54 protein-coding genes and 1 riboswitch (1 of these 55 cut by a window edge) are annotated in these 57055 nt (G+C 55.5%); of the genes, 21 read left to right on the top strand and 33 right to left on the bottom strand.

Annotation, left to right across the window (positions count from 1 at the left end; genetic code table 11):
- Positions 1-125, bottom strand: partial view of an anti-adapter protein IraM gene (gene iraM / locus PGR09_RS23635; protein ID WP_045396734.1) — the 5' portion only. The gene continues 235 nt to the left of window position 1, outside the view; 125 of the gene's 360 nt are visible here — the first part of the coding sequence; its start codon is at positions 123-125; its stop codon lies off the left edge, out of view.
- 449 nt (positions 126-574) lie between these two features.
- On the opposite strand from iraM, the gene PGR09_RS23630 reads away from it, so the two are divergent.
- Positions 575-2155 (top strand): transglycosylase SLT domain-containing protein, encoded by a 1581-nt coding sequence (locus tag PGR09_RS23630; protein ID WP_430916559.1) that lies wholly within the window; start codon positions 575-577, stop codon positions 2153-2155.
- A 79-nt stretch (positions 2156-2234) separates the two neighbouring features.
- On the opposite strand, the gene ssb1 is transcribed toward PGR09_RS23630, so the two are convergent.
- On the bottom strand, positions 2235-2759 hold the full coding sequence (ssb1, locus tag PGR09_RS23625; RefSeq protein ID WP_015368746.1) for a single-stranded DNA-binding protein SSB1: 525 nt from the start codon (positions 2757-2759) through the stop codon (positions 2235-2237).
- Positions 2760-3013: 254 nt separating this feature from the next.
- Here ssb1 and uvrA point away from each other — a divergent pair, with 254 nt between their 5' ends.
- From uvrA to PGR09_RS23610, 3 genes are all read left to right on the top strand, one after another.
- Positions 3014-5839, top strand: a complete 2826-nt coding sequence (gene uvrA, locus PGR09_RS23620) for an excinuclease ABC subunit UvrA (protein WP_045396741.1) — start codon at positions 3014-3016, stop codon at positions 5837-5839.
- 142 nt (positions 5840-5981) lie between these two features.
- Positions 5982-6389 carry a hypothetical protein gene (locus PGR09_RS23615; protein WP_047078468.1) on the top strand — a complete coding sequence of 136 codons (408 nt, stop codon included), beginning with the start codon at positions 5982-5984 and terminating at the stop codon, positions 6387-6389.
- On the top strand, positions 6389-6706 hold the full coding sequence (locus PGR09_RS23610) for a hypothetical protein (protein WP_045396749.1): 318 nt from the start codon (positions 6389-6391) through the stop codon (positions 6704-6706). Before PGR09_RS23615 ends, PGR09_RS23610 begins: the two co-directional genes overlap by 1 nt.
- 1 nt (position 6707) lies before the next feature.
- On the opposite strand, the gene PGR09_RS23605 is transcribed toward PGR09_RS23610, so the two are convergent.
- The 6 genes from PGR09_RS23605 to dnaB all read right to left on the bottom strand — a co-directional run bounded on the left by PGR09_RS23605 (position 6708) and on the right by dnaB (position 12489).
- On the bottom strand, positions 6708-7061 hold the full coding sequence (locus PGR09_RS23605) for an MmcQ/YjbR family DNA-binding protein (RefSeq protein WP_020079872.1): 354 nt from the start codon (positions 7059-7061) through the stop codon (positions 6708-6710).
- Positions 7062-7064: 3 nt separating this feature from the next.
- Positions 7065-7481: a secondary thiamine-phosphate synthase enzyme YjbQ gene (locus tag PGR09_RS23600; protein WP_045396752.1), complete on the bottom strand. Its 417-nt coding sequence runs from the start codon at positions 7479-7481 to the stop codon at positions 7065-7067.
- 141 nt (positions 7482-7622) lie between these two features.
- Positions 7623-8336 (bottom strand): acid phosphatase AphA, encoded by a 714-nt coding sequence (gene aphA, locus PGR09_RS23595; RefSeq protein ID WP_047045864.1) that lies wholly within the window; start codon positions 8334-8336, stop codon positions 7623-7625.
- Between the two features lie 248 nt (positions 8337-8584).
- A complete protein-coding gene (tyrB, locus tag PGR09_RS23590; RefSeq protein WP_047050620.1) occupies positions 8585-9778 on the bottom strand; it encodes an aromatic amino acid transaminase in 1194 nt (397 codons plus the stop codon).
- A gap of 184 nt (positions 9779-9962) precedes the next feature.
- A complete protein-coding gene (gene alr, locus PGR09_RS23585; protein ID WP_047045858.1) occupies positions 9963-11042 on the bottom strand; it encodes an alanine racemase in 1080 nt (359 codons plus the stop codon).
- Positions 11043-11073: 31 nt separating this feature from the next.
- Positions 11074-12489, bottom strand: coding sequence for a replicative DNA helicase (gene dnaB / locus PGR09_RS23580; RefSeq protein ID WP_015368755.1), 1416 nt, complete (start codon positions 12487-12489; stop codon positions 11074-11076).
- A 52-nt stretch (positions 12490-12541) separates the two neighbouring features.
- On the opposite strand from dnaB, the gene PGR09_RS23575 reads away from it, so the two are divergent.
- Positions 12542-13525: a quinone oxidoreductase gene (locus PGR09_RS23575; RefSeq protein WP_430916558.1), complete on the top strand. Its 984-nt coding sequence runs from the start codon at positions 12542-12544 to the stop codon at positions 13523-13525.
- A 193-nt stretch (positions 13526-13718) separates the two neighbouring features.
- Here PGR09_RS23575 and pspG read toward each other — a convergent pair whose 3' ends face one another.
- The 3 genes from pspG to PGR09_RS23560 form a co-directional block, all read right to left on the bottom strand.
- Positions 13719-13961 (bottom strand): envelope stress response protein PspG, encoded by a 243-nt coding sequence (gene pspG, locus PGR09_RS23570; protein WP_045396775.1) that lies wholly within the window; start codon positions 13959-13961, stop codon positions 13719-13721.
- A 141-nt stretch (positions 13962-14102) separates the two neighbouring features.
- Positions 14103-15101: a tRNA dihydrouridine(20/20a) synthase DusA gene (gene dusA, locus PGR09_RS23565; RefSeq protein WP_289578574.1), complete on the bottom strand. Its 999-nt coding sequence runs from the start codon at positions 15099-15101 to the stop codon at positions 14103-14105.
- 102 nt (positions 15102-15203) lie between these two features.
- A complete protein-coding gene (locus tag PGR09_RS23560) occupies positions 15204-15692 on the bottom strand; it encodes a cupin domain-containing protein (protein ID WP_015368759.1) in 489 nt (162 codons plus the stop codon).
- A 114-nt stretch (positions 15693-15806) separates the two neighbouring features.
- Here PGR09_RS23560 and zur point away from each other — a divergent pair, with 114 nt between their 5' ends.
- Positions 15807-16322 (top strand): zinc uptake transcriptional repressor Zur, encoded by a 516-nt coding sequence (gene zur, locus PGR09_RS23555; protein WP_045379090.1) that lies wholly within the window; start codon positions 15807-15809, stop codon positions 16320-16322.
- A gap of 80 nt (positions 16323-16402) precedes the next feature.
- Here zur and PGR09_RS23550 read toward each other — a convergent pair whose 3' ends face one another.
- From PGR09_RS23550 to PGR09_RS23535, 4 genes are all read right to left on the bottom strand, one after another.
- Entirely contained in the window at positions 16403-16612 is a 210-nt protein-coding gene (locus PGR09_RS23550) for a CsbD family protein (protein ID WP_015704042.1), read from the bottom strand.
- Between the two features lie 175 nt (positions 16613-16787).
- Positions 16788-18113 (bottom strand): MATE family efflux transporter DinF, encoded by a 1326-nt coding sequence (dinF, locus tag PGR09_RS23545; protein WP_047045853.1) that lies wholly within the window; start codon positions 18111-18113, stop codon positions 16788-16790.
- A gap of 70 nt (positions 18114-18183) precedes the next feature.
- On the bottom strand, positions 18184-18792 hold the full coding sequence (gene lexA / locus PGR09_RS23540; protein ID WP_015704040.1) for a transcriptional repressor LexA: 609 nt from the start codon (positions 18790-18792) through the stop codon (positions 18184-18186).
- A 122-nt stretch (positions 18793-18914) separates the two neighbouring features.
- Positions 18915-19283, bottom strand: a complete 369-nt coding sequence (locus tag PGR09_RS23535; protein WP_045396782.1) for a diacylglycerol kinase — start codon at positions 19281-19283, stop codon at positions 18915-18917.
- Between the two features lie 130 nt (positions 19284-19413).
- On the opposite strand from PGR09_RS23535, the gene plsB reads away from it, so the two are divergent.
- Positions 19414-21837: a glycerol-3-phosphate 1-O-acyltransferase PlsB gene (gene plsB / locus PGR09_RS23530; protein ID WP_045396787.1), complete on the top strand. Its 2424-nt coding sequence runs from the start codon at positions 19414-19416 to the stop codon at positions 21835-21837.
- A 51-nt stretch (positions 21838-21888) separates the two neighbouring features.
- Here the strand turns inward: plsB and ubiA are convergent, their stop codons facing one another.
- The 6 genes from ubiA to PGR09_RS23500 all read right to left on the bottom strand — a co-directional run bounded on the left by ubiA (position 21889) and on the right by PGR09_RS23500 (position 27362).
- Positions 21889-22758 carry a 4-hydroxybenzoate octaprenyltransferase gene (gene ubiA, locus PGR09_RS23525; protein WP_045396790.1) on the bottom strand — a complete coding sequence of 290 codons (870 nt, stop codon included), beginning with the start codon at positions 22756-22758 and terminating at the stop codon, positions 21889-21891.
- Between the two features lie 12 nt (positions 22759-22770).
- Complete coding sequence (gene ubiC, locus PGR09_RS23520) at positions 22771-23268, bottom strand: chorismate lyase (RefSeq protein WP_015704038.1); 498 nt, start codon at positions 23266-23268, stop codon at positions 22771-22773.
- A 188-nt stretch (positions 23269-23456) separates the two neighbouring features.
- Positions 23457-24404: a maltose operon protein MalM gene (gene malM / locus PGR09_RS23515; protein ID WP_045396796.1), complete on the bottom strand. Its 948-nt coding sequence runs from the start codon at positions 24402-24404 to the stop codon at positions 23457-23459.
- Positions 24405-24511: 107 nt separating this feature from the next.
- Entirely contained in the window at positions 24512-25810 is a 1299-nt protein-coding gene (locus PGR09_RS23510) for a maltoporin (RefSeq protein ID WP_015704036.1), read from the bottom strand.
- Between the two features lie 99 nt (positions 25811-25909).
- A complete protein-coding gene (gene malK, locus PGR09_RS23505) occupies positions 25910-27019 on the bottom strand; it encodes a maltose/maltodextrin ABC transporter ATP-binding protein MalK (protein ID WP_015368770.1) in 1110 nt (369 codons plus the stop codon).
- A gap of 166 nt (positions 27020-27185) precedes the next feature.
- A complete protein-coding gene (locus PGR09_RS23500) occupies positions 27186-27362 on the bottom strand; it encodes a hypothetical protein (protein WP_015368771.1) in 177 nt (58 codons plus the stop codon).
- A 27-nt stretch (positions 27363-27389) separates the two neighbouring features.
- Here PGR09_RS23500 and malE point away from each other — a divergent pair, with 27 nt between their 5' ends.
- The 3 genes from malE (at position 27390) to malG (ending at position 31159) form a co-directional block, all read left to right on the top strand.
- Positions 27390-28580, top strand: coding sequence for a maltose/maltodextrin ABC transporter substrate-binding protein MalE (malE, locus tag PGR09_RS23495; RefSeq protein ID WP_049060826.1), 1191 nt, complete (start codon positions 27390-27392; stop codon positions 28578-28580).
- A gap of 129 nt (positions 28581-28709) precedes the next feature.
- On the top strand, positions 28710-30254 hold the full coding sequence (malF, locus tag PGR09_RS23490) for a maltose ABC transporter permease MalF (RefSeq protein WP_015368773.1): 1545 nt from the start codon (positions 28710-28712) through the stop codon (positions 30252-30254).
- Positions 30255-30268: 14 nt separating this feature from the next.
- Positions 30269-31159 carry a maltose ABC transporter permease MalG gene (gene malG / locus PGR09_RS23485; protein ID WP_015368774.1) on the top strand — a complete coding sequence of 297 codons (891 nt, stop codon included), beginning with the start codon at positions 30269-30271 and terminating at the stop codon, positions 31157-31159.
- Positions 31160-31352: 193 nt separating this feature from the next.
- Here the strand turns inward: malG and psiE are convergent, their stop codons facing one another.
- Entirely contained in the window at positions 31353-31763 is a 411-nt protein-coding gene (gene psiE / locus PGR09_RS23480) for a phosphate-starvation-inducible protein PsiE (RefSeq protein WP_015368775.1), read from the bottom strand.
- Between the two features lie 364 nt (positions 31764-32127).
- On the opposite strand from psiE, the gene PGR09_RS23475 reads away from it, so the two are divergent.
- The 6 genes from PGR09_RS23475 to PGR09_RS23450 all read left to right on the top strand — a co-directional run bounded on the left by PGR09_RS23475 (position 32128) and on the right by PGR09_RS23450 (position 36025).
- On the top strand, positions 32128-33405 hold the full coding sequence (locus PGR09_RS23475; RefSeq protein ID WP_047045843.1) for a serine dehydratase subunit alpha family protein: 1278 nt from the start codon (positions 32128-32130) through the stop codon (positions 33403-33405).
- A gap of 83 nt (positions 33406-33488) precedes the next feature.
- A complete protein-coding gene (locus PGR09_RS23470) occupies positions 33489-34229 on the top strand; it encodes an AzlC family ABC transporter permease (protein WP_047045840.1) in 741 nt (246 codons plus the stop codon).
- A complete protein-coding gene (locus PGR09_RS23465) occupies positions 34222-34542 on the top strand; it encodes an AzlD domain-containing protein (protein ID WP_015368778.1) in 321 nt (106 codons plus the stop codon). The genes PGR09_RS23470 and PGR09_RS23465 overlap by 8 nt, the downstream gene beginning before the upstream one ends.
- Positions 34543-34562: 20 nt before the next feature.
- Positions 34563-34943 (top strand): RidA family protein, encoded by a 381-nt coding sequence (locus tag PGR09_RS23460; protein WP_047045837.1) that lies wholly within the window; start codon positions 34563-34565, stop codon positions 34941-34943.
- A 108-nt stretch (positions 34944-35051) separates the two neighbouring features.
- A complete protein-coding gene (locus tag PGR09_RS23455) occupies positions 35052-35561 on the top strand; it encodes a GNAT family N-acetyltransferase (protein WP_047045835.1) in 510 nt (169 codons plus the stop codon).
- Positions 35562-35569: 8 nt separating this feature from the next.
- Positions 35570-36025 carry an acyltransferase gene (locus PGR09_RS23450; protein WP_047045881.1) on the top strand — a complete coding sequence of 152 codons (456 nt, stop codon included), beginning with the start codon at positions 35570-35572 and terminating at the stop codon, positions 36023-36025.
- 49 nt (positions 36026-36074) lie between these two features.
- Here the strand turns inward: PGR09_RS23450 and pgi are convergent, their stop codons facing one another.
- Complete coding sequence (gene pgi / locus PGR09_RS23445) at positions 36075-37724, bottom strand: glucose-6-phosphate isomerase (RefSeq protein WP_020079879.1); 1650 nt, start codon at positions 37722-37724, stop codon at positions 36075-36077.
- 340 nt (positions 37725-38064) lie between these two features.
- A riboswitch (Lysine riboswitch) is annotated at positions 38065-38298 on the top strand.
- A 183-nt stretch (positions 38299-38481) separates the two neighbouring features.
- On the opposite strand from pgi, the gene lysC reads away from it, so the two are divergent.
- Positions 38482-39831 (top strand): lysine-sensitive aspartokinase 3, encoded by a 1350-nt coding sequence (lysC, locus tag PGR09_RS23440; RefSeq protein WP_032709596.1) that lies wholly within the window; start codon positions 38482-38484, stop codon positions 39829-39831.
- Between the two features lie 97 nt (positions 39832-39928).
- A complete protein-coding gene (panS, locus tag PGR09_RS23435) occupies positions 39929-40858 on the top strand; it encodes a ketopantoate/pantoate/pantothenate transporter PanS (protein WP_015368789.1) in 930 nt (309 codons plus the stop codon).
- A gap of 37 nt (positions 40859-40895) precedes the next feature.
- Here panS and PGR09_RS23430 read toward each other — a convergent pair whose 3' ends face one another.
- Both PGR09_RS23430 and PGR09_RS23425 read right to left on the bottom strand, forming a co-directional pair.
- Positions 40896-41234 carry a helix-turn-helix domain-containing protein gene (locus PGR09_RS23430; RefSeq protein WP_045396820.1) on the bottom strand — a complete coding sequence of 113 codons (339 nt, stop codon included), beginning with the start codon at positions 41232-41234 and terminating at the stop codon, positions 40896-40898.
- On the bottom strand, positions 41231-41587 hold the full coding sequence (locus PGR09_RS23425) for a type II toxin-antitoxin system RelE/ParE family toxin (RefSeq protein ID WP_015368791.1): 357 nt from the start codon (positions 41585-41587) through the stop codon (positions 41231-41233). The genes PGR09_RS23430 and PGR09_RS23425 overlap by 4 nt, the downstream gene beginning before the upstream one ends.
- A gap of 203 nt (positions 41588-41790) precedes the next feature.
- On the opposite strand from PGR09_RS23425, the gene PGR09_RS23420 reads away from it, so the two are divergent.
- Complete coding sequence (locus PGR09_RS23420) at positions 41791-42063, top strand: DUF3811 domain-containing protein (RefSeq protein ID WP_045396828.1); 273 nt, start codon at positions 41791-41793, stop codon at positions 42061-42063.
- Here the strand turns inward: PGR09_RS23420 and rluF are convergent.
- Both rluF and PGR09_RS23410 read right to left on the bottom strand, forming a co-directional pair.
- Positions 42060-42935, bottom strand: coding sequence for a 23S rRNA pseudouridine(2604) synthase RluF (rluF, locus tag PGR09_RS23415; RefSeq protein ID WP_045396831.1), 876 nt, complete (start codon positions 42933-42935; stop codon positions 42060-42062). The two genes, PGR09_RS23420 and rluF, sit on opposite strands and share 4 nt — an antisense overlap.
- A 61-nt stretch (positions 42936-42996) precedes the next feature.
- Positions 42997-43242, bottom strand: a complete 246-nt coding sequence (locus PGR09_RS23410; RefSeq protein ID WP_020079884.1) for a YmjA family protein — start codon at positions 43240-43242, stop codon at positions 42997-42999.
- Positions 43243-43387: 145 nt separating this feature from the next.
- Here PGR09_RS23410 and pepE point away from each other — a divergent pair, with 145 nt between their 5' ends.
- On the top strand, positions 43388-44077 hold the full coding sequence (gene pepE, locus PGR09_RS23405) for a dipeptidase PepE (RefSeq protein WP_047046472.1): 690 nt from the start codon (positions 43388-43390) through the stop codon (positions 44075-44077).
- Between the two features lie 70 nt (positions 44078-44147).
- Here pepE and PGR09_RS23400 read toward each other — a convergent pair whose 3' ends face one another.
- Positions 44148-45779 (bottom strand): Na/Pi cotransporter family protein, encoded by a 1632-nt coding sequence (locus PGR09_RS23400; RefSeq protein WP_015368796.1) that lies wholly within the window; start codon positions 45777-45779, stop codon positions 44148-44150.
- A gap of 130 nt (positions 45780-45909) precedes the next feature.
- A complete protein-coding gene (metH, locus tag PGR09_RS23395) occupies positions 45910-49593 on the bottom strand; it encodes a methionine synthase (protein ID WP_047045827.1) in 3684 nt (1227 codons plus the stop codon).
- 195 nt (positions 49594-49788) lie between these two features.
- Here metH and iclR point away from each other — a divergent pair, with 195 nt between their 5' ends.
- Positions 49789-50619 carry a glyoxylate bypass operon transcriptional repressor IclR gene (gene iclR, locus PGR09_RS23390; protein ID WP_045396840.1) on the top strand — a complete coding sequence of 277 codons (831 nt, stop codon included), beginning with the start codon at positions 49789-49791 and terminating at the stop codon, positions 50617-50619.
- A gap of 51 nt (positions 50620-50670) precedes the next feature.
- On the opposite strand, the gene aceK is transcribed toward iclR, so the two are convergent.
- The 4 genes from aceK to metA form a co-directional block, all read right to left on the bottom strand.
- Positions 50671-52458 (bottom strand): bifunctional isocitrate dehydrogenase kinase/phosphatase, encoded by a 1788-nt coding sequence (gene aceK, locus PGR09_RS23385; protein WP_430916556.1) that lies wholly within the window; start codon positions 52456-52458, stop codon positions 50671-50673.
- 100 nt (positions 52459-52558) lie between these two features.
- Positions 52559-53863, bottom strand: a complete 1305-nt coding sequence (gene aceA, locus PGR09_RS23380; RefSeq protein WP_015368800.1) for an isocitrate lyase — start codon at positions 53861-53863, stop codon at positions 52559-52561.
- A 31-nt stretch (positions 53864-53894) separates the two neighbouring features.
- A complete protein-coding gene (gene aceB / locus PGR09_RS23375) occupies positions 53895-55496 on the bottom strand; it encodes a malate synthase A (RefSeq protein WP_045396846.1) in 1602 nt (533 codons plus the stop codon).
- A gap of 260 nt (positions 55497-55756) precedes the next feature.
- Positions 55757-56686 carry a homoserine O-acetyltransferase MetA gene (gene metA, locus PGR09_RS23370; RefSeq protein WP_045396850.1) on the bottom strand — a complete coding sequence of 310 codons (930 nt, stop codon included), beginning with the start codon at positions 56684-56686 and terminating at the stop codon, positions 55757-55759.
- Between the last annotated feature and the right edge of the window lie 369 nt (positions 56687-57055).

Below are 57055 nucleotides of genomic sequence, written 5' to 3'. Positions count from 1 at the left end.
CCGGGAATTAATAAAAGCTCAGCCTCATACCAGATAATAAACTTGAGAAACCGCAGCCCAGATATTGACGAAAAGGCAACGCCAGTATGCGGGCAGATAAGGGTGTTAAGAATCGTCCATTTCATCTTCCATCCTTGTAAGTAAAATCTGAGAGAGAATTTAGTGATAGCACTCCAGGCCGTTATCTGCAAGGCAGGTTATTAATAGTGTGATATAGACCAACCCTGACACACATCGGCCATACCACTCTTGAAGTAAGCTAATCCGGGCATTCTACGAATTATGTATTAATACTAAAAAAACATAACCATGCAAAGGTTATAAATAACCTTACAATATATTTTAAATAGCAGACAAAAATATCATTTTGATATTCACCTGGATGGGATAAGCAATTAGCGATCGCAAAGCGAAAATATTCTATGGTAGGAGAAGCATCTCTTTCTTTTGTATTCTCGCAATCAGGACAATACCACCTACGTCGCGCTGAACCCGGGAGAGGTAAGTAGAAAAAGGCACAGGGGCGCGTTTGCATTGACTAAAATATAACCATCTCCCTGCAGAGTGCCGCATCATGAACATCTTCGGTTTTCAACGTCACCTGGCGATGGTTTCCGGCTGCCTTCTGGCCATCATGTTTGCCTTCTCCGCTTCAGCGGCTTCGACGGATAAATCGCCGCCGGCCCAAAAGGACAAAGCGGAGCTGGCCATCAATATGGATCACATCATGCAGCCGCAAAAAGGCGATCTTCCCGATATGATCAACCGGCGGGCGATCCGGGTATTAACGACCTACAGCAAGACCTTCTTTTTTATCGATAAGGGTACCCAGCGCGGCGCCACCCACGATCTTTTCATCGCTTTAGAAAAAGATCTCAATAGCAGACTGGCAAAAGAGAAGAAGCTGAAGCAGAAACACCTCAAAATGCGGATCGTTTTCATCCCGGTGACGCGGGATAACCTGTTCAAGGCGTTGAATGAAGGTAAGGGGGATATCGCCGCCGCCAATCTCACCATCACTTCATCGCGTCAGGAGCAGGTCGCCTTTACCACCCCGCTCTATAGCGATGTCAAAGAGCTATTAGTTTCTGGGCCATCATCGCCCAACGTGAAAAGCCTGGAGCAGCTTTCCGGTAAAACCGTGTTTGTTCGACGCTCCTCCAGCTATTACGAAAGTTTGCAGGCGCTTAACGCCCGCTTTGCCAAAGCGTCGCTGCCGCCGGTCATTCTGCAGGAGGCGCCGGAGGCGCTCGAAGATGAGGATCTTCTCGAAATGCTTAATGCCGGCCTGATTCCTCTGATCGTGGTGGATCGCCATAAAGCGATTTTCTGGAAACAGGTGTTTCCCAAAATTCAGGTGCATGAAGACATTGTGTTACGAGATGGCGGTAGCATCGCCTGGGCGGTCCGCAAAGATAACCCACAGCTTCTCGCGGTGCTGAATACCTTCGTGAAGAATAATCGTCAAGGCAGCACCCTGGGAAACACGATTCTGCTGCGCTACCTGAAAAGCGCGACCTACGTTAAAAATGCCGCAGCCAACAGAGAACGAGCTAAATTTTTGCAGATGGTCGACATCTTTAGAAAATATGGCGAACGCTATGATGTCGACTGGCTGCTGATGGCAGCCCAGGGATATCAGGAGTCGCGGCTCAATCAATCGGTACGTAGCCACGTCGGCGCAATCGGCGTAATGCAGGTCATGCCCGCCACCGGCAAGGAGCTGAAAGTTGGCGATATTAAGAAAATCGATCCCAACATTCATGCCGGCGTGAAGTATATGCGCTGGATGATTGATCATTACTATGGCGATCAGCCCATGACGCCGCTGAATAAAGCGCTATTTTCGTTCGCGTCCTACAATGCGGGCCCGGCGCGCATCGCGCGTCTACGTACGGAAACCCAAAAACGCGGTTTTGATCCGAACATCTGGTTTGGCAACGTTGAGAATCTCGCCGCGGAAAAAATCGGCGCTGAGACGGTAACCTACGTCAGCAATATCTATAAATACTATATTGCCTATCGGCTGATAATGGATGATATCGCCCGTAAACAAAAAGCGACTGCCGCGCCGCTACCCGAGCCAGGAACGGGCAAGCCGCAGCCCGACGCGGCTACGCCCACAGCGCCTCAAATTCCGACGCCGGCGGCCTGAGAACCTGAAATGAAAAAGCCCCGAACAATCGGGGCTTTTTGTTGGCTTACCGCACAGGCAGCACGTAATAAGGAAAACCTTAGAACGGGATATCGTCGTCGAAGTCCATCGGCGGTTCGTTAGATGGCGCTGCCGGAGCCTGCTGCTGCGGACGAGACTGCGCGCCGCCGCTGAACTGGTTGCCGCCCTGCGGCTGCTGAGGCTGACCCCAACCGCCCTGCTGCTGGCCGCCGCCTGCCGGTGCGCCGCCGCCCTGACGGCCGCCCAGCATCTGCATGGTGCCGCCGACGTTTACCACGATTTCAGTGGTGTACTTGTCCTGACCGGACTGATCGGTCCATTTGCGGGTACGCAGCTGACCTTCGATATAAACCTGAGAACCTTTACGCAGGTATTCGCCAGCGACTTCCGCCAGTTTGCCGAACAGCACAACGCGGTGCCATTCAGTCTGCTCTTTCATTTCGCCGGTTTGCTTATCGCGCCAGGATTCGGAAGTTGCCAGCGTGAAGTTGGCGACAGCGCCGCCACTTGGCATGTAGCGTACTTCCGGGTCCTGCCCCAGATTACCGACGAGAATCACCTTGTTTACGCCTCTGCTGGCCATGATCGAATCTCCTGAATAATACGTTTTGTATAAGTGTAAACCGGGAATTCTAACATCACAAAGGGGCAATTTGATAGCTGCGAAGCCAATTCCAGAAAACATCCCGCCGCTATGCAATTTTTCACTCTCTTACTGCAGCGCCATTCCAATACTGTATATCCAGACAGGTCAAGTTGTGTCATAATTAGCCGTTTCTGCCGTTTGTCCTTCAAACAAACCAGGCAATCCGTGTATCTACCTACCGGGAAAGGTGAATGGATAAGATCGAAGTTCGGGGCGCCCGCACCCATAATCTCAAAAACATCAACCTCGTCATCCCGCGCGACAAACTCATTGTCGTCACCGGGCTTTCTGGGTCTGGCAAATCCTCACTCGCTTTCGACACCCTGTACGCCGAAGGCCAGCGTCGCTACGTCGAATCGCTCTCCGCCTATGCGCGACAGTTCCTGTCGCTGATGGAGAAACCAGACGTCGATCATATCGAAGGGCTGTCGCCGGCGATTTCTATCGAGCAGAAATCGACCTCCCACAACCCGCGTTCGACGGTAGGTACGATTACTGAAATCCACGACTATCTGCGCCTACTGTACGCCCGCGTCGGCGAACCGCGCTGTCCGGATCACGACGTGCCGCTGGCCGCACAGACCGTCAGCCAGATGGTCGATAACGTGCTCTCTCAGCCGGAAGGTCAGCGCCTGATGCTGCTGGCGCCCATCATTAAAGAGCGTAAGGGCGAGCACACCAAAACGCTGGAGAACCTTGCCAGTCAGGGCTATATCCGCGCGCGGATCGATGGCGAAGTCTGCGATCTTTCGGATCCGCCGAAATTAGAGCTGCAAAAGAAACACACGATCGAAGTGGTTATCGACCGCTTTAAAGTACGCGACGATCTGGCGCAGCGTCTGGCGGAGTCTTTCGAAACCGCGCTGGAGCTCTCAGGCGGCACCGCCATTGTTTCCAATATGGATGACAGTAAGGCGGAAGAACTGCTGTTCTCGGCAAACTTCGCCTGCCCGATTTGCGGCTATAGCATGCGCGAGCTGGAGCCGCGCCTGTTCTCCTTTAACAACCCGGCAGGCGCTTGCCCAACCTGCGACGGCCTTGGCGTTCAACAGTATTTCGATCCCGATCGGGTAATTCAGAATCCGGAGCTATCGCTGGCTGGCGGCGCCATCCGCGGCTGGGATCGCCGCAACTTCTACTACTTCCAGATGCTCAAGTCGCTGGCGGATCACTATAAGTTTGATGTCGAAGCGCCATGGGGCACCCTCAGCGCTAATGTGCATAAAGTCGTGCTGTACGGTTCAGGTAAAGAGAATATTGAATTCAAATATATGAACGACCGCGGCGACACGTCAGTACGCCGCCATCCGTTCGAAGGCGTGCTGCACAACATGGAGCGCCGTTACAAAGAGACGGAATCCAGCGCGGTGCGCGAAGAGCTGGCGAAATTCATCAGCAACCGTCCGTGCGCCAGCTGTGAAGGCACGCGTCTGCGTCGCGAAGCGCGCCACGTGTTTGTGGAAAACACGCCGCTACCGACCATTTCCGACATGAGCATCGGTCATGCGATGGACTTCTTCAACAACCTGAAGCTGTCCGGACAGCGGGCGCAAATCGCCGAGAAAGTGCTGAAAGAGATTGGCGATCGTCTGAAGTTCCTCGTCAACGTCGGCCTGAACTATCTAACGCTCTCTCGTTCGGCGGAGACCCTCTCCGGCGGTGAAGCGCAGCGTATTCGTCTGGCGAGCCAGATTGGCGCGGGGCTGGTTGGCGTGATGTACGTGCTGGATGAGCCCTCTATCGGCCTGCACCAGCGTGATAACGAACGCCTGCTCGGTACGCTCATCCACCTGCGTAACCTGGGTAACACGGTCATTGTCGTTGAACATGACGAAGACGCCATTCGCGCCGCCGACCACGTGATCGACATCGGCCCCGGCGCTGGCGTTCACGGCGGCCAGGTGGTGGCCGAAGGGCCGCTGGACGCCATTATGGCGGTACCAGAATCCCTGACCGGGCAGTACATGAGCGGCAAACGCAAAATCGAAGTGCCGAAACAGCGTGTCGCCGCCGATCCGGAAAAAGTGCTGAAACTGACCGGCGCGCGCGGCAACAACCTCAAGGATGTGACGCTGACGCTGCCCGTCGGCCTGTTTACCTGCATTACCGGCGTTTCCGGTTCCGGCAAATCAACGCTGATTAACGATACCCTGTTTCCCATCGCCCAGCGTCAGTTGAACGGCGCGACGATTGCCGAACCGGCGCCGTACCGCGATGTCCAGGGGCTGGAACACTTCGATAAAGTCATTGATATCGACCAGAGCCCGATTGGCCGCACGCCGCGCTCAAACCCGGCAACCTACACCGGCGTGTTCACGCCGGTACGCGAACTGTTCGCCGGGGTACCGGAATCACGCTCACGCGGCTATACGCCGGGCCGCTTCAGCTTTAACGTGCGCGGCGGCCGCTGCGAAGCCTGTCAGGGCGACGGGGTGATCAAGGTTGAGATGCACTTCCTGCCGGACATCTACGTACCGTGCGACCAGTGCAAAGGCAAACGCTATAACCGCGAAACGCTGGAGATTAAGTACAAGGGCAAAACCATCCACGAAGTGCTGGATATGACCATCGAAGAAGCGCGTGAGTTCTTTGATGCCGTTCCGGCGCTGGCGCGTAAGCTGCAAACCCTGATGGATGTCGGCCTGACCTATATTCGTCTCGGCCAGTCGGCAACCACGCTCTCCGGCGGTGAAGCCCAGCGCGTGAAGCTGGCGCGCGAACTTTCCAAGCGCGGTACCGGCCAGACGCTGTATATCCTTGATGAACCGACCACCGGTCTGCATTTCGCCGATATTCAGCAGCTGCTGGACGTGCTGCATCAGCTACGCGATCAGGGTAATACCATCGTGGTCATTGAGCACAACCTCGACGTGATTAAAACCGCTGACTGGATTGTCGACCTCGGCCCGGAAGGCGGTAGCGGCGGCGGGGAGATTCTCGTTTCCGGCACGCCGGAAACCGTTGCCGAATGTGAAGCCTCACACACGGCGCGCTTCCTGAAGCCCCTGCTGAAGTAACCTCTCAGGCCTCTTCCTTCGCGGAAGAGGCCTCATTTCATCTCATTTCATCTCATTTTTTTACGCTGATACTTCGTGATTTGCCCGGTGCGCACACTCTGGCGTCTGATAGTCGCTATCGCCAACCGATGTCGGGAAAACTATGCGAGTACCACGCCTCATTCCGTTATTTGTTATCGCCGCCGCGCTATGTGCGGTAAGCGCCTGCTCATGGGTTGGCCGCTACAGCGATACGGCCTATCAGCAATTGCTCACACTCAAGCAATTGCATTTGCAGTTCATCGCCACCGCAGCGACGGAGGACGATCAACAACTGAACGCAGAAGATGAACAGATTCGTCAGCAGTTCGCGCAGGCGATGGATCACAGCGATGCGTTGCGCCAGGAAAATTTCAGGATACTTGAAGGTAACTATCTGCGCGTTTACGCCCATCGCCAGATGCTGGGCGCGCCCTTTACTCCTGCCGAAGCGCAATATTTATCGCGGCAGACCCTTTATCTTTATCAACAGGCTATCGCTGGCGAATGTCAGCGAACAGGGAGGGAATAATGCCGACAACCATGGAGATTCGCGCGCTGTTGTCCGCTTGCGCGATTGATAGCGCCGAATGGATGCCATTACTGAATAAAGTACTTGGCGATGAGTACCGTGAAGTACGCGATAGCGGACTCTTTTTACTGCAGGCATTGCAGCAAAAAGCCCAGGGCTGGCTGACCGAAGACGATCTACGGCTACTGCTGGAAGGTCAGCGCGATATTGCCCGCATTCGCGCTAACAACCAGAGTATCGCACGCCAGGCGCAGCTGCAGTCGACATTATTACGTCTGTTCGATATCACGTTGCTGGCGCTGGCAGGGGGGTTATAAGCTAGGCTAACTGCCGCCGCTTATCCTCCGACAGCAGGTCGACCGCCTGCTGGTAGGAGGCATCCACCAGGTAGTAAATCTGCGAGTCTGGCAAGGAGCCATCAAGGAAGACCGTGCTCCAGTGAGCTTTATTCAGGTGCCTGCTGGGGCGTACATCGCGATGTTGTTCCCGCAGCAGCTCGGCAAGCTCCGGGCTGGTCTTTAACGCAACGGCCGGCCGCTTATCCTCCACTTCTTTTACCATGGCGAATAGCACGTCCGCGACCTTGATTTGCGTTGCTTTCCAGTCGCTATGAACGCTTTGTTCCGCGCCCGGCTTCGCCATGCAGTACTGCAGTAGATCCGATATAGTCATTTTTTATTCTCCCGTGAGCGTGGCGACGATATGCCGCGAGCCGCCGTGAATGCGATGCTCCCCCAGCCAGATCCCCTGCCAGGTCCCCAACATGACGTTGCCGTTCTGCACCGGCAGCATCAGTGAAACGCCCAGCAGCGAGGATTTAATGTGCGAGGGCATATCATCAGGACCTTCATAATCGTGTTCATACGGCGCGTTGTCTGGTACGGCGTTGAGAAAATGCTGTTCCATATCAAAACGAACCGTGGGATCGCAGTTCTCATTTAACGTCAGGGAAGCGGAAGTATGCTGGAGTAACAGATGCAGCAGGCCAACCTTGATATGCGAGAGCTCGCGGATTTGGCCAATAATTTCGTTAGTCACCAGATGGAAACCACGAGATTTCGGCCCTAATGTCAGGGTTTGCTGATGCCACATAAACGACTCCTGTAATGTGTGAATCCTTCTAAGTTTGCAGCAAGAAGCGAAAAGGTAAAACCTCAAACGCTGAAATTCGTATAAAAAAAAGACAGCCTACGGCTGCCTTCTCATGTTCAGATGCGTCGAGTTTCGCGCGCCTTAATATTCTGAATTCACAATCACCTCTTCCCCTTGCGATCCGGCCATCGGCAGCGGTTTGTAGGAGGAGTTTGCCGCGCGCAGCACGCGAATTCCGCGCGCATCGGCATCGCGAGCCGCCGAGATGTCGTTGTCCGAGTCACCGTAGAAGACTTTGATATTCTTCTCCCGTAACCACTGAGTTTTCGTGTTCTGGCCTGGCTTATCGCCGGCAAAAATCACCGGGTTCATATTAGCGCCGGGGATCAGAAAATCATCCTGCAGGGTTTTGGAGACGGTCTCAGTTTTGGTCTGGCTGCGGCCGGTCACGAAGTAGATGCTGTCGCCGCGCTTTATATGCATCGCAATCAGCTGGCGGCCCACTTCTTTCGGCATGCTGAACTCGTCCCAGCCGTTATTCATCTTTTCCCAAAACTCCGGGTTCTTTAGATAGGCTTCGCTGCCGGGAGAATAGGTTTTTTGCCCGCGCCAGAAACCGGGGCTGGAAAACAACACGGTGTCATCGATATCGAAACCCACCGCCATCGGCGCGCGGCCCAGCAGGCTATTTTCGATTTGCGCTACCGATACCCAATGGATCGGCGCCTGTTCGGCAAGTATCGCAACATTCGTCCCCTCCCAAATGGGCTGCGGAGTAGAAGCGCGAGCGACAACGGAGCTATTCAGAGCGAACAACAGACAGGTGGCGCTAATGGCCAAAGTTAACTTACGCATATTTATCCCTATGCCCCTCATGCGCCAGGCCGCTTAGCGGCAACCTGAGTTATTTTGGGTCTAAATAATCGATTCGTTATTATTTTTAATAATGAGTGAGCTCATTAATGTAGCAAGACCTTAACGCCTGACCATACAGATAGAAAGGATTTTCTGCTCAGATATCATATAAAAAGAGCATGATCACACTTCGGGGGTAATATTACCCTCGCCTTAACGCTGACGAGGGTAAATTAGTAAGTAAGCACCTACATTACAGCGGCAAACGCCTGAGCGACGCGCTGGACGTTACGCGAGTTAAGTCCTGCTACGCACATCCGGCCGCTGGCAATCAGGTAAACGCCAAACTCTTCGCGTAGACGATCCACCTGTGCCGCGCTCAATCCGGTGTAGCTAAACATGCCGCGCTGCTTCAGCAGGTAGTCAAAGTTCTTGCCGGGAACGGCCTCTTTCAGCGCATCAACCAGCGTCTGACGCATCGCCAGAATGCGGGTACGCATCGCTTCCACTTCCGCCAGCCATGAGGCTTTCAGCGCCGCGTCGTTCAGCACCGCCGCGACCACCTGCGCGCCAAAATTCGGCGGGCTTGAGTAGTTGCGGCGCACCGTCGCTTTCAACTGACCCAGCACGCGGCCTGCGGTTTCCGCGTCATCGCAGACAATCGACAACCCACCGACGCGTTCGCCGTACAGTGAGAAGATTTTGGAAAATGAGTTGCTGACCAGCATCGGCAGGCCGGCGCTGGCAATCGCACGAATAGCGTAGGCATCGTCTTCCATACCGGCGCCAAAGCCCTGATAGGCGATATCGAGGAAAGGAATTAAATTACGTGCTTTCAACACCTTAACGACTTCATCCCACTGCGCGTTGCTCAGGTCGGCGCCCGTCGGGTTGTGGCAACACGGATGCAGCAGCACGATATCGCGCTCAGGGAGCGTCTGTAGTTTGGCGAGGAAGGCTTCAAAACGTACGCCGTTGGTCTCATCATCGAACCAGGGGTAAGTACTTACTTCGAATCCAGCCCCTTCAAATATGGCGATGTGGTTTTCCCAGGTCGGGTCGCTAACCCATACGCGTGACTGCGGGAAGTAGCGCTTGAGGAAATCGGCGCCAACCTTCAGCGCGCCGGAGCCACCCAGGGTTTGAATTGACGCTACGCGGTTTTGTTTCAGCACCGGATGGTCAGCGCCAAATAACAGCGGCGCAATGGCGTGGCGGTAGCTATTGAGCCCTTCCATCGGTAAATACAGCGAAGCGCCATGCGGCTGGGCATTGAGGCGCGCTTCGGCTTCCGCCACCGCCTGTAGTTGCGGAATAATGCCGTCTTCGTTGTAGTAAAGACCAATGCTGAGGTTCACTTTGTCACTACGCGGATCGTCTTTGAAACGCTCCATCAAGGAAAGAATGGGGTCGCCGGCGTAGGCGTCAACTTTTTGAAACACGAGATGTATCTCCAGGTTTACGAAAGCAGGTATTTACACAATAAACCGGAAGTTGGGGAAGGTCGAGGGGATGTTGGTAAGTTATCGACAAAGATCGCTGCAAACCTGGGCGACGCCGCGCGCCGCCCCTGCTCATTACCCCGATAAGCGTAGCGTAATCGGGGAAATATGCCACTGACAGTCGTTAGTCGAGGTAGCGGATAGCCAGCCTGGAAGTCAGTCGGGTAATAAGTTCGTAAGCACTCACTTTCGTTATTTCCGCGATGCGCTCAACGGGGAGCCCTTCTCCCCATAACACAACCGGATCGCCGGCTTTATCCTGCGCTTCAGGACCGAGGTCGACGCAAATCATATCCATCGCCACGCGACCGACAATCGGCGCTTCGCGGCCGTTGACCAGCACCGGCGTGCCGGAGGGCGCGGCGCGCGGATAACCGTCGCCGTAGCCCATCGCCACTACGCCGAGGCGAGTATCGCGCTCACTAATCCAGGTGCCGCCATAGCCCACCGGCTCCCCGGCTTTATGTTCGCGCACCGCAATCAGGCTGGAGGTCAGCGACATCACCGGCAGGCAACCAAAATCCTCTCCGATAGAGTGATTTTCCAGCGGCGAAACGCCGTAGAGAATGATGCCCGGCCGCGCCCAGTCGAAATGCGACTGCGGCCACAGCAGGATCCCGCCAGAGGCGGCAATAGAACGCAGCCCCGGTTTCCCTTCGGTAAAGGTGGTGAAAATATCCAGCTGACGCTCGGTCGCGCCGCATTCCGGCTCATCGGCACGGGCGAAATGGCTGACGATATTCACCGGCTGGCGAACATTTTTGCACCGGCTTAGCCGCTGATAAAACGCTTCTGCCTGTTCCGGCAGTACACCAAGGCGATGCATACCGGTATCCAGCTTCATCCAGACGGTAACCGGTTCGGTCAGTTCCGCTTGTTCGAGCGCCGCCAGCTGTTCCGGGCTATGTACCACGGTATGCAGTTGCTGCGCGGAAATCAGCGCCAGATCCGCCGCTTCAAAGAAGCCTTCCAGCAGCAATATCGGTTGGGTAATGCCCCCTTCACGCAGGCGCAGCGCCTCTTCCAGGCGGGCGACGCCGAAGGCATCGGCGTCGGTCAGCGTTCGCGCGGTCTCAAGGAGGCCGTGTCCGTAGGCGTTCGCTTTCACCACCGCAACCAGTTTGCTGGCAGGAGCCAGTTCACGCAGGCGTTGCAGGTTGTGTCGCAGAGCGCGGCGGTTAATAACTACAGTTGCCGCTTGCATTTGAATTCCTTAAAAAAAGACAGACGGAGGTTTACTCATCGTCATACTGAGGACCGGCATAATTATCGAAACGCGACCACTGGCCGTTAAAGGTCAGTCGTACCGTACCGATCGGGCCGTTACGTTGTTTACCAATGATAATTTCAGCAATACCTTTTAAATCACTGTTCTCGTGATAAACCTCATCACGGTAGATGAACATGATTAAGTCGGCATCCTGTTCAATAGAGCCGGATTCACGCAGGTCGGAGTTGACTGGACGTTTATCGGCGCGCTGTTCCAGAGAGCGGTTCAACTGCGACAGCGCCACCACCGGCACCTGCAACTCTTTTGCCAGCGCCTTCAGCGAGCGGGAGATTTCGGCGATCTCCAGAGTACGGTTGTCGGAGAGCGACGGTACGCGCATCAGCTGCAGGTAGTCGATCATGATAAGGCCGATACCGCCGTGCTCGCGGGCGATACGCCGGGCGCGCGAACGCACTTCCGTCGGCGTCAGGCCGGAGGAGTCATCAATATAGATGTTACGTTTTTCCAGCAAAATACCCATCGTGCCGGAGATCCGCGCCCAGTCTTCATCATCCAGTTGGCCGGTACGGATACGGGTCTGATCGACGCGCGATAGCGAGGCCAGAGAACGCATCATGATCTGCTCGGATGGCATCTCCAGACTGAAGATCAATACCGGCTTATCCTGCAGCATCGCCGCATTTTCCACGAGGTTCATCGCAAATGTCGTCTTACCCATCGATGGACGCGCGGCGACGATAATCAGATCCGAAGGCTGTAGCCCGGCGGTCTTTTTGTTGAGGTCGTCATAGCCGGTATTCACCCCAGTGACGCCATCATGCGGCTGTTGGAACAGCTGTTCAATACGGGCGACGGTGGCATCGAGCACATCGGCGATGTTCTTCGGCCCTTCGTCTTTATTGGCCCGGCTTTCGGCAATTTTAAATACCCGGGATTCCGCCAGATCCAGCAGGTCCTCGCTGGTGCGCCCCTGGGGGTCGAAACCGGCTTCGGCGATCTCGTTGGCCACCGAAATCATTTCACGCACTACCGCGCGTTCGCGCACGATGTCGGCATACGCGCTGATGTTCGCCGCGCTTGGCGTATTTTTGGAGAGTTCGGCCAGGTAGGCGAAGCCGCCGACGCTATCCAGTTGCCCCTGACGCTCCAGCGATTCGGCGAGGGTGATCAGATCAATCGGGCTGCCTGACTCTTGCAGGCGCGCCATCTCGGTAAAGATATGACGATGCGGACGGGTATAGAAATCTTCCGACACCACCCTTTCGGCGACGTCGTCCCAGCGCTCGTTATCCAGCATTAAACCGCCCAACACCGACTGTTCCGCTTCAATCGAGTGCGGCGGGACTTTCAACCCGGCGAGCTGCGGATCGCGTTCGCGAGGTTCTGTCTGTGGTTTGTTGAAGGGTTTATTTCCTGCCATAGTGAATGGAGTTACCTGTAAATGAGAGACACAAAATTATAAAGGAGTTCACATGGCAACACGAATTGAATTTCCCGCGCATGGAGGCCCCGAGGTTCTGCATGCGGTTGAGTTTACCCCCAACGATCCTGCCGAACACGAAATCCAGGTAGAAAACAAAGCTATCGGTATCAACTATATCGACACCTACATCCGCAGCGGCCTGTATCCACCGCCCTCGCTGCCGAGCGGTTTGGGCACTGAAGCCGCCGGTATCGTGAGTAAAATCGGCAGCGGCGTTAAACATATCAACGTTGGCGACCGCGTGGTGTACGCCCAGTCCGCGCTTGGCGCTTATAGTTCGGTGCATAACGTGCTTGCTGACAAAGCGGCAATTTTGCCGGATGCGATTTCCTTTGAGCAGGCCGCCGCCTCGTTTCTTAAGGGGCTGACCGTCTGGTATCTGCTGCGCAAAACCTATGAAATACAAGCCAATGAAACCTTCTTGTTCCACGCGGCGGCGGGCGGCGTGGGGCTGATTGCCTGCCAGTGGGCGAAAGCGCTGGGGGCGAAACTTATCGGTACCGTCGGCAGCGAGCAAAAAGCGCAGCGCGCCCGGCAGGCCGGCGCCTGGGAAACCATTAACTATCGCGAAGAGAATATTGCCGAGCGCGTCAAGGCGCTAACCGGCGGCAAAAAAGTCGCCGTGGTTTACGATTCCGTGGGTAAAGATACCTGGGAGGCCTCGCTCGATTGTCTTCAGCGGCGTGGGCTGATGGTCAGCTTCGGCAATTCATCTGGCCCGGTAACCGGCGTGAATTTGGTTATCCTCAATCAGAAAGGATCGCTGTATGTGACCCGCCCTTCTCTGCAAGGCTACATCACCAACCGGGAAGAGCTGACGGAAGCCAGCAACGAGCTATTTTCGCTGATCGCCAGCGGCGTGATCAAAGTCGATGTGGCGGATAATCAGAAATACGCCCTGCGTGACGCCAGACGCGCGCATGAGATCCTGGAAAGCCGGGTGACCGAAGGCTCGAGCCTGCTGTTACCGTAACCGGATGAGATCGCCAGAAAAGTTTAGGGCCTCCTGACGGAGGCCCTGACTTTTTTTGTTCGGCTGTATGTAGGGTACAGCACGATGAATTCGTTATCGCGCTAATAGTGACAGATTTAATACGCAATGCCTACGCTGTTTTATGCAAAATTACTCAGGTTGTGACACACCGCTCAATCCCCAAAATGATGGCTTAGTAGCGCCAACGATCTTCGCGGCGATAGCGGGTTGTGGTCGGCGATTTTATCGCCCGAATAACCCATACGACGGCCACCGCCAGCAGCAACCAGGGTAGCAGCTTAAACATTAATGCGAACAGGCCGCCGAAGAACATCAGCGCGGTGGCGACGACCAGCGCGGCAATAATGCCAAGCAGCGAGATGCCGGTGACCAGCAACATGACAAAAAAGCCAATAACAAATAAGAGTTCCAGCATGGTCTTCTCCCGAAATAAATAACCAGATAGCTGATTGGCTATTTCAAGAATCATGCCAGGTATAACTCATTGAATTAAAACAAAACGCCCCGCAGCAGTGCTGTAGGGCGTGGCGAAATAGACCAGTTTTTAGCGAAAAGTTTAACGCTTATCGGCAACCAGCTTCAGCGCGTGTTCCAGCACGTTGATATCGGCGCCCGCTTTGTGGGCGTTTTCACTCAGATAGCGACGCCACTGACGCGCGCCGGGGATCCCCTGGAACAATCCCAGCATATGGCGGGTGATATGGCCAAGATAGGTACCGTTGCTGAGCTCTCGCTCGATATAGGGGTACATTGCGCGCACCACCGCCACCGGATCGGCATCCGCGCCGTCGACGCCGAAAATCTCGCGATCCACAGAAGCCAGAATACCCGGGTTTTGATAGGCTTCACGCCCCACCATCACGCCGTCCATATGCTCAAGCTGCTGTTTAGCCTCTGCCAGAGATTTAATTCCGCCATTAATCGCCATCGTCAGATGCGGAAAATCACGTTTCAGTTGCCAGACGCGCGGATAATCCAGCGGCGGAATTTCGCGGTTCTCTTTCGGACTCAGGCCGGAAAGCCAGGCTTTACGAGCGTGAATGATGAACATTTCACACTCCCCTTTGCCGGAGACGGTCTCAATGAAATCACACAGGAATTCATAGCTATCCCGATCGTCAATGCCAATACGGGTTTTTACCGTTACCGGGATCGACACCACGTCGCGCATCGCTTTGATGCAGTCCGCCACCAGCGCGGCGTTACCCATCAGACAAGCGCCAAACATCCCGTTCTGCACGCGGTCAGAGGGGCAGCCGACGTTGAGGTTAATCTCGTCGTAGCCGCGCGCCTCGGCGAGCTTCGCGCAGTGCGCCAACGCCGCAGGATCGCTACCGCCCAACTGCAGCGCTACCGGATGTTCTTCTTCGCTATAGGCCAGGTAGTCGCCTTTACCGTGAATTATCGCGCCGGTGGTGACCATTTCGGTGTACAGCAGAGTATGGCGCGACAGCAGACGCAGGAAGTAGCGGCAATGTCTGTCGGTCCAATCGAGCATGGGCGCGATAGAAAAACGGTGGGCGGCAAAAGCGGTAGACGTGGATTCTGGCATCATGGCGAATAAATAAGCATCCGGGTAAAAAGGGGCGCTACTATAGCACAAACACCAACCACGGCGCATAACGTCGAACGCCACGCGCCATGGTCAAAATGCGGCCTATATTTTCCGCGGTTTGCCGTCGTGCGGGCCAAAGAACTGCGGAGGGTGATCCACCCAGCGATCCTGGCGAGTCGCGGCATAGCCTGGGTTCAACGGATAGTAGATGCGGTTGTGTTTTTTATTCGCCTCGCCAACGACCAGCAGCCGCACCTCCTGCTCGGTATTATTCAGGAAGGTATGACACACGCCAGTCCCCGCCGGAAAGCCGACGCTATCGCCCGGCTCTAGCTTCCATAGGTAGCCATTGATCCAGACTTCCGGAAAGCCTTCCAGCACGTAGATGAACTCTTCTTCATCGCTTTCCGCATGTGGATAAGAGGTTCTGCGTCCCGGCGGTAAGCGTTCATGATGGATGCCCAGCCGATTTAGCCGCAGGCCGCGGGCAAGAGGCGCGCCAATAGAAAACAGCTCGTGACTATCGGGGTAGGTGGAATCATCCGCACCTTCCAGTTCGCGCCAATGTCGAATGCAATCAGGTCGTTTCATCGTTTTCTCCCGAAAATGAGATACATCAGGTATAGCAAAGCTTGCAGGATCTCGGCGTTTTACCTGGTTCGTGATAAAGTAACAGTTTCAACATCACGCAACCAGAGGATGCTCATGGATAACACCACTTCGCAAGAAATGTTAGCGCAGGCTGAAAAGCTTTGCGTGCAACGTGGCGTACGCCTGACCCCGCAGCGTCTGGAAGTGTTGCGTCTGATGAGCCTGCAGCAAGGGGCGATTAGCGCCTACGATCTGCTGGATCTGCTGCGAGAAAAAGAGCCGCAGGCGAAGCCGCCCACGGTCTATCGCGCGCTGGAGTTTCTGCTGGAGCAAGGTTTTGTGCACAAAGTGGAATCGACCAACAGCTATGTACTGTGCCACCTTTTCGATCAGCCGACCCACAGTTCGGCGATGTTTATCTGCGATCGCTGCGGCGTGGTCAAAGAAGAGTGTGCAGAAGGCGTAGAAGATATTATGCATACGCTGGCGGCCAGAATGGGCTTCGCTCTACGGCATAATGTGATTGAAGCGCACGGCCTGTGCGCGGCCTGCGTGGAAGTCGAAGCGTGCAGCGCCCGCGAACACTGTCATCACGATCATACCATCCAGATTAAAAAGAAAGCCCGCTGAGTCGGGCGACATCAGCGGGAAGCTACGGCATATCGCTATGCCGTTAGACAGGCATAAACAGGGGGTCAAAACCGCGTTCGCTACCAGCGCGTATCGTTCTTACGCTCCCAGTCGGACACCTCTTTTTCGGCCTGATCTTTCGCGTAGCCGTAACGCTCCTGAATTTTACCGACCAGCTGATCGCGCTTCCCTTCAATGACCGTCATATCGTCATCGGTCAGTTTACCCCACTGTTCCTTGGCTTTACCTTTCAACTGTTTCCAGTTACCGCTGATTTCGTCTTTATTCATCATTACGTCCTCATGATTCGGTGGGTTAACAGCCCGTTTTGTTCCGGACATGGTAATAACTATAGATGACAATGCTGACACCGATTCGTTATTCGGAATTTTTAACCATCAGGCCAATTGAACACGCAGGGAGAATTTTCCCGGCTCGCGCTGCGCTCGGCCGGGCTATTTGCATTCAGGAGGGTGAATTAAACCAGGTGCCACGCTGCCAGTGGCGGCGCCAGATGAGCGCCAGCGAAAGCCCACGCAAAGCCAGGAACACGGCCAGCGCCAGCCACAGGCCGTGGTTGCCGAGCACGGGCACAGAGAGCAGCGTCACCGCAAATCCCGCGGCGGCCACCGCCATGCTATTACGCATCTCCGCGCCGCGCGTCGCGCCGATAAACATGCCATCCAGCAGATAACACCAGACGCCAATCACCGGCAGGATCATCTGCCAGAACAGATAGCGGTCGGCCAGCTGCTGCAATGATGGGATAGAGGTCAATAGCGCGATGATATGCTCACCGGCCACGCTGTAGATTAACGCGAACGCCAGCGCGACCATTCCCGACTGCCGACAGGCCGCGCGCCAGACTTCCAGCAGTTGGCTACCGTCACGCGCGCCGTAAGCCTGTCCGGAATGGGCTTCGACGGCATAGGCAAAACCGTCCAGCGCGTAAGCGGTAAAGGTCAGCATGGTCATCAGTACCGCATTGACCGCCACCACGTCGCTGCCAAGACGGGCGCCGAAGACGGTGATGGCGCCAAAACAGAGCTGCAGTAGCAGCGAACGCAGCATGATGTCGCGATTAAGCGCCAGCAGGCGCCGCATATTGCCGCGCCAGGCTTCCTTCAACATGGCAAGCGTCACGCCGCGCAGCGCCAGCACCCGTTTCGCCATTAGCAGGCCGATGATAAAGGTAGCGTATTCCGACAGCGCCGTCGCCAGTGCCGCCCCCTGCACGTTCATATGCAGCCCCATCACCAGCCACAGATCGAGCACGATATTCAGCAAGTTGCCGACCACCAGCAGGATCACCGGGGCGCGGGCGTACTGCACGCCAAGCAGCCACCCCAACAGCACCAGGTTGGCCAACGACGCCGGGGCGCTAAGCCAGCGGATTTCGAGGAACCGTCTGGCCTGCTCCAGTACCGCCTCGCTGCCGCCGACGATATGCAGCGCGAGGTCAATGAGCGGCATGCGGAACAGAACAATGAGCAGCCCGGCGGCCAGCGCCAGGATCAGCGGTTGCACCAGAGCGCGCGCCAGCCGCTGCGGATCTTTGGCGCCGTAGGCCTGAGCGGTTAAGCCAGTGGTGCTCATTCGCAGGAACAACAGCAGCATAAACAGGAAACTAGTGGCCGTCGCGCCGACGGCGACGCCGCCAAGGTATACGGGGCTATCAAGATGGCCGACAACGGCGGTATCGACCAGCCCCAACAGCGGAACGGTAATGTTCGAGAAAATCATCGGTAGCGCGAGGCGCCACAGTGCTTTATCGGCGGCGTTGAGCAGCATGCAGAGGGACCAGACAGAGGAGGAACATCGCAGCGTCATGCATCATGATGACGCTGCGTTAGGACGGGAGTTACAGCCACTCACCGTTACGGATCACGCCGACGGCCAGACCTTCAATGGTGAAGCTCTGCTGGCGCAGATCGACGACGATCGGGGAAAACTCGCTGTTTTCCGGCAGCAGTTCAACGACGTTGCCCTGCTTTTTCAGACGTTTTACGGTGACTTCTTCATCGATACGCGCGACGACGACCTGGCCGTTACGCACGTCCTGAGTTTTATGCACCGCCAGCAGATCGCCGTCGAGGATACCGATGTCTTTCATCGACATCCCGCTAACGCGCAGCAGGAAGTCGGCATTTGGTTTAAACATCGCCGGGTCAACCTGGTAGTGACCTTCAATATGCTGCTGCGCCAGCAGCGGTTCGCCTGCGGCGACGCGGCCGATCAGCGGCAGTCCGTGTTCTTCTTCCGTCAGCAGACGAATGCCGCGTGAAGCGCCGGAGACGATTTCAATCGCGCCTTTACGCGCCAGCGCTTTGAGGTGTTCTTCCGCCGCGTTTGGGGAACGGAACCCCAAGCGCTGAGCAATTTCCGCACGCGTCGGCGGCATGCCCGTTTGGCTGATGTGATCCCGGATGAGATCAAACACCTCTTGCTGCCTGGTCGTTAACGCTTTCATTCCGCCCCCTGGGTGTATATACAGTTATGCTGTGAGTATATACAGCTAATGGTGATTTTGGAACCACATATCATATAAAAATCAGGAGATTCTTTGCGTTTTGCGAGCGTTGCCGACAAGACTTAGCGGTAATGCGACCACAACAGCATAGTCCAGGTGATCAACGCGATGATTATCGCCAGCAGTACCGCCGCCGAGCCCATATCCTTGGCGCGCCCGGAAAGTTCATGATGCTCAGGCCCGATACGGTCAACCACCGCTTCAATCGCGCTGTTAAGAATTTCGACTATCATCACTAACAGGACCGAGCCAATGAGCAGGACTCGCGTAATGATATCGACATCCAGCCAGCAGGCTATCGCCACGGCCACAATGGCGGCGACGCCTTCCTGGCGGAAAGCGGCTTCGTTCACCCACGCCGCGCGGAAACCTTTCCAGGAATAACCTGCTGCTTTAATGATTCTGGTTAACCCAGTGGTATTATTGGCCATCAAAAAGAACCTTTTAATGTAAATGACGTCGCTGAGTGTACGTGTTTGCCGTGTGACAACGGAAATTTTGTACGCTTTCTGTTATTCTTGCCGCGCATTTGCATGATTAACCAGAGGCTTCACATCGTTTATGTCCGGCTGGCAACGAATTTACTATAAATTACTGAATTTACCATTACGGGTGCTGGTAAAAAGCAAGTCTATTCCGGCAGAACCTGCTCAGGAATTAGGGCTCGATACCTCGCGTCCGATAATGTACGTCTTGCCTTATAACTCCAAGGCGGACCTGCTGACCCTGCGCGCCCAATGCCTGGCGCATGACTTACCCGACCCTTTTGAACCGCTGGAAATCGACGGCACCCTGCTGCCGCGCTACGTTTTCATCCACGGCGGCCCGCGCGTGTTTACCTACTACACGCCGAAAGAGGAGTCCATTAAGCTGTTCCACGACTACCTGGATCTGCACCGTAATCATCCCGACCTTGACGTGCAAATGGTGCCGGTCTCGGTGATGTTCGGCCGCGCCCCAGGTCGCGAAAAAGGCGAAGAGAATCCGCCGCTACGCATGCTTAACGGTATTCAGAAATTCTTCGCCGTCTCCTGGCTTGGCCGCGATAGCTTCGTGCGTTTCTCGCCTTCTGTCTCTCTGCGCCGCATGGCGGATGAGCACGGTACCGATAAAATCATCGCCCAGAAGCTGGCCCGCGTGGCGCGTATGCACTTCGCCCGTCAACGTCTGGCCGCCGTCGGCCCGCGTCTCCCTGCCCGCCAGGATCTGTTCAATAAGCTGCTGGCATCGAAAGCTATCGCCCGCGCGGTAGAAGATGAAGCACGCAGCAAGAAGATTTCTCACGAGAAGGCCCAGCAGAACGCCATCGCGCTGATGGAAGAGATTGCCGCTAACTTCTCTTATGAAATGATCCGCCTGACTGACCGTATTCTCGGCTTCACCTGGAACCGTCTGTATCAGGGGATTAACGTGCATAACGCCGAGCGCGTACGCCAGCTGGCGCATGACGGCCATGAGATTGTCTATGTGCCCTGTCACCGTAGCCACATGGACTACCTGCTGCTCTCTTATGTGCTTTATCATCAGGGGCTGGTGCCGCCGCATATCGCCGCCGGCATAAACCTCAACTTCTGGCCGGCCGGGCCGATTTTCCGCCGTCTGGGCGCTTTCTTTATTCGCCGTACCTTTAAGGGCAACAAGCTCTACTCCACGGTATTCCGCGAATATCTTGGCGAGCTGTTCAGCCGTGGCTATTCGGTGGAATACTTCGTCGAAGGCGGACGTTCCCGTACCGGCCGTCTGCTGGATCCGAAAACCGGCACCCTGTCGATGACTATTCAGGCGATGCTGCGCGGCGGTAGCCGCCCCATCACCCTGGTGCCGATTTATATCGGCTACGAGCACGTGATGGAAGTCGGTACCTACGCCAAAGAGCTGCGCGGCGCGACAAAAGAAAAAGAGAGCCTGCCGCAGATGGTGCGCGGCCTCAGCAAACTGCGTAATCTCGGCCAGGGCTACGTTAACTTCGGCGAACCGCTGCCGCTGATGACCTACCTCAATCAGCACGTGCCGGAATGGCGCGAAGCCATCGATCCTATCGAAGCTGTTCGCCCTTCCTGGCTGACGCCGACGGTGAATAATATCGCCGCCGATCTGATGGTGCGCATCAACAATGCCGGGGCGGCCAACGCCATGAACCTGTGCTGTACGGCGCTTCTGGCGTCGCGTCAGCGTTCTTTGACCCGTGAGCAGCTGACCCAGCAGTTAGATTGCTACCTCGACCTGCTGCGTAACGTGCCGTACTCCACCGATTCGACCGCGCCGACGGCTTCCGCCGGCGAGCTTATCGACCACGCGCTGCAGATGAACAAGTTCGAAGTCGAGAAAGACACCATCGGCGATATCATCATCCTGCCGCGCGAGCAGGCGGTGCTGATGACCTACTATCGCAACAACATCGCCCATATGCTGGTGATGCCGTCGCTGCTGGCCGCTATCGTGACCCAACATCGCCGCATCACCCGTAGCGAAGTGCTGCGTCATGTCGAGATGTTCTATCCGTTCCTGAAAGCCGAGCTGTTCCTGCGCTGGGAAAAAGAGGAGCTGGCGGGCGTTATCGATGCGCTGATGGCAGAGATGCAGCGTCAGGGCCTGGTGGTGCTGAATGGCGATGAGATGAGCGTCAACCCGGCGCACTCTCGTTCCCTGCAGCTGTTGGCCGCCGGCGCGCGCGAGACGTTACAGCGCTACGCGATCACCTTCTGGCTGTTGAGCGCCAACCCGTCCATCAACCGCAGTACGCTTGAGAAAGAAAGCCGCACCATGGCGCAGCGTCTGTCGGTACTGCACGGTATCAACGCGCCGGAGTTCTTCGATAAGGCGGTGTTCAGTACTCTGGTGCTGACCCTGCGTGACGAAGGCTACATCAGCGATACCGGCGATGCCGAGCCGGCAGAGACCCTGAAGGTCTACCAGATGCTGGCGGATTTGATTACGTCGGATGTACGTTTGACGATTGAAAGCGCCGCTCAGGACGACGCATAACGTTGCGGCTTCTGTTCCCCGGCTCGCGACGCGAGTCGGGGAAAGAAGGATTTACTGCAGATAACTCATCGCCAGACCGAGAAACAGCACCAGCCCAACGTAGTTATTATTCATAAACGCTTTGAAGCAGTTATCGCGTTCGCGCTTGAAGATAAGCTTCTGCTGCCAGACAAACAATCCCGCCGCGATAAACAGCGACCAGTAGAATTCCCAGTTCAGCCCATTTAGCCAGCCCACCGCGCCCATTAATACCAGCACGGCAACCTGCAGAATACCGATAATCAAACGATCGTTTTCACCGAACAGGATCGCCGTCGACTTAATGCCAATTTTGACATCATCGTCGCGATCGACCATCGCATACTGGGTATCGTAGGCTACCGCCCACAAAATATTGGCGAGGAACATCAGCCAGCAGCTGAGCGGCAGCGCTTCACTTACCGCCGAGAAAGCCATCGGGATCGACCAGCCAAAGGCCGCGCCCAGCACTACCTGCGGCAGATGGGTATAGCGCTTCATAAAGGGGTAGACCCAGGCTAGCGCCAGCGCCGCAACCGACAGCAGGATGGTCATGGTATTGAGCGTCAACACCAGCAAGAAGGAGAGCCCCACCAGTACCGCGAACAATATGCGCGCTTCTTTTTCGGTGACCTCGCCGCTTGGTAGCGGGCGACGAGCCGTACGCTTAACGTGACCATCAAATTTACGGTCGGCATAGTCATTCACCACGCAGCCGGCGGCGCGCATCAACCAGACGCCAGCGACAAATACCGCCAGTATCCACAGCGGTGGCACCCCGGGTGATGCCACCCATAGCGCCCACAGCGTCGGCCACAGCAGCAATAGCGCGCCGATTGGTTTGTCAGTACGCATCAGGCGGTGAAACGCCAACAGCTTATTCTGCGTCAGACTCCACTCCATTTTCTCTTCCTCTTAATACAATGGCGATGCAGGCAGAAAAAGCTCTGTCAGCAGCAGCGGTTTGCCGCTCAGCCGGAGACGGGAACGTCGCCCCCACAGCTGTGCACTACGGCCAATCTCAATAAAATCACGGGTTAACGTCGACGACGTAAACAGATACCGGCCCAGCGGCGTCTGCCCCAGCTGCTGCAGGGCTAATTCCGGGCCGCATAGCGTCGATTCCGGCACGAGGGTACGACCGGCAAGCCAGGGTTCGCCATCGGCGCAAAGAATGATTTCCCGCAGCCAATAACGCGCTTCTTCCGGCAATAGGGCTTCTTCGCCCGCCAGCGCGTCGCGTCCGACGAAACCTTCGTTAATCATGGTCACGGTGACCTTTTTCCCTTGTTGCTCAAAGCGCTTGGTCATTGAGTCTTCCAGCAACAGCCAGTCGCGCAGCGGCGCGTCCAGCTCGGGTATGGCGGCAAAATAGCGCAGCGCACGCAGTTGCGTAAGCGCAGGATGTGGCATGCCTGATTCTCCGGTACAAAACGTGCAGGCATTGTATCGCAGAATAGCGTTTTGAGGGCGGGCAAACGTCAATATACGATCATCCGCGCAACAGGCATGCAACAGTTGCCGCTGCGCGAGAAAAAAAAGTGCGTCCAGGCGGACGCACCTAAAGGCTGTGCCTAAACATCAGCATTGTGGGGAGACGGTCACCCCTTGCCTTTTACACTGCTGATAAAGGTGGAACGAGCAGATTTCGAGCCGAGACGTTCAGCTTCGTTCATCAATTTAAGGGCTTTATCGATATCGCCTTGTTTAACCGCTTTCTTGATACCGTTGTTGAAGTAGGTTTCGGTATCGTCAAGCATCGGTTCGCTTTTCGCCGCTGGGGCGGCAGCGACCGGCGCGACAACAGGCGCAGCGGCCGGGGCGTTATAGACCGGCGCCGCGGTATTGCCGACGGTCACCGGGCCCGGGCCGGAAGACCCAAACAGCGGGCCCACCAGCACGCTGGAACTCGAAGACGTTTTCACCTTCAGGCTCAAGGTGCCGTCAGTGGTATGTTTAGCGATCGGATCCGGAATGTCCGGCACCGCGTTACCGGTGCCTTTCGCGTAGGCTTTCGCCGGGTCGATTAATTTGGTGGTCTGCTGCAGATCCTGCGGAGTGGTAAACACCAGCACATAAATTTTCTGCTGTCCCAGCGCCGGCGTCAGGCGCATTACCCCTTCCAGGCGGTCGGCGCTCATCACACCCGGCTCCAGATAAGTGAAATAGCTGCTCGGGAAGAAGGCGGACGGCGTCATGCTCTGATCGAGGATCAGCACGTTTGGCGCATAGACGCTGGTCTGTTTGTCGACTTCGCTGGTCAGCGTCAGGGTTAACTCGCCGATATTGGCCGGTACGCTATAGGCCACCACCGGCCCGGCGATACCGGGAACATTCAACGTTTGACCGGCGATCGCCACTTTAGAGGTTTGGGTTTTCGATTGATCGACCGGCGTCCAGGTCAACTGCTGCAGCGAGGAGGCCGGGATGGACGGCGCGGCAGAGGTATTCTGCGGCACGAAATTGACATCAGCAAAACTGACTGCGGGTACGCTGGCCAGCAGGCCGGCGGACAGGCAGAGGGCAACGAGACTTTTCTTCATATTCATTGTTATCACCTCAATTCCTATGGCCGAGCGTTAGCCAGGCAATAGCGCGCTGGGCCGAAAATAGAGGGGCTGATGCCCCTCTTTTACTCATCATGATGCGGATAGCATTACCACCAGATTTCCATCTGGGCGCCGAAGGTCCACTCATCGTCGTCGCCGCGGCTGGAAGTGTTGATACCGGTACCAGAGGTATCGCGCATGGCGACGCCGCTATCGGTGTAACCCCACTTCTCATCCCACTTCGCGTAGGTGGCGAACAGACGAATTGCCGGACGGGACCAGATGCTGTCGCCCGCCTGCCACTGTTGCGCCAGGGTGATTTTGTACTGGTTGTTGCTGTCGCCGGTTTTCTGCGATTTGACGTTGTCGTAGCCGACTTCCAGCAGGGTGCTCATGATCGGCGTCCATTTGTACATAGGACGTACGCCGACGGTCCACCATTTGGTACCGTTGTTGTTGTCCAGGTTGACGTCCTGGTACATGGCGACGTACATCATGTCCCAATCGTCCGCCAGAGAGACCGCGCCGTGGTCAAGCACACGCCACATGGAACCATCGTTATTAATGCTGCCGCCCTGCGGTACGCCTTTACCGTTGGAGGTCATGGCATCGGTCGCGTACTGCAGAACAAATTTGTTGTAGCCTTTCAGGATGCTCTGGGTATGTTCAGCGGTGAACATCCAGCCATCTTTCGATGCATCCGGCTGCAGGTAGTAGTCATCCGGCACGTTGGTGTGACCATAGTCCACGCCCAACTCCAGCGTACCGCCCGGGTTGGTTTCCATCTGCGCTAAACGCACGTCGAAGACGTCGTTCGGTACCAGATGATCGTAAACGCGTTCGCCAGTCAGCGGATCGCGGTCAGCATAGGTTGCCGAACCGCCGGATTCAGAAGAACGAGTGGCGGCCAGAGACAGTTTACCGAAGCCCAGATCGATGTTTTCGATACCGGCGCCAGGACCGGAAATATCCCAGTAGTAGAAGTCGATCATGTGAACGTCATGACGCTGATAGAAGCGCTTACCGGCCCACAGGGTTGAACCCGGCAGCCAGTCGATCAGGTTTTTACCCTGCACGTTAACTTCACGGAAGGCCGGGCTGGTAGATTCCCAGTCGTTCTGCTGCGATACCGAGTAGGCAACGTTAGTATCGAAGTAGAAGCTCTTATCGCCCTCTTTCCACACTTCCTGGCCCAGTTTCAGTTCAGCGTAAGTTTCACATTCGTTACCGAGACGGTATTTACTTTGAGCGCCGGTGGCCTGGAAGCACTGCTGTTCGCCGCCGCTGCCGGTCCAGCCAATACCGGAACGAGCGTAACCGTGGAAATCGACAGCCAGCGCCTGGGCAGACATCACGCCCGCCGCAACGGCTACCGCCAGTGGAAGTTTGCGCAGAGTAATCATCATTCTATCTCCTGAGATCATTGCTTTTCTTTGAACACTTCCCCGTCGGCCGCCGCATGGTTGGCTGCGCGCTGGGTTCGCGTCTTCTTTTAATGGGGAACCTTATACGCCCGGCTCTTTATGCAACCGACGACAAGCGGTGCCATCCTCACGGAATAAATGGCAGCGCTCCGGCGGCAAACCGATGGCGAATGTGGCTCCCTCTTCTACCAACACCACGTCATTCTGGCGGTACACCAGGTTCTGACGGATGGCGGGGATCTGGATATGAATTTGCGTTTCGTGACCAAGCTGTTCGACCACCTGCACTTCGCCCTCAAGGGTGACATCGGCGATGTCGCTCGGCAGCAGGTGTTCCGGGCGGATGCCCAAAGACATATTGGCGCCGACCTGAACGTGAGCGCTGTCTACCGGCAGCCAGACCTGCTGGCGGTTCGGTAGTTCGACTTGTACCTGTTCGATGGCGGTCGCGGTGACTTTGACCGGCAGGAAGTTCATCTTCGGCGAACCGATAAAGCCCGCGACAAAGCGGTCTGCCGGGTAGTGATAGAGTTCCAGCGGTTTTCCGACCTGCGCGACGCGGCCGGCGTCCAGCACCACGATTTTGTCGGCCAGGGTCATGGCTTCCACCTGATCGTGGGTGACGTAAATCATCGTGCGACCAAGGCGCTTATGCAGACGGGAGATTTCGATACGCATCTGCACGCGCAGCGCGGCATCGAGGTTGGACAGGGGTTCATCAAGCAGGAAAACCCGCGGCTCGGCGACCAGGGTACGGCCGATGGCCACGCGCTGACGCTGGCCGCCGGAGAGCGCTTTCGGCTTACGCTCCAGCAGGTGCGCCAGCTGTAAGACCTCAGCGACTTGAGTTACGCGCTGGTTAATCACCTCTTTTTTCGCCCCGGCCAGCTTCAGGCCAAAAGACATATTTTCGGCAACGGAAAGGTGGGGATAGAGCGCATATGACTGGAATACCATGCCGATGCCGCGCTCGGCGGGCGGCACGTCGTTCATTCGGGTATCGCCAATAAACAGATCGCCGCTGGTGACCGTTTCCAGTCCGGCGATCATACGCAGCAGGGTGGATTTGCCGCAGCCCGACGGTCCTACAAACACGACGAACTCCCCATCCTGGATCTCGAGATTGATATCTTTAGATACCACCACGTCGCCCCAGGCTTTCGTTACATTTCGTAGCTGTACGCTCGCCATGCCCTTCTCCCTTCGTTACAACCTGTCACTTAAAGACACATTCAAGATGGGCTGACTATGCGGCATTCATTACGTTGGCAAATCCTCCACCCCCCGGGTTTTTGATGGGGGAGGAGACGGGAGGATGAGAAACCGCCTCTCGCCGCCGGAAGTTCCCGGCACAACGTCATTTCGTGATCGAAGCGACAAAAACGGTGGCTTTTTTATGTGCTCCAGGGCCCATTACCGGCATTTCTGCAATGCGGATCACATAAACGGCGGGCGGGGCGTAGACATAGGGAGGATGGAAAGAGGTTGTTAAAAAAGGAAACTCATCAGCGTTAAACCACTCAAGTGTATCCACGAGCACATCACCAAATAGGACGGGTATATGAAAATCAAAACTGGCGCTCGCATCCTCGCGCTGTCTGCATTGACGACGATGATGTTTTCCGCCTCTGCCCTCGCAAAAATTGAAGAAGGTAAGCTGGTTATCTGGATTAACGGCGATAAAGGCTATAACGGCCTCGCTGAAGTGGGTAAAAAGTTCGAAAAAGATACCGGCATTAAAGTTTCCGTAGAACATCCGGATAAGCTGGAAGAGAAGTTCCCGCAGGTTGCTGCCACCGGCGACGGCCCGGATATCATTTTCTGGGCGCATGACCGTTTTGGCGGCTACGCGCAGTCCGGCCTGCTGGCGGAAATCAGCCCGGATAAAGCTTTCCAGGACAAACTCTATCCCTTCACCTGGGACGCCGTACGCTACAACGGCAAACTGATCGCTTACCCGGTGGCGGTGGAAGCCCTGTCGCTGATTTATAACAAAGACCTGGTCCCGAACCCGCCGAAAACCTGGGAAGAGATTCCGGCGCTGGATAAAGAGCTGAAGGCGAAGGGTAAGAGCGCGCTGATGTTCAACCTGCAAGAACCGTACTTCACCTGGCCGCTGATTGCCGCCGATGGCGGATACGCGTTTAAGTTTGAAAACGGCAAATACGACGTGAAAAACGTCGGCGTCGATAGCGCCGGAGCAAAAGCGGGCCTGACCTTCCTGGTCGACCTTATCAAAAATAAACACATGAACGCCGATACCGACTACTCCATCGCGGAAGCGGCGTTCAACAAAGGCGAAACCGCGATGACCATCAACGGTCCGTGGGCGTGGTCGAACATAGACAAAGGTAAGGTTAACTACGGCGTCACTCTGCTGCCAACCTTCAAAGGCAAACCGTCTAAACCGTTCGTTGGCGTCCTGAGCGCCGGGATTAACGCCGCCAGCCCGAATAAAGAACTGGCGAAAGAGTTCCTCGAAAACTACCTGATGACCGATCAGGGTCTGGAGTCGGTCAACAATGATAAACCGCTGGGCGCCGTGGCGCTGAAATCCTTCCAGGAGAAGCTGGAGAAAGACCCGCGTATCGCCGCCACCATGGCTAACGCCCAGAAAGGCGAAATTATGCCGAACATCCCGCAGATGTCCGCATTCTGGTATGCCGTCCGTACCGCGGTTATTAACGCCGCAAGCGGCCGTCAAACCGTCGATGCCGCGCTGAAGGATGCACAGGGCCGTATCACCAAGTAATACCGTCGCACACGTGCCGGATGGCGGCATAAATGCCTTATCCGGCCTACACGCCTTGTAGGCCGGATAAGTGCAGCGCCATCAGGCACTTTTGTCGACAGATATTTAACGTTGTAGAGGATGATCCCCATGGATGCCGTTAAAAAGAAACACTGGTGGCAAAGCCCGCAACTCACATGGTCTGTGATTGGTTTGCTGTGCCTGCTGGTGGGTTACCTTGTTGTTTTAATGTACGCCCAGGGGGAGTACCTGTTCGCCATCATGACGCTGATTTTAAGCTCGGTTGGCCTGTATATCTTTTCCAATCGCAAGGCCTATGCCTGGCGCTATGTTTATCCGGGTCTCGCCGGGATGGGGCTGTTTGTTCTGTTCCCGCTGATCTGTACCATTGCCATCGCCTTCACCAACTACAGCAGCACCAACCAGCTCACCTTCGAACGCGCCCAACAGGTACTGATGGATCGTTCTTTCCAGGCCGGCAAAGCCTATAACTTCTCACTCTACCCGGCAGGCGATGAGTGGCAGCTGGCGCTGACGGACGGTGAAAGCGGTAAAAATTATCTCTCTGAGGCCTTTAAATTTGGCGGCGAGCAGAAGCTGGCGTTAAAAGAAGCCGATGCCCTGCCGCAAGGCGAACGCGCGAATTTACGCGTAATCACCCAGAACCGCGCCGCGCTGAACCAACTGACCGCCGTGCTGCCGGATGAAAGCAAAGTGATTATGAGTTCACTGCGCCAGTTTTCCGGCACCCAGCCGCTGTACGCGCTGGCTAACGACGGCACGCTCACCAACAACCAAAGCGGCGTGAAATATCGCCCCAACGCCGACATCGGCTTTTATCAATCCATCAATGCCGACGGCAGCTGGGGCAATGAGAAGCTGAGCCCGGGTTATACCGTCACCATCGGCTGGGATAACTTCACCCGCGTTTTCCAGGATGAAGGGATCCAGAAGCCGTTCTTCGCCATTTTCGTCTGGACCGTGGTGTTCTCGGTGCTGACGGTGATTTTGACCGTCGCCGTGGGAATGGTGCTGGCCTGTCTGGTGCAGTGGGAAGCGTTGAAGGGCAAAGCGATTTACCGCGTGCTGTTGATTCTGCCGTATGCGGTGCCGTCATTTATCTCAATCCTGATTTTCAAAGGGCTGTTTAACCAGAGCTTTGGTGAAATCAACATGATGCTGAGCGCGCTGTTCGGCATTAAACCGGCCTGGTTTAGCGACCCAACCACCGCGCGCACGATGATCATCATCGTCAACACCTGGCTGGGCTACCCGTACATGATGATCCTGTGCATGGGGCTGCTGAAGGCGATTCCGGACGATCTGTACGAGGCGTCGGCGATGGATGGCGCGGGTCCGTTCCAGAACTTCTTTAAAATTACGCTACCGCTGCTGATCAAGCCGCTCACGCCGCTGATGATTGCCAGCTTCGCCTTTAACTTTAACAACTTCGTACTGATTCAACTGTTGACCAACGGTGGCCCGGACCGTCTCGGCACCACCACCCCGGCCGGTTATACCGACCTGCTGGTGAGCTACACCTATCGCATCGCCTTTGAAGGCGGCGGCGGTCAGGACTTCGGCCTGGCGGCGGCTATCGCCACGCTTATCTTCCTGCTGGTTGGGGCGTTAGCGATTGTGAATCTGAAAGCCACGCGCATGAAGTTTGATTAAGGGAGATAACGATAATGGCTATGGTCCAACCTAAATCTCAAAAACTGCGTCTCTTCACTACGCATCTTCTGTTACTGATTTTTATCGCCGCGATTATGTTCCCGCTGCTGATGGTTATCGCAATCTCGCTGCGCGAAGGCAATTTCGCGACCGGCAGCCTGATCCCGGATACCATCTCCTGGGAGCACTGGCGTCTGGCATTAGGCTTCAGCGTCGAACACGCCGATGGCCGGGTAACGCCGCCGCCGTTCCCAGTGCTGCTGTGGCTGTGGAACTCAATTAAGGTCGCCGGGATTACCGCGATCGGCATCGTCGCCCTCTCCACCACCTGCGCTTATGCTTTCGCCCGTATGCGCTTCCCGGGCAAAGCGACGCTGCTCAAAGGGATGCTGATTTTCCAGATGTTCCCGGCGGTACTGTCGTTGGTGGCGCTGTATGCGTTGTTCGACCGCCTCGGTCAGTATCTGCCTTTCGTCGGCCTCAACACTCACGGCGGGGTGATCTTCGCCTATATGGGCGGTATCGCGCTGCACGTCTGGACGATTAAGGGCTACTTCGAAACTATCGATGGTTCACTGGAAGAAGCGGCCGCACTGGATGGCGCCACTCCGTGGCAGGCCTTCCGCCTGGTGCTGCTGCCGCTGTCGGTGCCGATTCTGGCGGTCGTGTTTATTCTGTCGTTCATCGCCGCGATTACCGAAGTGCCGGTGGCCTCGTTGCTGCTGCGCGATGTGAACAGCTATACCCTGGCGGTCGGGATGCAGCAGTATCTCAATCCGCAGAACTACCTGTGGGGCGACTTCGCCGCGGCGGCGGTACTGTCGGCGATTCCGATTACCGTCGTCTTCCTGCTGGCTCAGCGTTGGTTGGTTAACGGCCTGACGGCCGGCGGGGTGAAAGGTTAAGTTTCATCATGTTAGACCCTTGTTTTACCGCCCCAAATTTCAGCGAGGGTGGGATGTGGTACCCGACCCCAACCGGGTACGGCAGCCCACCTCTCCCTGAAAAAGTAGGGCAAATGCCACTGCAATCCTCTACTGGACCCTACATAAATTTCATTTGTGATTGTCGGTCAAGCGGCCCTGGAGGCCGCTTTTTTTATTCCCGTTTCAGGCGGTTGGAATTACACAACCACAGGGTAATCACCAGGATAAGGATCGCCGCAGAGTAAATCAGCACCGCCATCGGCGACTCATGGTCGACGATAATAAGCCGCACAATCGCCGTAATACCGATATAGACGAAATAACGCAGCGGGAAGTGAAAACCGGACTCAAAGTATTTCACAATCAACGCGATAAACTCGAAGTAGAGAAAATAGACCACCAGCCCTTCGACCAGCTTGTATTTACTCACCGGCTCCGGCGTAAACAGCACGTGCGCCAGATGCAGGGTCTCCTTTCCCAGGAACACCACCAGAATAATTCCCAGGCACAATAGCGCCAGGTTCAATACGGCCTGCATGGCCTTCGCAACAAAATTAACCAGCGGACGATATACCGACGGCATAGTGACACCTCAAATGCATGAACGTTATTGATCTGTATAGCGCAAAAGTGTGATCCAGATCTACTTCGCTTTGCGAGCAGCATCGGTCCTTCAACGCGGTAAATGCAACTAAGAGAAAATTTTACTTCCTACAATGCTGTGAGCAAGTTAACCAAATCATCCGTTACGCTTAAAACAAAACCAACCAACTTATTGAAAATTAAAACATTTACCATTTGAAACAGTTATATCTTAAAAATTCTCACAAGATAAAATTTTTCTAAAATCAGCATTATTTATATGGTTATTAGGGTAAGATTTTTCTTATCCATTGTCTTAGCATTATCGCAGTTGAATAAAATTTAATTTTGGACATTAAATCATTATGAAAACCGATAACGCATCCCTGTATATCAAATGGCTCAAACAAGAAGTTGCCCCGGCGTTAGGTTGTACTGAACCCGTCGCTATTTCCTTCGCTGCCGCCTACGCCGCACAATATCTGGATCAGCCTTGCACCAGAATTAGCGGTTTTATTTCCGCCAATCTCTATAAAAACGCAATGGGTGTTACTATTCCCGGTACCACCGTTTGCGGAGTAGCGCTGGCCGCCGCAATTGGCGCATTTGGCGGCGATCCGCAAAAGGGATTAAAAACGCTGGAAGATATCACCCCGCTACACGTCGAAATGGCACAGAAGCTGATCGCCAATCATGCCGTTGATATTACCGTCAAAGAGACCCCGGACTTTATTCATCTGGATCTAACTCTCTCTGATGGCGAAAACACCTGTCGTGTCGTAGTAAAAGGAACCCACACTAACGTGGTCGAACTTTATATTAATGACCAGCCGCAGCCACTAAGCGAAAAACAGAATGCAAGCGCCCGGCACGAAACGCTGTCCAATTTTTCGCTACAACAGGCTTACGGCTTTATTAATAGCGTCGACTTTAATGATATTCGCTTTATTCTCGAAGCCGCGCGCTTAAACTCCGCGCTGGCGGCAGAAGGCAAAACCAAAAAATATGGCCTGAACATTAACGGTACCTTTTCTGACGCAGTGAAAAACGGCCTGATGAGCAACGATCTGTTAAGCAAGGTGATCATCAACACCGTCGCCGCTTCAGATGCCCGCATGGGCGGCGCGCCGGTGGTCGCAATGTCTAACTTCGGCTCAGGCAATCAGGGCATTACGGCAACCATGCCGGTAGTGGTGGTTGCTGAGCATCTCGGCGCCGATGAAGAGACCCTGGCGCGCGCTTTGTCTCTATCTCATCTCACCGCCATCTCAATTCATTCTCGTTATACGCGCTTATCTGCGCTATGCGCGGCCTCAACCGCCGCCATGGGCGCCGCCGCCGGGATGGCCTGGCTATTTACTCGCGACATCAACACCATTAATACCGCGATTATTAATATGGTCAGCGATATTACCGGCATGATTTGTGATGGCGCCTCTAATAGCTGTGCGATGAAAGTCTCATCTGTGGTATCCAGCGCCTTTAAGGCGGTACTGATGGCAATGCAAAATAGCTGCGCTGGGGCGAATGACGGTATTGTCTGCGCTGATGTCGAGCAGACTATTAATAATCTGTGCCGCCTGGTGATTAAACCAATGACCCTCACAGATAAAGAAATTATCAGTATCATGGTCGCTAAATAACAATATTTAACGGGCCTGAACATTCAGGCCCCGATTAACCTACCCTACCCACACTATTATTTATAAATTAGCAGGTATAGCAGATGAATAAAAAAGTCATCTTACGCGGCGCCAGCGCTATTATGCCGCTGTGCATCGGCGACTTTCCATTTTCATTTATTGTCGGCGCATTAAGCGTTAGCGCGGGCATGAGCGTCTGGCAGAGCACGGCGTGGTCGGCGATTGTTATTGCCGGTTCGGCGCAAATGCTGGCATTAAATATGCTTAAAACCGGCGCCACGCTCGGGGTTATTATATTCACCACATTAATAATTAATCTACGTCATGTACTGTACAGCGCCTCTATTTCCGGTACCGTCCGTGAAGCATCATTCTTTAAAAAATGCTTTATGTCCTACGCGCTGACCGACGAAGTGTACGCCACCACCGTCAAAGAGATGGAAGGCAATAAGCAGGATAAGTATCTGTTTTATGGTTCGGCGATGATCACCTTCTGGGCAATTTGGGTACTGGCGGATTTCCTCGGCGCGCTGGTCGGCGCTTCCTTCCCGAACATTGAAAAGTACGGTCTGGATTTCGCCATGGTCGCCGCTTTTATCGCTATCGTGGTGCCGCAAATAAAAAGCCAGGCCTGCACCGTCGCCGCCGTGGTGGCCGCCGTCTCCGGCGTGCTGTTGGTCATCCTGCCCTACTCGCTGGGCATTGTCGTCGCGTCAGTGCTTGGCGTGCTCGCCGGACTGTGCGTCGACCTGGCTGAAGAACGTAAACAGGCAGCAATTGCCAAATCCGGAATGCCGCTCGTGGAGGCGCTGGAACATGAATAATAGCTACTTTATCGCCCTGACTTTGGGGATGGCCGCCGTGACCTTTCTGATCCGATTTTCGTTTATCGGCCTGGCCGGAAAAATCCAGATGTCCGAGCGGGTGACCAAAACGCTGCGCTTTGTCCCGGTCACCGTCCTGCCGGCCATTATCACCATTCAGATCCTGAGCGTGAATTCCAGTATGGAGTTTGACTTAAAGAATCCGAAGGTGATCGCCGCCATTATCTGCACGCTCGCCAGCTTCCGTTTAGGCCTGGTATGGGTGGTAGTGAGCGGCGTCGGCTCGCTGGTGTTGTTAAATTATTTTATGTAACCGTTTGAAGGATAAACCATATGATTATTACCACCGCTGACGCGCCTGCCGCTATCGGCCCGTACGTGCAGGGCGTCAATCTCGGCGCGATGACCATCACCTCCGGTCAGCTGCCGATTAATCCGCTGGACGGCACCATGCCAGGCGATATCGCCGAACAGGCGCGGCAATCGCTGGAAAATGTGAAAGCCATCGTTGAAGCTGCCGGACTCACGGTCGGGCAGATCGTTAAAACCACGGTGTTTGTCAAAGACCTGCAGGATTTTGCCGCCATCAACGCCGCCTATGAGGCCTTCTTTACCGAACATCAGGCCGCTTTTCCGGCGCGTTCCTGCGTAGAGGTCGCCAGACTGCCGAAAGACGCCGGCATCGAAATCGAAGCCATCGCCTTCGCTCGTTAATCACCCGGCTGGGGGGAAACCTCCAGCCTCCTTCCCCACCGTTTTTCGCCGTTCCTCCTTGCTCATTTTACAGGCACTATACGATGAGATCTGAATGAGGAACGCAGCATGTTAACTATCCGTAAGGCTGTACCAGAAGATGCGCCGCAGCTCAGTAATATGGGCTATGCCAGCTATCGCCACCACTTCGCCCACCTTTGGCGCAACGCCGATGAGCTGGCATTATTTCTCCAGCAGGAGTATTCCGTGGAATCGCTGCGTCAAAGTCTTGCCGCGGCGGAACAGCATTGGCTCATCGCCGAATCCGCGCACCCCGTTGGCTTTGCTAAATACAGCTGCCAGCAGAGAATTGATGGCGACGGACGTATCGGCACATTGCTGCATAAGCTCTATCTCATGCCTGACGAAACCGGACACCGCTACGGCGAGCGGTTGTTTAGCGCCATAGAGGCTCTGGCACAAGAAAATGGTGAAGTGTGGCTGTGGCTTGAGGTCCTTGCCGATAATCCTGGCGCGCGTCGTTTTTACGAACGCCAGGGAATGCAGCATGTAAAAGACACCATTTTCCATTCCGCCAGCCAACAAAGCACCTTACATATTCTGGCCAAACCGATATGAGAGAAATTATGCCTGAGCTTCGCGATACCGGCGTTCGCAACGTCATCTGCGGCGAAAACGTGGTCATATACCAGCCCGCCAACCTCTATGGTTGCCAGCTCGGCGATAACGTCTTCGTCGGGCCGTTCGTCGAGATTCAGGGACACACGCGCATCGGCGCGGACAGCAAAATCCAGTCCCACAGTTTTATCTGCGAGTACGTAACCATCGGCCAACGTTGTTTTATCGGCCACGGCGTGATGTTCGCCAACGACATGTTCCGCGATGGTAAACCGAATGCCGACCGCGACAGTTGGGGGCGCATTGAAATCGGCAATGACGTGTCTATCGGCAGCGGCGCCACCATTCTGGCGGTGAGTATCTGCGATGGCGTGGTCATCGGCGCCGGGAGCGTGGTGACAAAATCCATCACCGAGAAAGGCGTTTGGGCGGGCAATCCCGCGAGGCTGCTGCGGCGGCTATAAATAAAAATGCCGACCCGAGGGTCGGCATTCAGGCTTAATTGCGCAACACTTACGCGCGCCAGGCTTTATAACGGTTAATCAGGCCGTTGGTAGAGCTGTCGTGGCTGCTAACGTCTGCGCCATCTTTCAGTTCCGGCAGGATACGGTTAGCCAGCTGTTTACCCAGCTCAACGCCCCACTGATCGAAGGTGAAGATATTGAGGATCGCGCCCTGGGTGAAGATTTTGTGCTCATACAGCGCAATCAATGCGCCCAGGCTGAACGGGGTGATCTCACGCAGCAGGATGGAGTTGGTCGGACGGTTGCCTTCGAACACTTTGAACGGCACCACGTGCTCAAGCTGAGCCGGGTCTTTACCCTGGTCGCGATATTCCTGCTCAACCACTTCGCGGGATTTACCAAAGGCCAGCGCTTCGGTCTGGGCGAAGAAGTTAGACAGCAGTTTCTGATGGTGGTCAGACAGCGGGTTATGGGTGATAGCCGGGGCGATGAAATCGCACGGTACCATTTTGGTGCCCTGGTGGATCAGCTGATAGAACGCGTGCTGACCGTTAGTCCCCGGCTCGCCCCAGATGATTGGGCCAGTCTGGTAATCCACGACGTTGCCGTTACGGTCAACGTACTTACCGTTGGATTCCATGTTGCCCTGCTGGAAGTAAGCGGCAAAGCGGTGCATGTACTGATCGTACGGCAGAATCGCTTCGGTTTCGGCGCCGAAGAAATTGTTGTACCAGATACCGATCAGCGCCAGCAGTACCGGCAGGTTTTTCTCAGCCGGGGTGGTGGAGAAGTGTTTGTCCATGGCGTGGGCGCCGGACAGCAGCTGGACGAAGTTATCGAAGCCAACGGACAGAATGATAGACAGGCCGATGGCGGACCACAGGGAGTAACGACCGCCAACCCAGTCCCAGAATTCAAACATGTTAGCCGTATCGATACCGAACTCGCCAACCGCTTTACCGTTGGTGGAGAGCGCCGCGAAGTGTTTCGCTACGTGTTTCTCATCGCCCGCGGTCGCCAGGAACCAGTCACGCGCGCTGTGGGCGTTGGTCATGGTTTCCTGAGTAGTGAAGGTTTTGGAAGCCACCAGGAACAGCGTGGTTTCCGGATTCACCGCTTTCAACACTTCGGCGATATGGGTGCCGTCTACGTTGGAAACGAAGTGCATGTTGAGATGGTTTTTATACGGGCGCAGCGCTTCGGTCACCATGAACGGGCCGAGGTCTGAACCGCCGATACCGATGTTCACCACGTCGGTGATCGGTTTGCCGGTGTAGCCTTTCCAGCTACCGGAGATAATTGCTTCAGAGAAGGCTTTCATCTTCTCCAGCACCGCGTTGACTTCCGGCATCACATCTTTGCCATCAACCACAATCGGCGTATTGCTGCGGTTACGCAGCGCAACGTGCAGTACCGCGCGGTCCTCGGTACGGTTAATTTTTTCGCCGGAGAACATCGACTTGATAGCACCGGCCAGATCGGTCTCTTTCGCCAGATCCTGCAGCTTAGACAGCGTCTCTTCAGTGATGCGGTTCTTGGAGAAATCCACCAGCATCAGATCGTCAAAAGTGGCGGAGAATTTAGAGAAACGATCGCTATCTTTGGCGAAAAGCTCGCTGATAGTGACGTCTTTCATTTCATCGAAGTGTTTCTGTAATGCCTGCCATGCAGCGGTCTGCGTTGGGTTGATATTTTTCATTAGCAATACTCTTCTGATTTGAAAAATGTGACTTCGGTCGATTGTAGCCTCAGCGGCGGAAAATTGTGATGATTTTTGTGTTATGCCGTTGACGGGGGTCAGAAATAGGGTAAAGAGCCCCCATATTATAGCGATCATTAGGCATTTTTCTGTTATCCGCCGATGCATGAAAAATCCGCATAACCCTGTCGTTGACATACCCGTCCGGAAGCCTTTATATAGCTGAACTGCCTACGGAACCGTAGGTATGTATTGCTCGCGCATTTCACGCTACAGCGAAGAGTATCGTTGGGGGGTATAATGACCAGTCTCTCCCCAGGCATAGTGAAAGACGTCAGTAATTGCCAGAAGAGGTGCGTTGCCCAGGTAACCGTATTGGAGGAACCAGTCCGGGGAAAATACGTGAGGGGGAGCAACGCCGAGGCGCACAGGCATCTGGTTAAGTCTGTCGCCGGCCACAGGGGCTGAATCCCCTGGGTTGTCACCAGAAGCGTTCGCAGTCGGGCGTTTCATACTCGCGAACCGATGCGCGTCATCGGCGAACGGGTCTACAAGGTGGAGCACTTCTGGGTGACATCGTAGTTTGTTTATCGCTCTGCGCCCACCCTACTTTTCGCTCTTCCCTTGTGCCATGGCTGAGTTAATTTGGCCTGGCTTATTAAGACATTTTGTAGCGCTCCGGTTATTTCCAGCCCGAACCAGGAGCGGTTGCTCAGGAATCGTTTTAATAAGTCAGGCCCCCTGACACGAGGTTGTTATGACAGATTTAGTTGTTGCTAAGTTCGGCGGCACCAGCGTGGCCGATTTCGACGCGATGAACCGTAGCGTCGACGTCGCGCTGCTGGATGCGAATACCCGCGTAGTGGTGTTATCCGCATCGGCTGGCGTTACCAATATCTTAGTTGCTTTAGCGGCAGGGCTGGAACCCACCGAACGCTTCGCTAAGCTCGATGAAATGCGCCAAATCCAGTTCAATATTCTGGAGCGTTTACGTTATCCCAACGTTATTCGCGAAGAGATCGAGCGTCTGCTGGAAAACATTACTACCCTGGCGGAAGCCGCCTCGCTGGCCAGCTCGGAAGCCTTGACCGATGAACTGGTGAGCCACGGCGAGCTGATGTCCACCTTACTGTTCGTTGAGATCCTGCGCGAACGCGGTATCGCGGCGCAGTGGTTCGACGTACGCAAAGTGATGCGTACCAACGATCGTTTCGGCCGCGCCGAACCGGATATCGCCGCGCTGGCGGAACTGACGCAACAACAACTGGCGCCGCGCCTGGAAGAAGGCCTGGTTATTACCCAGGGCTTTATCGGCAGCGAAGCCAAAGGCCGTACCACCACCCTTGGCCGCGGCGGCAGCGATTACACCGCAGCGCTACTCGGCGAGGCCTTAAACGCCAGTCGTGTGGATATCTGGACCGATGTCCCTGGCATCTACACAACCGATCCGCGCGTTGCGCCAGCGGCGAAGCGCATCGATGTGATCGCTTTCGCTGAAGCCGCGGAGATGGCCACGTTCGGGGCCAAGGTATTGCATCCGGCCACCCTGCTGCCCGCCGTACGCAGCGATATCCCGGTATTCGTCGGCTCCAGCAAAGAACCTAAAGCCGGCGGCACGATGGTCTGTCATAAAACCGAAAATCCACCGCTGTTCCGCGCGCTGGCGCTGCGTCGTCGTCAAACGCTGCTGACACTGCACAGCCTGCATATGCTGCACTCCCGCGGCTTCCTGGCCGAAGTGTTCGGTATTCTGGCGCGGCATAATATTTCCGTCGATCTGATCACCACTTCGGAAGTGAGTATTGCGCTGACCATGGACACCACCGGTTCAACCTCCGCTGGCGATACCCTGCTGACCCAGGCGCTGCTGACCGAGCTCTCTTCGCTGTGCCGCGTCGAAGTGGAAGAAAACCTGGCGCTGGTCGCCCTGATCGGCAATGAATTATCGAAAGCCTGCGGCGTCGGTAAAGAGGTATTCGGCGTACTGGAACCGTTCAATATCCGCATGATCTGTTACGGCGCCTCCAGCCACAACCTGTGCTTCCTGGTGCCTGGCGACGACGCGGAGAAAGTGGTGCAGAAGCTGCATCATAATTTGTTTGAATAATATTCTTTTGCGCGATAAAAAATACCTATAGCCGGGCTCGAACCCGGCTTTTTTATAACAACATCAACACAACAAACACTGTCGCAAGGAATACACTATGCTCGCCACGCTTACGCGGCTGTTCCCGTTATGGGCGCTGCTGCTCTCCGTATTGGCTTATTACACGCCAACCACTTTTACCCCTATCGGCCCGTGGGTCACCACGCTGCTGATGCTGATTATGTTTGGTATGGGCGTCCATTTGAAGCTGGACGATTTCAAGCGCGTGCTGTCACGACCTGCGCCGGTCGCAGCGGGAATTTTTCTGCATTACCTGGTGATGCCGCTCGCCGCCTGGGTACTGGCGCTGCTATTCCACATGCCGCCAGAGCTCTCCGCCGGAATGGTGCTGGTCGGCAGCGTTGCCAGCGGAACCGCTTCCAACGTCATGATCTATCTGGCGAAAGGCGATGTCGCACTGTCGGTAACCATCTCTTCCGTTTCGACACTGGTTGGCGTGGTCGCCACGCCGCTGCTGACGCGCCTGTACGTTGATGCGCACATTCAGGTCGATGTGATGGGCATGCTGCTGAGCATCCTGCAAATCGTGGTGATCCCAATCGGCCTCGGTCTGATTGTTCATCACCTGTTGCCAAAAGTGGTAAAGGCGGTGGAACCCTTCCTTCCCGCCTTCTCCATGCTGTGCATCCTGGCAATTATCAGCGCCGTGGTCGCCGGTTCCGCATCGCATATCGCTTCGGTGGGGCTGGTGGTTATCGTGGCGGTGATCCTGCATAACGCCATTGGCCTGCTCGGCGGCTACTGGGGCGGGCGCCTGTTCGGCTTTGATGAATCCACCTGCCGCACCCTGGCGATCGAAGTGGGTATGCAGAACTCTGGCCTCGCCGCGGCCCTCGGGAAAATCTACTTCGGCCCGCTGGCCGCCCTGCCCGGCGCGCTGTTCTCGGTATGGCATAACCTTTCCGGCTCGCTGCTGGCAGGTTACTGGTCCGGTAAGCCGACGACCAAAAAAGGCAACCAGCGCTAATCGGTATACGTCCGGGCCATATGCCCGGACGTTTGGTTTATCCCACCAGTAAACTCACCGGCTTGCCTAACTTCATTAACATCATGACCAATGCATCAAGGGTAAACTTACTGGTTTTCTGGTTTACCACATCTGAAATACGCGGGCGTGAAATATTCAACTTCGCTGCGGCATCCGCTTGCTTCAATTGATTTTCATCTATCCACTCAGCAATTTCCTGCATGAGTTGCCGCTTCAGGAGCATCAGTTGTTCGACTTCTTGTTCCGCTTGCGTCCTTAACCGCTCCGCTTCACAGTCATCAAAGCCGAGTTCACTGAAAATATTCGTCTCTGCTGTCGTCACGTGACGGATGCCATCCACTGTCTTACGATTCATTTACGACTCCTGTGTTCCTGCGGTATAAGCTGCAAACGGCTTCTGACAATTTGTTTTTCATGTTCGGCGGTACGTCGAGTTTTTTTGTTAAAACAGTGCAGGACATAAACCTCTGCCTCAAAACGAGCCAGGTAAATCACCCGATAAGCGCCGGAATAATGGCGTAACCGTATTTCCTCCACGCCTCTCCCCAACTGAGGCATCGCTTTCCAATCAGCAGCTTCTAACCCCGCCTGTAAACGGTAAAGCTGGAAACCGGCATCCCGGCGGACCTCCTCAGGAAATTGGCGCAAATCATCAAAGGAAGACCCCATCCAGACAATACGTCGTAAACTTTGCCCCTGATTCAACATACCACATCCTTGTATAAAATTTTATACACAAATCGCGCAAAAATAAGTTTGCGGATGACCACATAAACCATGCTGCTACGCTAATCCAGACAACGTCATCGGTCACCCACTCAGCAAATATTCTGCGAGGCATTTTCCGGATTAGTTCTATTTTGCGCCGATTGCCGTACACTGGACTCTCTGGTCTGATTGAGGGCACCACCATGGCACTCCCCCGCATTACACAAAAAGAGATGACCGAGCGCGAACAGCGCGAATTGAAGACGCTGCTGGACCGCGCGCGTATCGCGCACGGCCGCCCGCTGAGCAATGCGGAAACGAACAGCGTGAAAAAGGAATATATCGATAAGCTGATGGCGCTGCGCGAAGCGGAAGCGAAGAAAGCCCGCCAGGTGAAAAAGCAGCAGGCTTACAAAGTAGACAAAGAAGCGACATTTTCGTGGTCGGCGAATACGCCGACCCGCGGCAGGCGTTAGCGGCCTTTCTTTTTACGTCCCGGCTGAGCGAAACGTTTACCGTTCGAGGCCGGGCGGCCTTTCTCGTTGGTTTTTTCCATCTTCACCACCGGGCGCTTGATGCCGGCGGTCGCCGCTTTGGCCTTCGGTTTAGCTTTTGGCTTCGCTTCGGAAGAGGAGTTTTCAATCAGCTTGAAAAGATCGATCAGCTCATCATCGGTTAAATCGCGCCACTCGCCCAGCGGAATGCCCGTCAGGCTAACGTTCATAATGCGCGTCCGCTCCAGCTTCATGACTTCATAGCCGAAATGCTCGCACATGCGACGGATCTGGCGGTTTAATCCCTGAACCAGCGTGATGCGGAACACGAAAGGCGCTTCTTTCTTGACCTTACATTTTTTGGTCACGGTACCGAGAATTGGCACTCCCGCGCCCATTCCACGAATAAACTCATCGGTAACCGGCTTATCGACGGTGACCAGATACTCTTTTTCATGATCGTTGCCGGCGCGCAGGATTTTGTTCACCAGATCGCCATGGTTGGTCAGGAAAATTAACCCCTGAGAGTCTTTATCGAGACGGCCAATCGGGAACACGCGTTTACTGTGGTTCACGAAGTCGACGATATTATCGCGCTCGCCATCTTCGGTAGTGCTGACGATACCCACCGGCTTATTCAGCGCAATCAACACCAAATCATCGGCTTCTCGCGGCTCAATCAGCTGACCGTTGACTTTCACCACATCGCCCGGCTTCACCTGATCGCCAATGGCGGCGCGCTTACCGTTGATAAAGACGTTGCCTTGTTCAATAAAGCGGTCCGCTTCGCGACGCGAGCAAATCCCGCTTTCGCTGATGTATTTATTTAATCGAGTAGATGAGTCGGTCAGCATAGTTTCTCCTTTGACAGCGAAATATACCTCACCTTACTGGCGATAAAAAACAGGGATGACGTTATTCATTACCCCATTGATTGAGGAAATTGGCGATATCGTCGATACGCTGTTCGGCAATGCCTGCTTCACGGGCCATCTCCTGCTGCGCTTCCTCGCTGATCTCCTCATTATTCATTAAGCGCGTAATCAGCAGTTGGAAGTAATGCGCCAGACAATCGCGCTCGGACTCTTTTACCGCTTCCGCGCACTCCGTCGAGTACTCATCCACGATGTCATAATATTTCAGCGGTATTTCATTGTTCATAGGTCGTCTCCGGGGTGGTTAGCATCTGCGCTTTCGGCCCCGATAATAACATTCAGCTTGCCTGCACCGTGAGCCATATCAGCGCCTCAAGGCCGGGCCAATGATAGAATCTGCGTCAAATGACATGCTTATACAGGATGAAAAGATGGAACTGCTGTTACTGAGTAACTCAACGCTACCGGGCAAAGCCTGGATGGAACATGCGCTGCCGCTGATTGCCGGCCAGGTCAAAGGCCGCCGCTCGGCGGTATTTATTCCCTTCGCCGGGGTGACGCAAAGCTGGGATGATTACACCGCCAAAGCCGCCGCAGTCATGGCGCCGATGGGCGTCAGCGTGACCGGTATTCACAGCGTCGCCGACCCTATCGCCGCCATTGAAAGTACCGAGATGGTCATCGTCGGCGGCGGGAACACTTTCCAGCTTCTGAAAGAGTGTCGCAGCCGCGGACTGCTGGCGCCGATTGTCGATGTCGTCAAACGCGGGGCGTTGTATATCGGCTGGAGCGCGGGTTCTAACCTCGCCTGCCCGACCATTCGTACCACCAACGATATGCCGATTGTCGATCCTCAGGGGTTTGACGCGTTAGGGCTGTTCCCGCTGCAGATTAACCCGCACTTCACTAACGCGCTGCCGACCGGGCATCAGGGTGAGACCCGTGAGCAACGTATTCGCGAATTGCTGGTCGTGGCGCCGGAATTAACGGTGATTGGCCTGCCGGAGGGGAACTGGATTCAGGTCAGCGACGGACACGCCACGCTCGGCGGCCCGAACCCGACGCTGTTGTTCAAAGCGGGAGAAGAAGCGGTAACCCTGGCCGCGGGCCACCGTTTCTAGACTAGTTTGACGAACATTACCCGGATAGCGGCGCGTTGCGCCTTATCCGGGCTACCCAGCGTAAATCCTGCTAATAATCATCCCGCTCGTCGTCTTCATCCGGCTGCTCCATCACGCTATAGGCAACAGCACAGAACAACGAGTTCAGACGCTTCATATCGCCCAACAGCGCCAGATGCAACGTACTGGTTTCGATACTCTGCACGTTTTGCTGATGCAGGCGGTCAACATGCGCATGCGAGTAACGGCGGTTAAGAATACGAAAACGGTGCTTACTGCGGCGCAACCGACGGGCGCTCGGCACGTCGCCGGAAAAGAAGACCGACATTGCCAGCTGCAGGTTACTGAGCAGCAGCTCGTATAACGCATCCAGCTCTTTTAGCCCCTCGACGGAAAATGCGCGCCGCGCCGCCAGTGATTTATCGGCGATCTCGCTGCCCATTCGCTCGACGATGTCAGACGCCTGCTCCAGGTTGAGCGACATCTCGATAATTTCCGCCCAGCGGCGAGACTCCTCTTCCGCCAGCTCGTCCTTCGGCATCCGCGCCAGATAAAGCTTAATCGCCGTATACAGCACGTTGATATCGTCCGCCATCCGCCGCAGCTCTTTCTCTTCGCGCGGCTCGCCGTGCATCACCTTGCGCAGGCTTTCCAGCATCTGCTCCATGGCGTCGCCGATACGCAAGGTCTCACGGGCGGCATTGGCCAACGCCAGCGCCGGCGTATCCAGCGCCGAGGGATCCAGATGCTTCGGCTTGAGATGGTTATCCAGCTCCGGCTCATCGCGGATCAGGCGCTTACACAGGTTCGCCATCGGCCCGGCGAACGGCACCATCGCCACGCAGCGGATCAGGTTGTAGAAGACGTGGAAGTAGATAACCAGCTCCGACTCTTCCAGCGGCAATTTGTGCATGACATCAGCCAGTACGTGCACAAATGGCAAAATTATCAAGCTCCCCACCAGCTTGAACAGCAGGCTGCCGAGCGCCACGCGCCGCGCCGCCGCATTGGCGCCGCTGTTGTTGAGCATCGCCAGCAGGCCTGAGCCGAGGTTAGCGCCGATGACCAGGCATAGCGCCACCGGGAAAGAGATCACCCCGGTGCCGGTTAACGTTGCGGTCAGCAGCACGGCCGCCAGGCTGGAGTAACTGATAATGGCGAACACGGCGCCAATCAGCGCATCCAGCATGATATCGCCGGTCAGCGAGGCGAAAATCACCTGTACACCGTTGGCCTGGGTAATCGGATGCACCGCCTGGACGATGAGCTCCAGCGCCAGCAGGATAAGTCCAAGGCCGATACCGACCCGCCCAAGCTGACCCGCGCGGGTCTGTTTACGGCCGAGGAAGAAAATAACGCCGATAAATATCAGCAGCGGCGATAGCCAGGAGAGGTCGAAGGTCAGTACCCTCGCCATCAGCGCCGTCCCCACATCCGCACCCAGCACCATAACCAGCGCTGGCGCCAGCGCGACCAGATCCTGGGCTACAAACGACGTCACCAGCATGGTGGTGGCATTGCTGCTCTGCACCAGCGCGGTGACGCCAATCCCCGCGCAGAAGGCGAGCGGTTTTTTCTCCACGCTGCTGCTGAGCACGGTACGCAGGCGCGCGCCAAAGACTCGCATCACGCCGGTGCGCACAATATGGGTACCCCACACCAGTAGGGCTACGGCGGAAAGTAGGTGTAACAGCGTTAACACAGAATCAGCTTCTCCTTATCGTTATAAGTGTTCCTGAGGTTTAAACCTCCCTTCAGTATAAGGGGTTAACTTCAATAAAGAGACAAGGCGCTCAAAGAGCGCCCTGTTTGTTGTAACGAAACATATTTCGTTAGTCGGCATCATAGCCGAGGTTAGGGGCGAGCCAACGCTCAACTTCGGCCGCCGTCATCCCCTTACGCAGGGCGTAATCTTCCACCTGGTCGCGCTGGATCTGCGCCACGGCGAAGTACTTACTGTCCGGATGACTGAAGTACCAGCCGGAAACCGATGCGCCAGGCCACATGGCGAAGGACTCGGTGAGCTTCATACCGGTATGCGCTTCCACATCCAACAGTTCCCAGATGGTCGCTTTCTCAGTGTGTTCCGGGCAGGCCGGATAACCGGGCGCCGGGCGGATCCCCTGGTAATTTTCGCGGATCAGCTCTTCATTGCTGAGGTTCTCATTGGCCGCATAGCCCCAGTAAACCTTACGCACTTTCTCATGCAGATACTCGGCGAAGGCTTCCGCCAGACGGTCGGCGATGGCCTTAACCATGATCTTGTTATAGTCGTCGTGCTGCGCTTCATAGGCTTCCGCCAGCGCGTCTTCTTCCAGCCCGCCGGTTACCGCGAAAGCCCCGATGTAGTCCGCTTTACCGCTCAGCTTCGGCGCGACAAAATCGGCGAGGCAGTAGTTCGCGAAGCCAACCTTTTCGGTTTGCTGGCGCAGGTGATGGCTGACCGTTAGCACGTGGGTACGGGTTTCATCACGATAGATTTCCACATCGTCGCCAACGCGGTTAGCCGGGAACAGCCCGACCACGCCGCGCGGGTTCAGCGTTTTTTCGGCGCTGAGTTTATCCAACAAATCGTTGGCGTCTTTAAACAGGCGCTGCGCCTCTTCACCTACCACTTCATCTTCCAGGATACGCGGATATTTGCCCGCCAGCGACCAGGTCATAAAGAACGGCGTCCAGTCGATGTAGTTACGCAGCGTTTCGATGCTGGCTTCCACCTCCTGCACGCCCAGACGATGGGCCACCGGAGGAGTGTAGCTCTCCCAATCAAACGCCAGATCGTTTTCCCGCGCCGCCTGCAGAGTCACCGGCGGCGTGCGCGGTTTTTTACGCCCGTGCTGGATTCGCACGGTTTCATACTCTTTACGGGTACGGGCGACAAAATCATCGCGCTGGGTTGCCGACAGCAGGGCTGAAACCACTCCTACGGTACGCGAGGCGTTCTGCACGTAAACCGTCGGGCCACTGTAGTTCTGCTCGATTTTCACCGCGGTATGGGCTTTCGAGGTCGTCGCTCCGCCAATCAGCAGCGGGATAGTGAAGCCCTGACGCTCCATCTCTTTAGCCACGTTGACCATTTCGTCCAGCGACGGCGTGATAAGCCCTGAGAGGCCAATCAGATCGGCGTTTTCTTCGCGCGCAGTACGCAGGATTTTCTCTGCCGGCACCATCACGCCGAGATCGATAATTTCGTAGTTGTTGCACTGCAGCACTACACCGACGATGTTTTTACCAATATCGTGCACATCGCCTTTCACGGTGGCGATCACCATCTTACCGTTGCTGGAGCCCTGTTCTTTGCTGGCTTCGATGTAAGGTTCGAGGTAGGCCACCGCCTGTTTCATCACCCGCGCGGATTTTACCACCTGCGGCAGGAACATTTTGCCTTCACCGAACAGGTCGCCGACGACGTTCATGCCATCCATCAGCGGCCCTTCAATCACCTCGATTGGGCGTTCGGCCTGCTGGCGCGCCTCTTCAGTATCCTGCTCGATAAATTCGGTAATGCCTTTGACCAGCGAGTATTCAAGACGCTTTTTCACGTCCCAGCTGCGCCATTCCGCCTGCTGAGCGTTCGCGCTATCGTCCGCTTTGCTGCCGCGATATTTTTCCGCCAGCTCAAGTAATCTTTCGGTACTGTCATCGCGGCGGTTAAGAATTACATCTTCGACCGCATCGCGCAGCTCGCCAGGCAGATCGTCGTATATTGCCAGCTGGCCGGCATTGACGATGCCCATATCCATACCGTTGCGGATAGCGTAGTAGAGGAAGACGGCGTGGATCGCTTCACGTACCGGATCGTTACCGCGGAACGAGAACGACACGTTAGAGACGCCGCCGGAAATCAGCGCATGCGGCAGCTCGCGTTTGATGTCTTCACAGGCGCCGATAAAGTCCTGAGCGTAGTTATTGTGCTCTTCAATACCGGTGGCGACGGCAAAAATGTTGGGGTCGAAGATGATATCTTCCGGCGGGAAGCCGACCTCTTCGGTGAGGATTTTGTAGGCGCGACGGCAAATTTCGATTTTGCGCTCACGGGTATCGGCCTGGCCCACTTCATCAAAGGCCATGACTACCATTGCCGCGCCGTAGCGGCGAACCAGCTTAGCGTGATGAATAAAGGGTTCGACGCCCTCTTTCATCGAGATCGAGTTAACGATGCCCTTGCCCTGAATGCACTTGAGCCCTTTTTCGATGACTTCCCACTTGGAGGAGTCGATCATAATCGGCACGCGGGCAATATCCGGTTCACCCGCTATCAGGTTGAGGAAACGCACCATCGCCGCTTCGGCATCGAGCATCCCCTCATCCATGTTGATATCGATAATCTGCGCGCCGCTTTCTACCTGCTGGCGCGCCACGTCCAGCGCTTCACTGTATTTCTCTTCTTTGATTAAGCGCTTAAATTTAGCGGAGCCGGTAACGTTGGTACGCTCGCCCACGTTGACGAACAGGCTATCGTCGCCGATGTTCAGCGGCTCCAGGCCAGACAGACGGCAGGCGACCGGCAGTTCCGGCAGCTGGCGAGGCGGCAAGCCCTCTACCGCCCGGCTCATGGCGGCGATATGCTCGGGGGTGGTGCCGCAGCAGCCGCCGACGATATTAAGGAAACCGGCCTGCGCCCATTCGCGAATTTGCGCCGCCATGGTATCGGCATCCAGATCGTATTCGCCGAAGGCGTTCGGCAGGCCGGCGTTCGGGTGCGCGGTAACGTAACACTCGGCGATCCGCGAAAGCTCCTGCACGTACTGGCGCAGCTCATCCGGCCCCAGCGCGCAGTTTAAGCCGAAGGTCAGGGCATCGGCGTGGCGCAGCGAATTATAGAACGCTTCGGTCGTCTGCCCGGACAGTGTACGTCCGGAGGCATCGGTGATAGTGCCGGAAATCATAATCGGCAGCTCGACGCCGAGCGCCTCAAATTCTTCTTTTACCGCGAAAATCGCCGCTTTGGCGTTCAGGGTGTCAAAGACCGTTTCAATCAGAATCAGGTCCGAGCCGCCTTCCACCAGCGCTTTGGTGGATTCACGATAGGCGGCCACCAGCTGATCGAACGTGATATTCCGAAAGGCCGGATCGTTGACGTCCGGAGAAATAGAAGCGGTGCGGTTGGTCGGCCCAAGCACCCCCGCCACATAGCGCGGTTTTTCAGGCGTACGCGCGGTCCACGCGTCGGCGCTGGCGCGGGCCAGCTTTGCGGCGGCAAAGTTGATTTCCGCCGACAGGGATTCCATCTGGTAATCCGCCATCGCGATGGTTGTCGAGTTGAAGGTGTTGGTCTCGATAATGTCCGCGCCGGCGGCGAAATAAGCGTCGTGGATCTCGCGAATAACCTCAGGCTTGCTGAGGACCAGCAGGTCGTTATTGCCTTTCAGGTCGCACGGCCAATCGGCAAAGCGCTCGCCGCGGAAATCCTGCTCACTCAGACGATAGCCCTGGATCATGGTGCCCATGCCCCCGTCCAGAACCAGAATGCGTTCTTTTAACTGCTGATGTAATTGTTCTACTTTGTTACTCACACAGACTCCCGACAGCGCTCAACTCAGACCAAAAAGCCAACAAACCATACTGGCATAAACCACCCTGCTGGAAAAGGAAACCTGCAGCAACATGAGACAAGTTCAACTTCACTCCTCCGATCAGTCTGGTTGTGATTGCATTATCGCCAAATAAAACGAAAATCATTTCCACGATACAGAAAAAAGGAGTTCATCATGGCTACCCCGGTTCCCGCCAAACGCGGCAGAAAACCCGCTGCTGCCGCCCCTGCCGCGCAGGCTGGCGGGCAAGTTCAGTCGCTTACCCGCGGTCTGAAACTGCTTGAATGGATTTCTGAATCGCATAGCAGCGTCGCGCTCACCGAACTGGCGCAGCAGGCGGGGCTACCTAACTCCACGACCCATCGTCTGCTCACCACCATGCAGCAGCTCGGTTTTGTGCGCCAGGTCGGCGAGCTGGGGCACTGGGCGATCGGCGCGCATGCGTTTGTCGTCGGCAGCAGCTTCCTGCAAAGCCGCAATCTGCTGGCCATTGTCCATCCTATCCTGCGCCAGCTGATGGAAGATTCCGGCGAAACGGTCAACCTGGCGGTGCTGGATAAAAGCGATCATCAGGCGATTATTATCGACCAGGTGCAATGTACGCAGCTGATGCGCATGTCGGCGCCGATTGGCGGCAAATTGCCGATGCACGCGTCAGGCGCCGGAAAAGCGTTTCTGGCGCAGTTGAGTGAAGAAGAAGTCACCACGCTGCTACATCGGAAAGGGCTGCATGCTTACACTCACGCCACCCTGGTTTCTCCGGTACATTTGAAAGAGGATTTGGCCCAGACGCGTAAACGCGGCTATTCATTTGATGATGAAGAACATGCGCTGGGGCTGCGCTGTATCGCCTCCTGTATTTACGACGAACACCGCGAGCCGTTCGCCGCTATCTCCATCTCCGGGCCAATTTCACGCATGACCGACGATCGGGTGACCGAGCTTGGCGCATTGGTTATTAAGGCTGCAAAAGAAGTCACGCTGGCGTACGGCGGGGTTAAATAATAAAAATGCCCCAAAGGGGCATTTTGAGTAAGCCTGATAAGCGTAGCGCCATCAGGCAGATCGGCGCACCTTGCCGGATGGCGGCGTAAACGCCTTATCCGCCCTACTGTCGGCGCCATAGCGCACGCTAAAACGCTGCTTACGCCGGTAAGCGTACACATCTTCCACGTGCCCGTTTTTAATGCGCGTCTGCAGTTCACGCCAGTAATCGGCACGCAGTAAATCGGCGTGCATCTCCTCCAGTAGCGGTCCGATCCGCGGATCGGCGCACAGCCAGTGGCGGAACTCTTCCGGGAAGACATCGCCCGGGGACACGCTATACCAGGGTTCACTGGCCAACTCATCTTCCGGATAGCGCGGCGGCGGAATATCGCGGAAATTCACCTCGGTCATGTAGCAAATTTCATCATAATCGTAGAATACCACCCGCCCGTGGCGCGTGACGCCGAAGTTTTTAAACAGCATGTCGCCGGGGAAGATATTGGCGGCCGCCAGTTGGCGAATAGCATTCCCGTACTCTTCTACCGCGTCGCGTAGCGCCTGGCCTTCCACCTGCTCCAGCCAGATATTAAGCGGCACCATCCTTCGTTCAATATAAAGATGGCTGATGGCAATGCGATCGCCGAGGTCGGTCAACTTATTCCCCGCTTCCGCCTGCAACAGCGCCATCAGCTCGGGCGCGATTTGCCGCTTATCGAGCACGAAGTTTTCAAACTCCTGGGTATCCGCCATCCGCCCGACGCGGTCGTGTTCTTTGACCAGCTGATAGCAGGCGCGGACGTGGGCGGCGGTCATCTCTTTTTGCGGCGCAAAGCGGTCTTTAATCACCTTAAATACCCGGTCGAATCCCGGCAGGGTAAATACCAACATCACCATCCCACGGATGCCCGGCGCTTCGATAAACTGCTCATCGCTGCGGGTAACATAGTGCAGGTACTCGCGATAACTTTCCGTTTTAGCATGCTTCTGACAGCCAATCGCCATATACAGCTCGGCGGTAGTTTTTCCCGGCAGAATCTCGCGCAGCCATTCAACCAGCGCCGCGGGCAGCGGCGCGTAGACCATGAAATAGGAGCGGGCGAAACCAAAGACGATACTCGCCTCGGCGTGGGTCGTCAGGCAGGTATCAACAAATAGCTCTCCGTCATCGCTACTACGATGTATCGGCAGCAGGAACGGCAGCGTCGCCATCGGTGTAACCAGTTTACCTACCAGCCAGGCGGCTTTATTACGATAAAACAGCTCATTCGCCACCTGCAGATGCGACTGCGACAACAGTTCTCCACCGAGAGCTTCACGTAAATGGCTGACGATATAACCGATATCACGCCCTTTGTTTTGCCACGGCAGGCGCAGCGGCAAATCGGCAAGCAGGTTATGCATCAGGTATTCCCAGCCGCGTTCGGGATAAAAATCCTTCGCCAGCGGTCGCGAAATCGTGCGAAAACGACGTTCCGGCTGGGAGCTAAAAATAAAGAGCCGCTCGGGGGTCAGCGAGCGGTGGTCAAACAGTCTGCAGTAGACCGAGTTGAAAAAGCTCTCCGCAATTTCAAAGCGAGGGTAATCCGGCAAAAGTTGGGTGTACTGCTGTTTCACCCGCAGAAGAAAATCGACGTCGGTACTTTTCCCTTCGGTAATACAGCGCAGCTGTTCTACCACCAGACCCACGTGGTGATCGTAGAGGTGGATACGCTGCTTCATCGCCTGCTGCACGGCGTGCCAGTCCGCTTGTTCGAAGCGCTGCTGTGCGCCGGAAGTGACTTCCAGAAAACGCCCGTACTGGGCGTCGAATCCCTGTAAAATGGTTTGGGCAATCAGTAGTTCCAGGCCACGCGTCATCACTTTCCCCCATCCGGCACAACATCATGCCGGATGGCGCGTTAGCTTATCCGGCCTACACCTTTGTAGGCCCGGTAAGCGCAGCGCCACCGGGCATTGCTTAAAACTGCGATTCTTCGGTCGAGCCGGTCAGCGCCGTTACCGACGAGGTCCCCCCCTGGATAATGGTGGTCACTTTGTCGAAGTACCCGGTGCCCACCTCCTGCTGATGCGAGACGAAGGTGTAGCCTTCCGGCCCGGCGGCAAACTCCGGCTGCTGTACCTTTTCGACGTAGTGACGCATGCCTTCGCCCTGCGCGTAGGCGTGAGCCAGGTCGAACATGTTGAACCACATGCTGTGGATACCCGCCAGGGTAATGAACTGGAATTTATAGCCCATATCCGACAGCTGCTGCTGGAAGCTGGCGATGGTTTTATCGTCGAGATTTTTCTTCCAGTTAAAGGATGGCGAGCAGTTATAGGCCAGCAGCTTGCCCGGGAAGCGGGCGTGGATCGCCTCGGCGAAACGGCGTGCCTGTTCAATGTCCGGTTTAGAGGTTTCACACCATACCAGATCGGCATAAGGCGCGTAGGCAAGGCCGCGGCTGATTGCCTGTTCGATTCCGGCATGGGTGCGATAGAAACCTTCGCTGGTGCGATCGCCGGAGATAAACTCGCGATCGTATGGATCGCAATCCGAGGTAATCAGGTCAGCGGCATCGGCGTCGGTACGAGCGATAAGCAGCGTCGGTACCCCCATCACATCCGCCGCCAGGCGCGCGGCGACCAGCTTCTGAATCGCCTCTTGCGTCGGCACCAGCACCTTGCCGCCCATATGTCCGCACTTCTTCACCGACGCCAGCTGGTCTTCGAAATGCACGGCCGCTGCACCGGCCGCAATCATCGATTTCATCAGCTCAAAGGCGTTCAGCACGCCGCCAAAACCGGCTTCCGCATCGGCGACGATCGGCAGGAAATAGTCGATAAAACGCGGATCGTTCGGCTCAATCCCCGCCGCCCACTGGATCTGATCGGCGCGACGGAAGGTGTTGTTGATCCGATCAACTACCGATGGCACCGAGTTAGCCGGGTATAACGATTGATCCGGGTACATACTGGAGGCCAGGTTGGCGTCGGCGGCGACCTGCCAGCCAGACAAGTAGATGGCTTCAATGCCCGCCTTCGCCTGCTGCAGCGCCTGGCCGCCGGTTAACGCGCCAAGGCTGTTGATATAACCCTTTTTCGCTTCACCATGCAGCAGACGCCACATTTTCGCCGCGCCAAGCTGCGCCAGCGTGCATTCCGGGTTCACCGAGCCGCGTAACTTCACCACCTCTTCCGCGCTGTATGGGCGGGTAATGCCTTCCCAGCGCGGGTTCGTCCACTCTTTGTTTAATTCTTCGATTTGTTGGGTACGGGTTTTCATGTGCAGATGCTCCATATAGTGATGGGGTGAATTACGCCAGCAGGCGGTAACCTGGCAGAGTCAGGAAGTCGATCAGTTCGTCGGAAGTGGTGATTTGCTCCATCAGTCGCGCCGCATCGTCAAAGCGACCGTGGCTGAAGCGGTGTTCTCCCAACTCTTCCTGAATCACCATCAGCTCTTCAGCCAGCCACTGGCGGAACAGCGCCTTGGTAACCGGTGTGCCGTCGTTCAGGGTTTTCTGGTGATGGATCCACTGCCAGATAGAGGTACGCGAAATCTCAGCCGTCGCCGCATCTTCCATCAGGCCGTAAATCGGTACGCAGCCGTTGCCGGAGATCCAGGCCTCGATGTACTGCACCGCCACGCGGATATTAGCGCGCATGCCGGCTTCGGTGCGCTCGCCCTCGCAGGGAGCCAGCAGCTGCTCGGCGGTAATCGGCGCGTCGTCATTGCGGGTAACAAACAGCTGGTTAGGATGTTCGCCCAGTACGCGGTTAAAGACGCCCATCGCCGTATCCGCCAGTCCCGGATGCGCAATCCAGGTGCCATCGTGGCCATTGTTGGCCTCCAGCTCTTTATCGGCGGTGACTTTATTCAGCACCTGACGATTGCGCTCGGCGTCTTTGCTCGGGATAAAGGCCGCCATACCGCCCATCGCGAAGGCGCCGCGTTTATGACAGGTCTTAATCAGCAGGCGTGAATAGGCGCTGAGGAAGGGCTTATCCATCGTCACCACCTGGCGATCCGGCAGGACGCGGTCTGGGTGGTTTTTCAGCGTCTTGATATAGCTGAAGATATAGTCCCAGCGCCCGCAGTTCAGGCCAACAATGTGGTCGCGCAGCGCATGCAGGATTTCATCCATCTGGAACACCGCCGGCAGCGTTTCAATCAGCAGCGTGGCCTTAATGGTGCCGCGCGGCAGTTCAAAGCGATCCTCGGTAAAGCTGAAGACTTTGCTCCACCATGCCGCTTCCTGCCAGGCCTGGGTCTTCGGCAGATAGAAATAGGGGCCGCTCCCTTTCGCTAGCAGCGCCTGGTAGTTGTGGAAGAAATAGAGCGCAAAATCGAACAGACTGCCGGGTATCGCCTCACCCTGCCAGGTGACGTGCTTTTCCGGCAGATGCAGGCCGCGAACGCGGCAGACCAGTACCGCCGGGTCGGGCTGTAGCTGATAAATTTTCCCTGCTTCGTTGGTGTAGCTGATGGTGCCGTTGACCGCATCGCGCAGGTTGATTTGGCCATCAATCACTTTGTGCCAATCCGGCGCCAGCGAGTCTTCGAAATCGGCCATAAAGACTTTGACGTTAGCATTCAGGGCATTAATCACCATCTTGCGTTCAACAGGACCGGTGATTTCAACGCGGCGATCCTGTAAATCGGTCGGAATACCGCGTATTTTCCAGTCGCCATTACGAATGGAAGCTGTTTCCGAAATAAAATCAGGAAGCTTGCCGCCATCAATGGCCTGCTGTTGCTGGACGCGTGCTGCCAACAGTTGATTACGCTCAGGCGTAAAACGGCTCACTAGTTCCGTCAGGAACTCCACCGCTTCCGCAGTCAGAATTTGCTTCTCCTGCTCGCCATAAGGCTGGCTGAATGCCAGTTCATCGGTCATTGTCGCCTGTTGCGTCATTGTGCAGCTCCTCTTGGTTGATCCTGATAGCGCGAGCGAAAGATCGTTGTTTGCTTTTCGCTCAGCACAATTAAGACTACTCAAGAATTTTTCAAAATCAAAAACAATTTCCATTTTTAATTTAATATTGCATCAACATACTGATAACAAAAGAATTAAAGTTAAAATAGAAGGGGAAGTTGTTTTCGGAAATAAAAAAGGCACCCGAAGGTGCCTGAGGCGAGATGCTGAAACGCTTTAGGATCGTACGCGCTGGTAGATTAATCCAGCGTTGGATTCATATGACGCAGATCGTATGGTGTGATTTGGTAGACGTAATAGTTAAGCCAGTTAGCAAACAGGAGATTGCCATGGCTGCGCCAGGTCGCCCGCGGTTTATTGTTTGGATCATTATTCGGGAAGTAGTTGTCCGGAAGCTGTGGCGCTAAACCTGCCTCCAGATCGCGGAAGTATTCACTTGCCAGGGTATGCGGATCGTATTCAGGATGACCGGTAACAAAAGCGATGCGCTTATCTTTGCTGGCGAACAGATAGGCATCGCCATCTTCGGTTTCGGCGAGAATATCGAGGTCGGTGTAGTCCCGAATCAGCCCGGCCGGGAAGTCGGCATAGCGCGAATGAGGCGCAAGGAAGGTGTCATCAAACCCGCGAGTCAGCAGCGCATGCGGGTGCAAAATATGGTGTTCATAAACGCCAGAGATCTTTTCGGTACGAGTTTGCTTGGGGATGCCATACAGAATATTTAACGCGGCCTGTACCGCCCAACAGACAAATAACGTTGACGTGACGTGATCCTTTGCCCACTCCAGTACCTGTTTAATCTGCGGCCAGTAGGCAACATCGTTAAACTCGACCAGCCCTAACGGCGCGCCGGTAACAATCAAACCATCGAAATTCTGTTCGCGAATATCGTCGAAGTTGCAGTAAAAGTTATTCAGGTGCTCCGTCGGCGTATTACGTGATTCACGCGCATCGATGCGTAGCAGCTGGATATCAACCTGCAGCGGCGAGTTCGACAGCAGCCGCAGAAACTGATTCTCCGTCTCGATCTTCTTTGGCATCAGATTGAGAATTAACACCTTCAGCGGGCGGATTTCCTGAGTTGTAGCACGCGATGTGGTCATCACGAAGACGTTTTCATCGCGCAAGAAATTGACGGCCGGTAGCTCGTCCTGCACCCGAATTGGCATAGCTGTATCACCTCATTACATACGTATAAACGTTTAGACATCCAGATAGCTGACAATAACCAGGAATAAGCAAAATGTCGAGTCTGCAAGCGTAAGGTGAGAAAGTTTCAAGGAGGATTTAAGAGGTGGGATTTTCCCGCAGGCGGTATAGCCCGGGGAAGGAGCGGTAGCCCCGGTAAGCGCAGCGCCACCGGGGGAGATGGCGGCGCGTCTGGCCGCAAAAGACAAAAGCAGAAAGCCCGGTCTTCCGACGGAGCCTTTCTGTTTACGTTGCTATGGCAGCGGCTTTCCCCGGAGGCGGTGCTGCGCACCTTTTCCGGGCTACGGAGTCTGTCGCCCCGGTAAGCGCAGCGCCACCGGGGGAGACGG

Source organism: Klebsiella sp. 141251 (genome assembly GCF_050600725.1).
Lineage (GTDB): Bacteria > Pseudomonadota > Gammaproteobacteria > Enterobacterales > Enterobacteriaceae > Klebsiella > Klebsiella aerogenes.
Note: the sequence above shows the minus strand (reverse complement) of the source record. Positions and strands in the feature narration are given on the sequence as shown.

Excerpts from the sequence above, each read along its gene's own strand:
- PGR09_RS23630 (WP_430916559.1), top strand. The coding sequence starts at position 575 with ATGAACATCTTCGGTTTTCAACGTCACCTGGCGATGGTTTCCGGCTGC.
- ssb1 (WP_015368746.1), bottom strand. The coding sequence starts at position 2,759 with ATGGCCAGCAGAGGCGTAAACAAGGTGATTCTCGTCGGTAATCTGGGG.
- uvrA (WP_045396741.1), top strand. The coding sequence starts at position 3,014 with ATGGATAAGATCGAAGTTCGGGGCGCCCGCACCCATAATCTCAAAAAC.
- PGR09_RS23615 (WP_047078468.1), top strand. The coding sequence starts at position 5,982 with ATGCGAGTACCACGCCTCATTCCGTTATTTGTTATCGCCGCCGCGCTA.
- PGR09_RS23610 (WP_045396749.1), top strand. The coding sequence starts at position 6,389 with ATGCCGACAACCATGGAGATTCGCGCGCTGTTGTCCGCTTGCGCGATT.
- PGR09_RS23605 (WP_020079872.1), bottom strand. The coding sequence starts at position 7,061 with ATGACTATATCGGATCTACTGCAGTACTGCATGGCGAAGCCGGGCGCG.
- PGR09_RS23600 (WP_045396752.1), bottom strand. The coding sequence starts at position 7,481 with ATGTGGCATCAGCAAACCCTGACATTAGGGCCGAAATCTCGTGGTTTC.
- aphA (WP_047045864.1), bottom strand. The coding sequence starts at position 8,336 with ATGCGTAAGTTAACTTTGGCCATTAGCGCCACCTGTCTGTTGTTCGCT.
- alr (WP_047045858.1), bottom strand. The coding sequence starts at position 11,042 with ATGCAAGCGGCAACTGTAGTTATTAACCGCCGCGCTCTGCGACACAAC.
- dnaB (WP_015368755.1), bottom strand. The coding sequence starts at position 12,489 with ATGGCAGGAAATAAACCCTTCAACAAACCACAGACAGAACCTCGCGAA.
- PGR09_RS23575 (WP_430916558.1), top strand. The coding sequence starts at position 12,542 with ATGGCAACACGAATTGAATTTCCCGCGCATGGAGGCCCCGAGGTTCTG.
- pspG (WP_045396775.1), bottom strand. The coding sequence starts at position 13,961 with ATGCTGGAACTCTTATTTGTTATTGGCTTTTTTGTCATGTTGCTGGTC.
- dusA (WP_289578574.1), bottom strand. The coding sequence starts at position 15,101 with ATGATGCCAGAATCCACGTCTACCGCTTTTGCCGCCCACCGTTTTTCT.
- PGR09_RS23560 (WP_015368759.1), bottom strand. The coding sequence starts at position 15,692 with ATGAAACGACCTGATTGCATTCGACATTGGCGCGAACTGGAAGGTGCG.
- zur (WP_045379090.1), top strand. The coding sequence starts at position 15,807 with ATGGATAACACCACTTCGCAAGAAATGTTAGCGCAGGCTGAAAAGCTT.
- PGR09_RS23550 (WP_015704042.1), bottom strand. The coding sequence starts at position 16,612 with ATGAATAAAGACGAAATCAGCGGTAACTGGAAACAGTTGAAAGGTAAA.
- dinF (WP_047045853.1), bottom strand. The coding sequence starts at position 18,113 with ATGCTGCTCAACGCCGCCGATAAAGCACTGTGGCGCCTCGCGCTACCG.
- lexA (WP_015704040.1), bottom strand. The coding sequence starts at position 18,792 with ATGAAAGCGTTAACGACCAGGCAGCAAGAGGTGTTTGATCTCATCCGG.
- PGR09_RS23535 (WP_045396782.1), bottom strand. The coding sequence starts at position 19,283 with ATGGCCAATAATACCACTGGGTTAACCAGAATCATTAAAGCAGCAGGT.
- plsB (WP_045396787.1), top strand. The coding sequence starts at position 19,414 with ATGTCCGGCTGGCAACGAATTTACTATAAATTACTGAATTTACCATTA.
- ubiA (WP_045396790.1), bottom strand. The coding sequence starts at position 22,758 with ATGGAGTGGAGTCTGACGCAGAATAAGCTGTTGGCGTTTCACCGCCTG.
- ubiC (WP_015704038.1), bottom strand. The coding sequence starts at position 23,268 with ATGCCACATCCTGCGCTTACGCAACTGCGTGCGCTGCGCTATTTTGCC.
- malM (WP_045396796.1), bottom strand. The coding sequence starts at position 24,404 with ATGAATATGAAGAAAAGTCTCGTTGCCCTCTGCCTGTCCGCCGGCCTG.
- PGR09_RS23510 (WP_015704036.1), bottom strand. The coding sequence starts at position 25,810 with ATGATGATTACTCTGCGCAAACTTCCACTGGCGGTAGCCGTTGCGGCG.
- malK (WP_015368770.1), bottom strand. The coding sequence starts at position 27,019 with ATGGCGAGCGTACAGCTACGAAATGTAACGAAAGCCTGGGGCGACGTG.
- malE (WP_049060826.1), top strand. The coding sequence starts at position 27,390 with ATGAAAATCAAAACTGGCGCTCGCATCCTCGCGCTGTCTGCATTGACG.
- malF (WP_015368773.1), top strand. The coding sequence starts at position 28,710 with ATGGATGCCGTTAAAAAGAAACACTGGTGGCAAAGCCCGCAACTCACA.
- malG (WP_015368774.1), top strand. The coding sequence starts at position 30,269 with ATGGCTATGGTCCAACCTAAATCTCAAAAACTGCGTCTCTTCACTACG.
- psiE (WP_015368775.1), bottom strand. The coding sequence starts at position 31,763 with ATGCCGTCGGTATATCGTCCGCTGGTTAATTTTGTTGCGAAGGCCATG.
- PGR09_RS23475 (WP_047045843.1), top strand. The coding sequence starts at position 32,128 with ATGAAAACCGATAACGCATCCCTGTATATCAAATGGCTCAAACAAGAA.
- PGR09_RS23470 (WP_047045840.1), top strand. The coding sequence starts at position 33,489 with ATGAATAAAAAAGTCATCTTACGCGGCGCCAGCGCTATTATGCCGCTG.
- PGR09_RS23465 (WP_015368778.1), top strand. The coding sequence starts at position 34,222 with ATGAATAATAGCTACTTTATCGCCCTGACTTTGGGGATGGCCGCCGTG.
- PGR09_RS23460 (WP_047045837.1), top strand. The coding sequence starts at position 34,563 with ATGATTATTACCACCGCTGACGCGCCTGCCGCTATCGGCCCGTACGTG.
- PGR09_RS23455 (WP_047045835.1), top strand. The coding sequence starts at position 35,052 with ATGTTAACTATCCGTAAGGCTGTACCAGAAGATGCGCCGCAGCTCAGT.
- PGR09_RS23450 (WP_047045881.1), top strand. The coding sequence starts at position 35,570 with ATGCCTGAGCTTCGCGATACCGGCGTTCGCAACGTCATCTGCGGCGAA.
- pgi (WP_020079879.1), bottom strand. The coding sequence starts at position 37,724 with ATGAAAAATATCAACCCAACGCAGACCGCTGCATGGCAGGCATTACAG.
- lysC (WP_032709596.1), top strand. The coding sequence starts at position 38,482 with ATGACAGATTTAGTTGTTGCTAAGTTCGGCGGCACCAGCGTGGCCGAT.
- panS (WP_015368789.1), top strand. The coding sequence starts at position 39,929 with ATGCTCGCCACGCTTACGCGGCTGTTCCCGTTATGGGCGCTGCTGCTC.
- PGR09_RS23430 (WP_045396820.1), bottom strand. The coding sequence starts at position 41,234 with ATGAATCGTAAGACAGTGGATGGCATCCGTCACGTGACGACAGCAGAG.
- PGR09_RS23425 (WP_015368791.1), bottom strand. The coding sequence starts at position 41,587 with ATGTTGAATCAGGGGCAAAGTTTACGACGTATTGTCTGGATGGGGTCT.
- PGR09_RS23420 (WP_045396828.1), top strand. The coding sequence starts at position 41,791 with ATGGCACTCCCCCGCATTACACAAAAAGAGATGACCGAGCGCGAACAG.
- rluF (WP_045396831.1), bottom strand. The coding sequence starts at position 42,935 with ATGCTGACCGACTCATCTACTCGATTAAATAAATACATCAGCGAAAGC.
- PGR09_RS23410 (WP_020079884.1), bottom strand. The coding sequence starts at position 43,242 with ATGAACAATGAAATACCGCTGAAATATTATGACATCGTGGATGAGTAC.
- pepE (WP_047046472.1), top strand. The coding sequence starts at position 43,388 with ATGGAACTGCTGTTACTGAGTAACTCAACGCTACCGGGCAAAGCCTGG.
- iclR (WP_045396840.1), top strand. The coding sequence starts at position 49,789 with ATGGCTACCCCGGTTCCCGCCAAACGCGGCAGAAAACCCGCTGCTGCC.
- aceK (WP_430916556.1), bottom strand. The coding sequence starts at position 52,458 with ATGACGCGTGGCCTGGAACTACTGATTGCCCAAACCATTTTACAGGGA.
- aceA (WP_015368800.1), bottom strand. The coding sequence starts at position 53,863 with ATGAAAACCCGTACCCAACAAATCGAAGAATTAAACAAAGAGTGGACG.
- aceB (WP_045396846.1), bottom strand. The coding sequence starts at position 55,496 with ATGACGCAACAGGCGACAATGACCGATGAACTGGCATTCAGCCAGCCT.
- metA (WP_045396850.1), bottom strand. The coding sequence starts at position 56,686 with ATGCCAATTCGGGTGCAGGACGAGCTACCGGCCGTCAATTTCTTGCGC.